52 protein-coding genes (2 of these 52 only partly in view) are annotated in these 56,974 nt (G+C 68.1%); 11 read left to right on the top strand and 41 right to left on the bottom strand.

The window, feature by feature from the left end; genetic code table 11:
* From ITJ61_RS17220 to ITJ61_RS17190, 7 genes are all read right to left on the bottom strand, one after another.
* Positions 1-933: the 5' portion of a polyprenyl synthetase family protein gene (locus tag ITJ61_RS17220; protein ID WP_104298970.1), read on the bottom strand. It extends 189 nt beyond the left edge of the window; the window shows 933 of its 1,122 coding nt (coding positions 1-933); its start codon is at positions 931-933; its stop codon lies beyond the left edge, outside the window.
* A gap of 108 nt (positions 934-1,041) precedes the next feature.
* Positions 1,042-1,887 carry an SseB family protein gene (locus ITJ61_RS17215; RefSeq protein WP_104306368.1) on the bottom strand — a complete coding sequence of 282 codons (846 nt, stop codon included), beginning with the start codon at positions 1,885-1,887 and terminating at the stop codon, positions 1,042-1,044.
* A gap of 17 nt (positions 1,888-1,904) precedes the next feature.
* Entirely contained in the window at positions 1,905-2,648 is a 744-nt protein-coding gene (gene priA / locus ITJ61_RS17210) for a bifunctional 1-(5-phosphoribosyl)-5-((5-phosphoribosylamino)methylideneamino)imidazole-4-carboxamide isomerase/phosphoribosylanthranilate isomerase PriA (RefSeq protein ID WP_194686942.1), read from the bottom strand.
* Positions 2,649-2,769: 121 nt separating this feature from the next.
* Entirely contained in the window at positions 2,770-3,423 is a 654-nt protein-coding gene (gene hisH / locus ITJ61_RS17205; RefSeq protein ID WP_194686941.1) for an imidazole glycerol phosphate synthase subunit HisH, read from the bottom strand.
* A complete protein-coding gene (gene hisB, locus ITJ61_RS17200) occupies positions 3,420-4,028 on the bottom strand; it encodes an imidazoleglycerol-phosphate dehydratase HisB (RefSeq protein WP_194686940.1) in 609 nt (202 codons plus the stop codon). Before hisB ends, hisH begins: the two co-directional genes overlap by 4 nt.
* 9 nt (positions 4,029-4,037) lie before the next feature.
* The gene (locus ITJ61_RS17195; protein WP_194686939.1) at positions 4,038-5,126 is read right to left on the bottom strand and encodes a histidinol-phosphate transaminase; all 1,089 of its coding nucleotides are present in this window, start codon (positions 5,124-5,126) and stop codon (positions 4,038-4,040) included.
* 45 nt (positions 5,127-5,171) lie between these two features.
* Complete coding sequence (locus ITJ61_RS17190; protein ID WP_104240878.1) at positions 5,172-5,489, bottom strand: LysM peptidoglycan-binding domain-containing protein; 318 nt, start codon at positions 5,487-5,489, stop codon at positions 5,172-5,174.
* Positions 5,490-5,714: 225 nt separating this feature from the next.
* On the opposite strand from ITJ61_RS17190, the gene lexA reads away from it, so the two are divergent.
* The gene (lexA, locus tag ITJ61_RS17185; protein WP_104240877.1) at positions 5,715-6,368 is read left to right on the top strand and encodes a transcriptional repressor LexA; all 654 of its coding nucleotides are present in this window, start codon (positions 5,715-5,717) and stop codon (positions 6,366-6,368) included.
* A 113-nt stretch (positions 6,369-6,481) separates the two neighbouring features.
* On the opposite strand, the gene hflX is transcribed toward lexA, so the two are convergent.
* On the bottom strand, positions 6,482-8,008 hold the full coding sequence (gene hflX, locus ITJ61_RS17180) for a GTPase HflX (RefSeq protein ID WP_194686938.1): 1,527 nt from the start codon (positions 8,006-8,008) through the stop codon (positions 6,482-6,484).
* Positions 8,009-8,044: 36 nt separating this feature from the next.
* Here hflX and ITJ61_RS17175 point away from each other — a divergent pair, with 36 nt between their 5' ends.
* Positions 8,045-8,656, top strand: coding sequence for a class I SAM-dependent methyltransferase (locus tag ITJ61_RS17175; RefSeq protein ID WP_194686937.1), 612 nt, complete (start codon positions 8,045-8,047; stop codon positions 8,654-8,656).
* Here ITJ61_RS17175 and dapF read toward each other — a convergent pair.
* Genes dapF through miaB form a run of 3 tightly spaced genes read right to left on the bottom strand, consistent with a single transcriptional unit; the run spans position 8,625 to position 12,029 of the window.
* The gene (gene dapF / locus ITJ61_RS17170) at positions 8,625-9,536 is read right to left on the bottom strand and encodes a diaminopimelate epimerase (RefSeq protein WP_194686936.1); all 912 of its coding nucleotides are present in this window, start codon (positions 9,534-9,536) and stop codon (positions 8,625-8,627) included. The genes ITJ61_RS17175 and dapF overlap by 32 nt on opposite strands.
* A 55-nt stretch (positions 9,537-9,591) precedes the next feature.
* The gene (gene miaA, locus ITJ61_RS17165; RefSeq protein WP_323744401.1) at positions 9,592-10,503 is read right to left on the bottom strand and encodes a tRNA (adenosine(37)-N6)-dimethylallyltransferase MiaA; all 912 of its coding nucleotides are present in this window, start codon (positions 10,501-10,503) and stop codon (positions 9,592-9,594) included.
* Between the two features lie 2 nt (positions 10,504-10,505).
* Positions 10,506-12,029 carry a tRNA (N6-isopentenyl adenosine(37)-C2)-methylthiotransferase MiaB gene (gene miaB / locus ITJ61_RS17160; RefSeq protein ID WP_194686935.1) on the bottom strand — a complete coding sequence of 508 codons (1,524 nt, stop codon included), beginning with the start codon at positions 12,027-12,029 and terminating at the stop codon, positions 10,506-10,508.
* Between the two features lie 67 nt (positions 12,030-12,096).
* Here miaB and ITJ61_RS17155 point away from each other — a divergent pair, with 67 nt between their 5' ends.
* Positions 12,097-13,038, top strand: coding sequence for a hypothetical protein (locus tag ITJ61_RS17155; protein ID WP_146080541.1), 942 nt, complete (start codon positions 12,097-12,099; stop codon positions 13,036-13,038).
* Here the strand turns inward: ITJ61_RS17155 and ITJ61_RS17150 are convergent.
* The 10 genes from ITJ61_RS17150 to lepA all read right to left on the bottom strand — a co-directional run bounded on the left by ITJ61_RS17150 (position 13,000) and on the right by lepA (position 24,681).
* Positions 13,000-13,632 carry a regulatory protein RecX gene (locus tag ITJ61_RS17150; RefSeq protein WP_181057868.1) on the bottom strand — a complete coding sequence of 211 codons (633 nt, stop codon included), beginning with the start codon at positions 13,630-13,632 and terminating at the stop codon, positions 13,000-13,002. The two genes, ITJ61_RS17155 and ITJ61_RS17150, sit on opposite strands and share 39 nt — an antisense overlap.
* Positions 13,633-13,838: 206 nt before the next feature.
* A complete protein-coding gene (gene recA / locus ITJ61_RS17145) occupies positions 13,839-14,918 on the bottom strand; it encodes a recombinase RecA (RefSeq protein WP_104240869.1) in 1,080 nt (359 codons plus the stop codon).
* Positions 14,919-15,176: 258 nt separating this feature from the next.
* Positions 15,177-15,407 (bottom strand): DUF3046 domain-containing protein, encoded by a 231-nt coding sequence (locus tag ITJ61_RS17140; protein ID WP_104240868.1) that lies wholly within the window; start codon positions 15,405-15,407, stop codon positions 15,177-15,179.
* Positions 15,408-15,479: 72 nt separating this feature from the next.
* Complete coding sequence (locus ITJ61_RS17135) at positions 15,480-15,791, bottom strand: helix-turn-helix domain-containing protein (protein WP_104240867.1); 312 nt, start codon at positions 15,789-15,791, stop codon at positions 15,480-15,482.
* 169 nt (positions 15,792-15,960) lie between these two features.
* Positions 15,961-16,500 (bottom strand): CinA family protein, encoded by a 540-nt coding sequence (locus ITJ61_RS17130; RefSeq protein ID WP_104240866.1) that lies wholly within the window; start codon positions 16,498-16,500, stop codon positions 15,961-15,963.
* A complete protein-coding gene (pgsA, locus tag ITJ61_RS17125) occupies positions 16,497-17,129 on the bottom strand; it encodes a CDP-diacylglycerol--glycerol-3-phosphate 3-phosphatidyltransferase (protein ID WP_104240865.1) in 633 nt (210 codons plus the stop codon). Before pgsA ends, ITJ61_RS17130 begins: the two co-directional genes overlap by 4 nt.
* A 14-nt stretch (positions 17,130-17,143) precedes the next feature.
* Positions 17,144-19,999, bottom strand: a complete 2,856-nt coding sequence (locus ITJ61_RS17120) for a DNA translocase FtsK (RefSeq protein WP_104306362.1) — start codon at positions 19,997-19,999, stop codon at positions 17,144-17,146.
* 85 nt (positions 20,000-20,084) lie between these two features.
* A complete protein-coding gene (locus ITJ61_RS17115) occupies positions 20,085-21,758 on the bottom strand; it encodes a ribonuclease J (RefSeq protein ID WP_104240863.1) in 1,674 nt (557 codons plus the stop codon).
* Positions 21,759-21,806: 48 nt separating this feature from the next.
* Positions 21,807-22,781 (bottom strand): 4-hydroxy-tetrahydrodipicolinate synthase, encoded by a 975-nt coding sequence (gene dapA / locus ITJ61_RS17110; protein WP_104240862.1) that lies wholly within the window; start codon positions 22,779-22,781, stop codon positions 21,807-21,809.
* Between the two features lie 55 nt (positions 22,782-22,836).
* Positions 22,837-24,681, bottom strand: coding sequence for a translation elongation factor 4 (gene lepA, locus ITJ61_RS17105; protein WP_104240861.1), 1,845 nt, complete (start codon positions 24,679-24,681; stop codon positions 22,837-22,839).
* A gap of 109 nt (positions 24,682-24,790) precedes the next feature.
* Here lepA and ITJ61_RS17100 point away from each other — a divergent pair, with 109 nt between their 5' ends.
* From ITJ61_RS17100 to ITJ61_RS17090, 3 genes are all read left to right on the top strand, one after another.
* On the top strand, positions 24,791-26,404 hold the full coding sequence (locus ITJ61_RS17100) for an ABC-F family ATP-binding cassette domain-containing protein (RefSeq protein ID WP_104306361.1): 1,614 nt from the start codon (positions 24,791-24,793) through the stop codon (positions 26,402-26,404).
* A gap of 114 nt (positions 26,405-26,518) precedes the next feature.
* A complete protein-coding gene (gene rpsT, locus ITJ61_RS17095) occupies positions 26,519-26,779 on the top strand; it encodes a 30S ribosomal protein S20 (RefSeq protein ID WP_068493103.1) in 261 nt (86 codons plus the stop codon).
* A gap of 10 nt (positions 26,780-26,789) precedes the next feature.
* Positions 26,790-27,380, top strand: coding sequence for a DUF1697 domain-containing protein (locus ITJ61_RS17090; RefSeq protein ID WP_194686934.1), 591 nt, complete (start codon positions 26,790-26,792; stop codon positions 27,378-27,380).
* A gap of 155 nt (positions 27,381-27,535) precedes the next feature.
* Here the strand turns inward: ITJ61_RS17090 and holA are convergent, their stop codons facing one another.
* The 8 genes from holA to ITJ61_RS17050 all read right to left on the bottom strand — a co-directional run bounded on the left by holA (position 27,536) and on the right by ITJ61_RS17050 (position 40,714).
* Complete coding sequence (holA, locus tag ITJ61_RS17085) at positions 27,536-28,549, bottom strand: DNA polymerase III subunit delta (RefSeq protein ID WP_104298950.1); 1,014 nt, start codon at positions 28,547-28,549, stop codon at positions 27,536-27,538.
* Between the two features lie 3 nt (positions 28,550-28,552).
* Entirely contained in the window at positions 28,553-31,117 is a 2,565-nt protein-coding gene (locus tag ITJ61_RS17080; RefSeq protein ID WP_194686933.1) for a ComEC/Rec2 family competence protein, read from the bottom strand.
* A 26-nt stretch (positions 31,118-31,143) separates the two neighbouring features.
* A complete protein-coding gene (locus ITJ61_RS17075) occupies positions 31,144-31,815 on the bottom strand; it encodes a ComEA family DNA-binding protein (protein WP_258064900.1) in 672 nt (223 codons plus the stop codon).
* Positions 31,816-32,244: 429 nt separating this feature from the next.
* Entirely contained in the window at positions 32,245-34,794 is a 2,550-nt protein-coding gene (leuS, locus tag ITJ61_RS17070; RefSeq protein WP_104298948.1) for a leucine--tRNA ligase, read from the bottom strand.
* A 111-nt stretch (positions 34,795-34,905) separates the two neighbouring features.
* Positions 34,906-36,585, bottom strand: a complete 1,680-nt coding sequence (gene cydC, locus ITJ61_RS17065) for a thiol reductant ABC exporter subunit CydC (RefSeq protein ID WP_194686932.1) — start codon at positions 36,583-36,585, stop codon at positions 34,906-34,908.
* A complete protein-coding gene (cydD, locus tag ITJ61_RS17060; protein WP_194686931.1) occupies positions 36,582-38,255 on the bottom strand; it encodes a thiol reductant ABC exporter subunit CydD in 1,674 nt (557 codons plus the stop codon). The genes cydC and cydD overlap by 4 nt, the downstream gene beginning before the upstream one ends.
* Before the next feature lie 3 nt (positions 38,256-38,258).
* Positions 38,259-39,287, bottom strand: coding sequence for a cytochrome d ubiquinol oxidase subunit II (gene cydB, locus ITJ61_RS17055; RefSeq protein WP_104240853.1), 1,029 nt, complete (start codon positions 39,285-39,287; stop codon positions 38,259-38,261).
* Positions 39,287-40,714, bottom strand: a complete 1,428-nt coding sequence (locus tag ITJ61_RS17050) for a cytochrome ubiquinol oxidase subunit I (protein ID WP_104240852.1) — start codon at positions 40,712-40,714, stop codon at positions 39,287-39,289. The genes cydB and ITJ61_RS17050 overlap by 1 nt, the downstream gene beginning before the upstream one ends.
* Positions 40,715-40,963: 249 nt before the next feature.
* Between ITJ61_RS17050 and ITJ61_RS17045 the strand changes: the two genes are divergently transcribed.
* On the top strand, positions 40,964-41,692 hold the full coding sequence (locus ITJ61_RS17045) for a DedA family protein (RefSeq protein WP_194686930.1): 729 nt from the start codon (positions 40,964-40,966) through the stop codon (positions 41,690-41,692).
* Between the two features lie 4 nt (positions 41,693-41,696).
* Complete coding sequence (locus ITJ61_RS17040) at positions 41,697-42,845, top strand: App1 family protein (protein ID WP_308471580.1); 1,149 nt, start codon at positions 41,697-41,699, stop codon at positions 42,843-42,845.
* Here the strand turns inward: ITJ61_RS17040 and ITJ61_RS17035 are convergent.
* Together ITJ61_RS17035 and ITJ61_RS17030 are read right to left on the bottom strand one after the other, a co-directional pair.
* Positions 42,842-43,348: an HtaA domain-containing protein gene (locus tag ITJ61_RS17035; RefSeq protein WP_104240850.1), complete on the bottom strand. Its 507-nt coding sequence runs from the start codon at positions 43,346-43,348 to the stop codon at positions 42,842-42,844. The two genes, ITJ61_RS17040 and ITJ61_RS17035, sit on opposite strands and share 4 nt — an antisense overlap.
* A gap of 53 nt (positions 43,349-43,401) precedes the next feature.
* A complete protein-coding gene (locus ITJ61_RS17030) occupies positions 43,402-44,331 on the bottom strand; it encodes an AEC family transporter (protein WP_104240849.1) in 930 nt (309 codons plus the stop codon).
* A gap of 262 nt (positions 44,332-44,593) precedes the next feature.
* Between ITJ61_RS17030 and ITJ61_RS17025 the strand changes: the two genes are divergently transcribed.
* The gene (locus ITJ61_RS17025; protein WP_104240848.1) at positions 44,594-44,938 is read left to right on the top strand and encodes a histone-like nucleoid-structuring protein Lsr2; all 345 of its coding nucleotides are present in this window, start codon (positions 44,594-44,596) and stop codon (positions 44,936-44,938) included.
* Between the two features lie 160 nt (positions 44,939-45,098).
* On the opposite strand, the gene ITJ61_RS17020 is transcribed toward ITJ61_RS17025, so the two are convergent.
* From ITJ61_RS17020 to ITJ61_RS16985, 8 genes are all read right to left on the bottom strand, one after another.
* The gene (locus ITJ61_RS17020; protein ID WP_104298942.1) at positions 45,099-45,941 is read right to left on the bottom strand and encodes a universal stress protein; all 843 of its coding nucleotides are present in this window, start codon (positions 45,939-45,941) and stop codon (positions 45,099-45,101) included.
* Positions 45,942-45,972: 31 nt separating this feature from the next.
* Complete coding sequence (locus tag ITJ61_RS17015) at positions 45,973-47,145, bottom strand: hydroxymethylglutaryl-CoA synthase (RefSeq protein ID WP_104240846.1); 1,173 nt, start codon at positions 47,143-47,145, stop codon at positions 45,973-45,975.
* A gap of 26 nt (positions 47,146-47,171) precedes the next feature.
* Positions 47,172-48,218, bottom strand: coding sequence for a hydroxymethylglutaryl-CoA reductase (locus ITJ61_RS17010; RefSeq protein WP_104240845.1), 1,047 nt, complete (start codon positions 48,216-48,218; stop codon positions 47,172-47,174).
* Positions 48,215-49,300 carry a type 2 isopentenyl-diphosphate Delta-isomerase gene (gene fni / locus ITJ61_RS17005; protein ID WP_194686928.1) on the bottom strand — a complete coding sequence of 362 codons (1,086 nt, stop codon included), beginning with the start codon at positions 49,298-49,300 and terminating at the stop codon, positions 48,215-48,217. The genes ITJ61_RS17010 and fni overlap by 4 nt, the downstream gene beginning before the upstream one ends.
* The gene (locus ITJ61_RS17000) at positions 49,293-50,381 is read right to left on the bottom strand and encodes a phosphomevalonate kinase (protein WP_194686927.1); all 1,089 of its coding nucleotides are present in this window, start codon (positions 50,379-50,381) and stop codon (positions 49,293-49,295) included. Before ITJ61_RS17000 ends, fni begins: the two co-directional genes overlap by 8 nt.
* Entirely contained in the window at positions 50,378-51,385 is a 1,008-nt protein-coding gene (gene mvaD, locus ITJ61_RS16995; RefSeq protein WP_219819561.1) for a diphosphomevalonate decarboxylase, read from the bottom strand. The genes ITJ61_RS17000 and mvaD overlap by 4 nt, the downstream gene beginning before the upstream one ends.
* A complete protein-coding gene (gene mvk / locus ITJ61_RS16990; RefSeq protein ID WP_104306381.1) occupies positions 51,382-52,329 on the bottom strand; it encodes a mevalonate kinase in 948 nt (315 codons plus the stop codon). The genes mvaD and mvk overlap by 4 nt, the downstream gene beginning before the upstream one ends.
* Positions 52,330-52,454: 125 nt before the next feature.
* A complete protein-coding gene (locus ITJ61_RS16985; RefSeq protein WP_194686926.1) occupies positions 52,455-52,865 on the bottom strand; it encodes a VOC family protein in 411 nt (136 codons plus the stop codon).
* Between the two features lie 113 nt (positions 52,866-52,978).
* Between ITJ61_RS16985 and ITJ61_RS16980 the strand changes: the two genes are divergently transcribed.
* On the top strand, positions 52,979-53,407 hold the full coding sequence (locus tag ITJ61_RS16980) for a YdeI/OmpD-associated family protein (RefSeq protein ID WP_194686925.1): 429 nt from the start codon (positions 52,979-52,981) through the stop codon (positions 53,405-53,407).
* A 33-nt stretch (positions 53,408-53,440) separates the two neighbouring features.
* Here the strand turns inward: ITJ61_RS16980 and ITJ61_RS16975 are convergent, their stop codons facing one another.
* The gene (locus ITJ61_RS16975; RefSeq protein ID WP_194686924.1) at positions 53,441-54,013 is read right to left on the bottom strand and encodes a TetR/AcrR family transcriptional regulator; all 573 of its coding nucleotides are present in this window, start codon (positions 54,011-54,013) and stop codon (positions 53,441-53,443) included.
* 70 nt (positions 54,014-54,083) lie between these two features.
* Between ITJ61_RS16975 and ITJ61_RS16970 the strand changes: the two genes are divergently transcribed.
* Positions 54,084-54,677, top strand: coding sequence for an NAD(P)H-dependent oxidoreductase (locus tag ITJ61_RS16970; RefSeq protein WP_104306348.1), 594 nt, complete (start codon positions 54,084-54,086; stop codon positions 54,675-54,677).
* Here the strand turns inward: ITJ61_RS16970 and ITJ61_RS16965 are convergent.
* Positions 54,641-56,974 carry the 3' portion of a rhomboid family intramembrane serine protease gene (locus tag ITJ61_RS16965; protein WP_104306347.1) on the bottom strand. Its footprint extends 435 nt past the window's final position, so 2,334 of the gene's 2,769 nt are visible here — the last part of the coding sequence; its start codon lies off the right edge, out of view; the stop codon is at positions 54,641-54,643. The two genes, ITJ61_RS16970 and ITJ61_RS16965, sit on opposite strands and share 37 nt — an antisense overlap.

Below are 56,974 nucleotides of genomic sequence, written 5' to 3'. Positions count from 1 at the left end.
ATCCGCCTCGCTGAGCATCGGGTCGCCGAGCAGCGACTCGAGCTCACCCCAGACCGGGGTCCCGCAGGCCAGGGCGATGAGCGCCGTGAACTTGCCCTCCCGGATATCCGAGTACGGCGCCTTCCCGAGCTTGTGCTGGTCCCCGAAGACACCGAACAGGTCGTCCTGGAGCTGGAAGGCGAGCCCGGCGGCGTCCGAGAACTGGGCGATGAGACGCGCATCCACCGAACCTTCGGCACCCGCCGCGATCAGACCGAGCTCGAGCGGCAGCAGCACGGTGTACGCGGAGGTCTTGTTCGAGCTCATCGACAGGACCTCGGCCAATGCCGGATGGTCACTTCGAACCGACAGGCTCACGTCGCTGAACTCACCGGCAACCGAGACCGCGAGGGCACGCTCGATGGCATCGAGCACGCGCAGACGAACGGCGTGGGGCTGATCGATGCGTGCAACCCTCAGGTGCGCTTCGGAGAGCAGGAGGTCGCCGACCAGGATCGCGGCGGCCTGCCCCAGGCGGTTGCCGCGCTCGTCGTCGAACTCCGGTCCTCCCACGATCTCCTCGACGCTGCCGAGGAGATTCAGCTCCCCCCTGCGCATGGTGTCGTTGTCGATCACGTCGTCGTGGGTCAGGAACGCGAGGTGGAGCAGCTCGGTCGCGGTTGCCAGTTCCATGACCGACTCAGGCACCTCTGCTGCGCCCGTGTAGGACAGGTAGGCCTGCATGACCAGCGCGGGGCGGAATAGCTTCCCCCCTTCGGCGCTGCGCGCCGTGATGCGCCACAGCGTCGCGAGGCCCTCGTCGATCGCGGCCGCGGCAGCGACTCGTCCGGCCAGGAACTCCTCGATTCGCCTTCTCACCTCGAGCAGCTGCTGCGCTGCGAGGTCGAAGTCCGAACCCTGGCCACGGGGGCTCGCCAGAGGCTCACGGATCACTCGGCACCACTCCCTTTAGCTCGGTTGGCTAGCAATAAGAGTATCTAATTACTTCTGCTCGAGCGTACAGGCAAGCCTTCCCCGAGTTGCCGCGCCTGGTCAATCCCCTCAGCGCCTCCACCACGAGCGCTTAGAATCTCGCTGCCGCTTCTCCGCGTCGCTCGAAGCAGCAGTGCTGGCCCGCGCGAACGAGATGCCGAGCGAGTCGACCTCTGTGCGGAACGCCTCGCTCCCCTGCAGCAGCTCGCTGGCTCGGCGGGACAGATCCGCGAGCTCCTCGCGGCCAGCGTCACCACCGACGTGGAGCACCACACGCAGCTCGGGCCCAGCCAGGCGAGCCTCCGGATCGCCGGGCACGAGATCCATGCCAAGCACCTCGTCGAGCTCTGCCATCACCCTCGACAGCTCAGCCGTGACAACCGGGTTCACCCACGGGGCCGCCCAGCCCTGCTCCTGCGCGATCGCCCACACGGCCGGACGGCGGACGACGAACTCCGTCTCGCTCGTCGGATCAACCACGATGAGGTCGCTGCCCTCGGCAGCCGCCGAGATGGCCGCCCGCTGCATGAGCGCAGGCACCGGCCGAGCCTTGGGATTCCAGACCCTCATCGCCTCCGCCGAGGTGAACACGGGCAGGACGGTGCGACCGTCTGGGCCGGCGACCGTCACGATGGAAAGATCAGCGCTCTTGTCGACGGTCACACCCTGCGTGTTGACATCGGCTTCGCCCAGCTTCGCCACGAGCGGGATCAGCACGCGAGCCTGACGCAATGCGTCGACCACCGCGTCGGGACCCACCTCCCGAGCCCGGAAGCGCCGGATCGCCGCGACGAACTGCGCCGGCGCCGTGCCGTCGTCGTCGCGGAACGGGTTGTCGCCGAAGCTCCGCCCAGACCAGCTCTGGCCAGCAGAGTCGGCCTTGCTGGGCTGGAAATGCTCTGGCAGCGACGGCATGGGTCAGACCTCTCGAGTCAGGATGCGACGTCGAGCGCTTCGACGAGCGTGAAGGCCCCCGAGTAGAGCGCCTTGCCGACGATCGCGCCCTCGAGGCCCTGCGGCACGAGGCCACGCAGCGCCGCGATGTCGTCGAGACTCGAAACGCCGCCAGAGGCGACGACGGGACGGTCGGTCCGGTCGAGGATGTCGCTGAGGAGCTGGAGGTTCGGGCCCTGGAGGGTGCCGTCCTTCGTCACGTCGGTCACGACGTAACGTGCGCAACCGGCCTCCTCGAGCCGTTCGAGTACCGACCAGAGGTCACCAGCATCGCGCGTCCAGCCGCGAGCCGCGAGCGTGGTGCCACGCACGTCGAGGCCGACGGCGATGAGCTCGCCGTAGCGAGCGATGACGTTCGCCGCCCACTCCGGATTCTCGAGCGCGGCGGTGCCGAGGTTGATGCGGCGCGCACCGGCGTCCACCGCACGCTCGAGGGACTCGTCGTCACGGATCCCGCCGGACAGCTCCACATTGACGTGCTTGGCCGCCCGGATGACGCGCTTGATGACACTGCGGTTCTCCCCGCGCCCGAAGGCCGCGTCGAGGTCCACGAGGTGGATCCACTCCGCACCCTGCTCGATCCAGTCCTCCGCCGCATCCACAGGATCGCCGTAGTTCGTGGCGGAGTCAGCCTCGCCCTGAACCAGACGAACCGCCTTGCCGCCGGCGAGGTCGATTGCGGGGAAGAGCACGAGCTCCGGTGACGTGTTGAATTCGCTCACGCGCGTAGGTTCCTTGTTCTCGTTCTGAGGCGCCGGGGCATCGACGCCGAAAGGGGATGCCCTGGCAGTCCGGGCAATAGCGTATCGGCAGGCGGCGGTGCAGCGCGCCGATGCAGCAGCACTAGGCGCGCTTCGGCAGCGTCTCGATCCAGTTCCGAAGCAGGCGCACGCCAGCCTCGCCGGACTTCTCCGGGTGGAACTGCGTCGCCGACAACGGGCCGTTCTCGATTGCCGCGATGAAGCGCTCGCCGTGCTCGGCATGGGTCACGAGCACCGGGCGGGCCTTCGGATGCGGGTCGAGCGGGAGCTCATGCGCCGCGTACGAGTGCACGAAGTAGAAGCGCTCCCGAGCAATGCCGGCGAAGAGCTTCGAGTCCGCCGGGGGGTCGACGAGGTTCCATCCCATGTGCGGAAGGACCTCTGCCCGCAGTTCGGTCACCTCGCCCGGCCATTCGCCCAGACCTTCGGCTCGCCTGCCACCCTCGATGCCGCCGTCGAAGAAGATCTGCATGCCGACGCAGATGCCGAGCACGGGGCGCCCCCCTGCAAGGCGCCGGCCGACGATCTCCCCGATGCGCTGACGATTGATGGCCTCCATGACGTGAGCGAAGCTCCCGACACCTGGCACGACGTAGCCGTCGGCGTCGGCGGCGGCAGCGCGGTCGGCCGTCAGCTCGACCTCAGCACCAGCCGCTTCGAGCGCCTTCACGGCCGAGTGAACGTTGCCCGAGCCGTAGTCAGCGACGACCACCCGCGGACGTGCGACTGAAGTCACAGCGCGCCCTTGGTCGAAGGAATGCCCACGACCTCCGGGTCGAGTCGCTTGGCCGCGCGGAACGCACGGGCGAACGCCTTGAACTCCGCTTCGGCGATGTGGTGCGGGTCGCGCCCGCGGATGACCTCGACGTGCACCGTCAGACCGGCGTGGAACGTGATCGCCTCGAAGACGTGACGCACCATCGCGCCCGTGAAGTGCCCGCCGATGAGGTGGTAGATGAAGGCCTCCGGCTCCCCGGTGTGCACGAGGAACGGACGCCCCGAGATGTCGACGACGGCTTCGGCGAGCGACTCATCGAGCGGCACCCTCGCATCGCCGTAGCGCGCGATGCCCGACTTGTCGCCGAGGGCCTGGCGGATCGCCTGACCGAGCACGATCGCCGTGTCCTCGACCGTGTGGTGCACGTCGATCTCCGTGTCACCCGTCGCACGGATCGTGAGATCGGTCAGCGAGTGCTTCGCGAAGGCATTCAGCATGTGGTCATAGAACGGAACCGACGTCTGGATGTCGGCGATGCCGGTCCCGTCGAGGTTCAGGCTCAGCTCAATCGAGGACTCGCTCGTCGCGCGTGAGATGGTCGCGGTGCGTGGCGTCGTGGTCATCGCTCCAGCCTAGGCCTTCCCTGCATCGGTGATCTCGGCGAGTGCGGCCAGGAACGCGCTCGTCTCCGCGCGCGTCCCGGCGGTCACCCGAAGCGCGTTCGGGATGCCGACATCCCGCACAAGGATGTCGCGGTCGAGGAGCTGCTGGAACGTAGCCGCGGGATCCGCGACGTCGCCGAACAGCACGAAGTTCGCGCCAGACTCCCACGGCGTGTAGCCAAGACGGGGCAGCTCCACCAGCAGGCGGTCGCGCTGCTCGCGGATGGCGTCGACCTGCTGGAGCATGATCTCCGAGCACTCGAGCGCTGCGGTCGCGGCGGCCTGGGTGATCGCGGACAGGTGGTACGGCAGCCGAACGAGTCGGACGGCGTCGACGACGGCCTCGTGAGCCGCGAAGTACCCGACGCGGGCGCCAGCGAAGGCGAACGCCTTGCTCATGGTCCTCGAGACCACGAGCCGCTCGCGACCCGGGAGAAGGGAGAGCGCGGTCTCCCGACCATCAGGGAGGAACTCGGCGTAGGCCTCATCGACGATCAGGATGCCGTCGGTCGCGTCGTACGCAGCCGCGATCACGTCGAGATCGGTGACGGTGCCCGTGGGGTTGTTCGGCGTGCAGATGATGGTGATGTCGGGGCGCTCTCGACGAAGTGCCTCCGTGACGAGGTCCGCGGTCAGCGCGAAGCCGTCAGCGCGTGGCACCGGAATCCACTCGGACCCAACCCCTCTGGCGAGAAGGGGGTACATCGAGTAGCTGGGTGTGAAGCTGAGCACGCTGCGCCCGGGGCCACCGAAGACCTGCAGCAGCTGCTGCATGATCTCGTTCGAGCCGTTGGCGGCCCACACCTGCTCGGGACCGATGCCCCGGCCCAGGTAGACGCTCAGCTGCTCGCGCAACTTCGTGAACTCGCGGTCCGGGTAGCGATTGAGTCCGGGGAGCTCGCGGGCGATCGCCTCGATGATTCGCCTGGCCACGACCTCCGGCACGGGGTGCGGATTCTCGTTGACGTTGATGGCAACGCGCACCGGCTGCTGCGGCGCTCCGTAGGGGGTGAGTCCGCGGAGGTCGTCACGGATGGGCAGGTCTTCGAACGAGGTCACCGCACAAGCCTACGACGCGGTCTGCGCCTGGAATGGGCTGTGGACTCAGTCGAGTGGGAGGGCGAGTCGCTGCCCGGCCTGAACCGTGCCGTTCTCAAGAGCGTTGAGCTTGGAGATCTCGACGATGACGTCGCGGATATCGGAATCGCCCGCGACTTCCTCGGCGATGCCCCAGAGCGTGTCGCCAGCGCCGACGGTGACGTACTCGAACTCGACGCCTGCGGCGTCGCTCGAGGCCGCCGCGGAGTTCATGTGCGTGGCCCCGAGGGCGATGGCTGCGGCGACGGGCAGCGCAGCGATGGCGAGCAGGACACGACGGCCTCGGACGGTGAGGCGGAGTGGTGCAACGGCAGTGGTGTTCATGATTCCTCCTGATTCGTCCACATCTTCGAGTGGTCGAATGTATGTACTGAATATAGCTACGAACAAAGTGCCAAGTCAAGGCTTCCAGTTCGAATCTCTCGAACTTTCATCCACAACACTCGAAGAAATGTTTCGTACCTGCGTGCACCCTCGGTAGGGTTGGCGCTATCAGGCAGTGCATCACCTGCCACCGACATTCCGTGTCGGAGAGCGGACGGAGACGACATGGCCAAGAAGCCAGCGAGCGACATCTACAGAAAACTGACCGAGAAGCAGGAGCGCATCCTGACCTGCATCATGGAGTCGGTGCGCACGCGCGGGTACCCGCCGAGCATGCGCGAGATCGGCGACGAAGTCGGCCTCGTCTCCTTGTCGAGCGTCACCCACCAGCTCGGCCAGCTGGAGAAGTTCGGCTACATCAAGCGCAATCCGGGCATGCCCCGCGCCCTCGAGGTGCTGGTGCACTTCGACCACACCGACGATGGCGATTCCAACGAGACGGCTGAGGCCGCGTTCGTCCCGGTGGTCGGCAGGATCGCAGCCGGCATCCCGATCACGGCGGAGCAGCAGGTCGAAGACGTCTTCGCGCTCCCCCGTCAGATCGTCGGCAAGGGAGAGCTCTTCCTGCTCCGTGTCGTTGGCGAGTCGATGATCGATGCTGCCATCTGCGACGGCGACTGGGTCGTCGTGCGGTCACAGCGCAACGCGGAGAACGGCGACATCGTCGCCGCGATGCTCGATGGAGAAGCCACGGTCAAGACCTTCCGCAAGCGTGACGGCCACATCTGGCTGCTCCCCCGCAACAGCGACTTCGAGCCCATCCTCGGCGATGAGTCCGAGATCCTCGGCAAGGTCGTCGCTGTCCTCCGCTCCATCTGAGAGCAGCCGGAAGCACCGGCGCCTGCACACGTCAGCAGATGCAGAAGAGCAGCGAGCCCGATGGGCTCGCCGCTCTTCTGCATGCCTCCCTCAGGAGGACTGATGCGTGTGCGTCAGCCTGCGACCGCGAACGCCTCGAACAGTCCGAGCTGGTCGGGGTGGACCCGGGCCTTGAGCCGCGTGCCGCTCTCCACGTGCTCGAGCTCGAGCACGGCACCTCGCTCGTGCAGGTAGGAGACCAGATCGCCGCGCTCGAAGGGCACAAGGACCTCGATGGTCACCTCGGGGGTTGGCAGGAGCTCGGCGATGCGCCCGAGCAGCAGGTCGATGCCCTCACCCGTGTGCGCGGAGACGAAGAGGCCGTCGGGGGCGAGCCCCTGGAGCTCGAGGCGTCGATCGCCATCGACCAGGTCGGCCTTCGTGAAGACCACGATCTCGGGAACATCGTGGGCTTCGACCTCTCCGATGACGTCTCGCACCGTGGCGAGCTGCGCGGCGGGATCCGGGTGGGAGGCATCGACGGCATGCACGATGACATCGGCAGCCTGCAGCTCCTCGAGCGTCGAGCGGAAGGCTTCGACCAGCTGGTGGGGCAGGTTGCGCACGAAGCCGACCGTGTCGGCAATCGTGTAGGGGCGGCCGTCTTCCGTCGCCGCCTTGCGCACCGTCGCGTCGAGGGTCGCGAAGAGAACGTTCTCGACCAGGACGCCCGCATGCGTGATGCGGTTGAGGAGGCTCGACTTGCCGGCGTTCGTGTACCCCACGATCGCGACGGCCGGAACCTGGTTGCGCTGTCGGGTCGCGCGCTTCACGTCACGCGAATCCTTCATGTCGGCGATCTGGTGGCGAAGCTTGGCCATCTTCGTGCGGATGCGCCGACGGTCGAGCTCGATCTTGGTCTCTCCAGGGCCTCGTGACCCCATGCCGGCACCGCCGGAGCCGACCTGGCCACCGGCCTGCCGGGACATCGACTCGCCCCATCCGCGAAGGCGCGGGAGCATGTACTCCATCTGCGCCAGCTCGACCTGCGCCTTGCCCTCGCGGCTCTTGGCGTGCTGGGAGAAGATGTCGAGGATCACCGCGGTGCGGTCGATGACCTTCACCTTGATCTCGTCTTCGAGCGCGCGACGCTGGCTGGGCGCGAGCTCGGTGTCGGCGACCACCGTGTCGGCTTCGAGCGCCGCGACGATCTCCTTGAGCTCAGCGACCTTGCCTCGGCCGAGGTACGTGGCGGGGTCGGGGTTCGGCCGACGCTGCAGCACGCCGTCGAGGACGACGGCTCCCGCAGTCTCGGCGAGTGCGGCCAGCTCCTGCATCGAGTTCTCGGCCTCCTCGAGAGAGTTCCTGCGGTAGACGCCGACGAGCACGACCCGCTCGAGGCGCACCTTGCGGTACTCGACCTCGGTGACGTCCTCGAGTTCCGTTCGCAGGCTCTCGACTCGTCGCAGCGACTGCCTGGCTTCTCGTTCGAGCTGGTCGCCGTCGGCCTCGCCGTCATAGCTCGTGCTGGCGCCGTCCTGCAGCGCCTGCGCTCTGCCGGAGGAGAACAGGGTCATCGTGGCGCCCGGTTCCTTCGCGGCTCGGAGGATTCGGTCGATCGCGTCGTTGCTCTCGCCTGGAGGAGTCTCAGAATCTCGCATATTCGTACTATTCTACGCCGGTGCTAGCGTCTAGGGGTGACCGCTCAGCATTACTTCTCAGCAACCCCGGACGGGCCTCTCGAGCGGCGACGCGTCGTCGCCAACCTCCGGGGCCGAACGGTGACCGTCATCACGGCAGGCGGTACCTTCAGCCCTGAGCACGTGGACCGCGGCACCCAGGCGCTCCTGCACGCAGCACCCCCGCCGCCCTCGACCGGAACCGCGCTGGACCTCGGGTGCGGCTGGGGACCGATCGCGCTCGCACTCGCACTCGAGTCGCCCGAACTGGACGTGCGGGCCGTCGACGTCAACGAACGGGCGCTGCTGCTCACCGGTGAGAACGCGCAGGCCCTCGGACTCGACAACATCACGCCGACACGCCCCGAGGACGTCCCCGAGGACACGACCTTCGACCTCATCTGGTCGAACCCGCCCATCCGAATCGGCAAAGAGGCCCTGCACGAGCTGCTCTCCGCGTGGCTGCCGCGCCTCAGCACCGAGGGAGAAGCCTGGCTCGTCGTCGCCAAGAAGCTCGGCGGCGACTCACTGCAGTCCTGGATCGCGGCGCAGTTCGGACCAGAGCTGTCCGTCGAGCGGCACTCGACGGACGCGGGCTTCAGAGTGCTGCGGGTGAGGCGAATTCGCTAGCGAGCTCGTCCTCGATACTGCCCGTGAAGGCGATCTCGGCCGGCCCCGCCAGGAAGACATGCTCGACGCCGTCGACAGCTCCGACCGTCACCTGCAGCACGCCACCCGGCACACCGACCGACCAGGCATCCGGCGCGCCAGCGCCCGCCCAGTAGCGAACCGCCAGTGCTGACGCGACGGCCCCGGTGCCGCAGGAGAGAGTCTCGCCGACGCCCCGCTCGTGCACGCGCATCCGGATGTGCCCGACGCCGTCCTGCACGAGCTGGTCGTGCGGGACGACGAACTCGACGTTGGCTCCCAGCTCAGGGGCTGGATCGATGAGCGGTGCATGGAAGAGCTCGAGCCGCTCGAGCTCTTCCTCGCTCGAGAGCGCGACGACGACGTGAGGGTTTCCGACGTCGATCCCGAGCCCCGGGCGTGAGACGCCGATGTGCGGGACGGTGACGAGCGGCTCGCCACCTTCGAGGCGCCACGGCCCCATGTCGACCTTGAAGCCCGTGCCGTCTCGCTCGACGACCCGCAGACCGGCACGCGTGCCGATCTCCAGCCGCTCACCCGCCTCAAGGGTCACCAGCCCTGTTTCCGTGAGGAAGCGCGCGAACGCGCGCACCCCGTTGCCGCACATCTCCGCGATCGATCCGTCGCCGTTGCGGTAGTCCATGAACCATTCGGCCAGGGGGTGGGCTGCCTGCAGCTCGCGCCCTTCAGCGAGGTTCTGCGAGCGAACCGCTCGGATGAGACCGTCTGCGCCGACACCGAAATTGCGATCGCACAGCCGCGCCACGCGCTGAGGCCCGAGGTCCAGCTCCCCGTCCGGGTCGGAGACGAGGACGAAGTCGTTGCCGGTGGCCTGCGCCTTGGTGAACGCGAGTTGTGTCATGGGGCCAATGCTACGGAACTCTCGATCCCCGTGTGCGCCGTGCGTGGTCTCCCGGTCAGAGTCCGGCGGCCTGGAGGATGCGCTGCGCCGCGAACCCCTCCCCGCTCTGGGCGCGGACCGCGCTCTCGTAGCGTCGGAACCAGGAGACCTGGCGCCTGGCGTACTTCCGGGTCAAGAGCTGCGCCTCCGCGATCGCCTCAGCACGGCTCATCTCGCCCCGAAGCTCCGCGAGTGCCTGCTGGTACCCGATCGCGCGCTTGGCGGTGCCGCCCTGCTCCAGCCCGGCCTCGGCAAGCGCCTGCGTCTCCTCCAGCAGCCCCGACTCCCACATGCGCTCGACGCGGGCGTCGAGCCTGGGGGTGAGCACCTCCCGGTGCTCTTCGACGACGGCGAACGTCACGTCCCGCCATCTGGCTTCCTGGTCAGGCAGCTGAGCGCTGAACGGCTCCCCCGTGACCTCGATCACCTCGAGCGCCCGTACGAGGCGCCGTCCGTTGCGCGCGTCGATGGTGGCCGCGGCCTGGGGGTCGAGTGCACGGAGCCGCGCGAAGAGCGGACCGGGACCCTCGAGCTGCAGCTCCGCCTCGAGCTCGGCTCGCACGGCGGGGTCGGTCCCTGGAAAGCGCAGATCGAAGCAGACGGCCGCGATGTAGAGCCCAGAGCCCCCGACGAGGATGGGCACATCTCCCTCGGCCTCGATCTCCTCGACCAGCCCTCGAGCCTGCTCCTGATACCAGGCGACACTCGCGTCTTCCGTGACATCGAGCACGTCGAGCAGGTGATGCGGCACCCCCTCACGGTCTCCGGGCGCGAGCTTGGCGGTTCCGACATCCATGCCCCGATAGAGCTGCATGGCGTCGGCGTTGATGACCTGAGCTCCGCGCCCGGAGGCGCGCAGGCGGGCGGCGATGTCCAGCGACAGCTGCGACTTCCCCGTGCCGGTTGCTCCCCCGATGGCGATGAACACGCTCAGCCGCGCCGGATCGTCGGGAGTCCGAGCGAGACGCGAGCAGGTGCCCCGGCCGGCGCGGGGACTGCGCAGCTCTCGGCAAGCGAGCGGTCCCAGGCGTCCCCCGCTCTCGTGCGACGGACGTCGAGGCGGCTCGATGTGGCATCTGCGACGAGGTGGAACGACGCCGCTCCCGTGATCTCACCGGTGACGACATCACCGGGTCGTGGACGTTCTGCGCCGTCTGGGAGCGAGAAGTGCACAAGCCGGTTGTCCTCCGAGCGTCCCGACATGCGGTGTGTCTCGTCGTCCTTCTTGCCTTCTGCTGCGCTGACCAGGATGCGCTGGACGCTGCCGATCAGCTTCTCGTTCTCTTCCCGGCTGATGCGATCCTGCAGCTTCATGAGTCGCTCGTAGCGCTCCTGCACGACTGCCTTCGGCACCTGATCGGGCATCGTCGCGGCCGGTGTTCCTGGCCGGATGGAGTACTGGAAGGTGAAAGCGCTCGCGAATCTGGACGCCTCGACGACACGCATCGTCTCTGCGAAGTCTTCCTCGGTCTCGCCGGGGAAGCCGACGATGATGTCCGTCGTTATCGCGGCGTGAGGCATCTGCTCGCGGACGCTGTCGAGGATGCCGAGGAACTTGGCGCTCCGATAGGAGCGCCTCATGGCCTTCAAGATGCGGTCGGAGCCCGATTGCAGCGGCATGTGCAGCTGGGGCATCACGTTGGGTGTCTCGGCCATGGCGTCGATGACGTCCTGCGTGAAGGCCGCCGGGTGCGGGCTGGTGAAGCGCACCCGCTCGAGCCCATCGATGCTGCCAGCGGCACGCAGGAGCTTGCTGAACGCCTGCCGGTCGCCGAACTCGACTCCGTACGAGTTGACGTTCTGCCCGAGGAGGGTGACTTCGATGGCGCCATCGTCGACGAGCGCCTGGATCTCGTTCAGGACATCGCCTGGCCTGCGGTCCTTCTCCTTGCCCCGCAGAGATGGGACGATGCAGAACGTGCAGGTGTTGTTGCAGCCGACGGAGATCGAGACCCACCCCGAGTAGGTCGAGTCACGCTTCGTCGGAAGTGTGGAGGGGAACACGTCGAGGGACTCGAGGATCTCGAGCTGTGCTTCCTCGTTGTGCCGGGCTCGCTCGAGGAGACTCGGGAGCGCACCCATGTTGTGCGTGCCGAACACGACGTCGACCCATGGGGCCTTCTCGAGGATCGTCCCGCGGTCCTTCTGCGCGAGGCATCCGCCGACGGCGATCTGCATGCCCTCGTGCTCGCGCTTGATCGCGGCGAGCTGGCCGAGGTTGCCGTAGAGCCGGTTGTCGGCGTTCTCTCGAACCGCACAGGTGTTGATGACGACGATGTCCGGGTCGGCTCCGTCGGCTTCGACGTAGCCTGCCGCACGAAGGGATCCGGACATGCGCTCGGAGTCGTGCACGTTCATCTGGCAGCCCAGAGTGCGCACCTCGTAGCTCCGCGGAGTACCGTCCGGCTTGAGTGCTGCCGGGGATGATGCGATGGGTGTGGCTGTCTCGCTCATGATCCGTCAATTCTACGTTCGCTTCACGCCTGGCCATTCCCACCGCTACGCTGACGGGATGCGAGCCATGACCTCAGATGACGGCGTCACGCCGGCGACTTCTCTTGCTCTTCAGCGAGGTCTGCTGCAGACCGATGCCGGCCCAGTGGAGGCTCATGGTGCGCGGGTCGCTGCGATCTCGGCCCCGAGCGGGGCTCTGTACGTAGGTCCCGCTGGCGGTGAGAACGGTGTCGATGGCCTGGTCCTCCGGACGAGCGGCGGCCCGCTGGCTGCGACGACGACGGTGGTGTCGGATGCGTCTGGGGCCTCGCGAGTGGAAGCACTCACGGTCTCGACGAACGACGAGCCCGAGCGCTGGCGCGATGCGCCCCGCGAGGAGGCGTACTGGCATTCGCTGCCTGGCGAGCTGCAGGGCGAGGTACCGGTGGTCGAGCCCCGTCACGGTCTGCTGATCGTGTGCGACGCGGGGCTGCGCGACCAGTACCGGCAGAGTGATTTCGCGTGGGATCGCTGGGTCGACGAGGTTGTGGCCCCCGCCGCAGCCGCGAGCTCGGAAGCGGCGGTTGCTGTGGCGTTCGCTGGTCGAAGTGAGGTGCTCCTGGCCCTGTCGTCCGTCTCGTTCCCGTCGGGTGCCGCGGTTTTCGCCGGGTTCGATGCTGGCCTGCAGATCGCTGCAGTGCATCTTGCGCCGGTTGCCGAGCATGAGCAGGAGGCGGCGATCGTTCTGGTGCGGCGAGCGCGCGCCTCGTTGCGTGACGGAGACCCGGCAGGGGCGACGGCTCAGGCTATGGCGGCGATCTCTGCGCTCGAAGCGGAACGTGATCTGCGCGCCGCTGGCCGAGTCGGATTCGTGCTCGCGGAGGCCCATGACCGTGCCGGTGCCCCGGCTGCCGCTCGCCGAGCCCTCGAGGAGGCGCTTGTCCGCCTCGAGGTGACGCGCGACGCCGAGGGCCAGCGAGTGGCGCTGGCGCTACTCGACGGGCGTGGCGCCGAAGAACACGCCGGCTGAACCGCTCGAAGACCTGCCTGACCTCGGTCCGCCCTGCACGACTTCGCGTGCCGCGTTGAAGGCAACACCAGCGGAATAGCCGCGTCGTGACAGGAAACCGGCGATGCGCCGGATCGCGACGTCGGGCTCCAGGCCCTTGACACGTCGAAGCCGGTCGGCGGCGAGGTCGCGAGCCCGTTCGAGCTCGTCGTCACGGTCGACTTCGGCGAGGGCCTCCGTCATGGCCTCGGCCGAGATGAAGCGCTCTCGGAGCGCGCGCTCGACTCCCTGGATGCCGGAGTGCTTCTTGTCTCGCGCCTTGTGAACAAGCAGCTCGGCGAGCCGCAGGTCGTCGAGGTAGCCGAGTTCCGTGCACCGTTCGATGACCTGTTCGATCTCGTCGTCGTCGAGGCGAAGGGACTCTTCGAACTCGGCGGCTTCCTCGGTGCCGTCCTCCGGAGCATGCGCACCCTTGGGATCTTCACCACGCCAAGCCCGGAGGAGGCGTCGCGCCTCCTCCGTGGACCGGTCGCTGCGAGCAAGGGCCCGCACGAGCGTCTCCTGCGCCTCCGCGGTGAGCCGCTCTCGAGCTTCCGAGTCCATCCCAGCGGGCACGACGGCCGTGAAAGCCTGTGTATCGCCTTGCCCGCCAGGGATGGAAACGAGTCTTGGAGCGCTCTCCGCTGCGGTGTGAACGCCCGACGCCGGGGCCTCAGGCGCCGAGGGGCGTGTTTCAGCCGGAGCTTCAGCGGCAGCGGGGGCGGGTTTGCGCCCCTCCGGTGACGCCCCGAAGAGGGGCGTCACCGGAGCGAGGTCGTCGGTCATGCGCCGCGCCGCTGAGCGACCTTCGCGTCGGCGACGGGCGCCAGTGGTGCCTCGACTGCCTCGGCAGGAGCCTCGGCAGACTGCCCGACGCCGAGCTTCGCCAGGATCTTGCGTTCGATCTCCTCAGCGATCTCGGGGTGCTGGATGAGGAAGTTGCGGGCGTTCTCCTTGCCCTGGCCGAGCTGGTCACCCTCGTAGGTGTACCAAGCGCCGGACTTGCGCACCAGGCCGTGCTCGACACCGAAGTCGATGAGCGAGCCCTCGCGAGAGATTCCGACGCCGTAGAGGATGTCGAACTCCGCCTGCTTGAAGGGCGGCGCCATCTTGTTCTTGACGACCTTGACTCGCGTGCGGTTTCCGACGGCTTCCGTGCCGTCCTTGAGGGTCTCGATACGACGGATATCGAGGCGGACGGAGGCGTAGAACTTCAGCGCCTTGCCACCGGCGGTCGTCTCGGGGCTGCCGAAGAAGACACCGATCTTCTCGCGCAGCTGGTTGATGAAGATGGCTGTGGTCTTGGTCTGGCTGAGACCACCCGTCAGCTTGCGGAGCGCCTGGGACATGAGGCGTGCCTGCAGGCCGACGTGGCTGTCGCCCATCTCGCCCTCGATCTCGGCCTTCGGCACGAGTGCTGCGACGGAGTCGATGACGACCAGGTCGACCGAGCCCGAGCGGATCAGCATGTCGGTGATCTCGAGCGCCTGCTCTCCGGTGTCTGGCTGAGCGACGAGGAGGGCGTCGATGTCGACACCGAGCTTCTTCGCGTACTCGGGGTCGAGGGCGTGCTCGGCGTCGATGAACGCCGCGATACCGCCCGCTCGCTGGGCGTTCGCGATGGCGTGCAGCGTGAGGGTCGTCTTACCCGAGGACTCGGGACCGTAGATCTCGACGATACGTCCGCGAGGGAGTCCGCCGATGCCGAGGGCGACGTCGAGCGCGACGGAGCCGGTCGGGATGGTCTCAACGGGTGCGCGCTCGTCGCTTCCGAGGCGCATGACCGACCCCTTGCCGAACTGGCGGTCGATCTGAGCGAGTGCGGCGTCAAGCGCCTTTTCGCGGTCTGCTGGGTTTGGCATGGTGGTGATCCTCTCGGGATGTGGCGGTCGCCTCTCGGCTGTCGCGCGCTGATGGAGAGCGCTGACGACAAGGCGGATCGGGTTCCTTGGCTACTCGAGTTTCACGGTAGAGGCGACCACCGACATTCGGTGATCGAGACCCTGCAACTGTGGACAAGTCTCCGAGGAGTCCGACAGGAACACCCTACGCGCTTAGAACACGACTTCGAACATTCCGCAGGCGTGTCGGATCCGACACGGAGTCGCGCGGGCCGGAGATCAGCCTCGACGGTCGGGATCTATCGTGCCGACTCCGTGGCGCCTACCCTCGGGAACACCGGTGTCGATGCAGAGCGCGAGCCAGATCGCACGCGGCTCGACGCCATCGTCGAGGGCCTGCTTCGCGGTGCGATCGCCAAGGGCCCCCAACACGAGGTCTCTCATCAGCGAGCGCCCGTAGGCCTCGCCGAACTCATCGACCACGGCCCTGTCGAACTCGCTCTTGCGCATCCCTCAAGCGTACGCCGACGGCGCCGCAGCAGATGCTGCGACGCCGTTGGACGTACCTTCGAAGCCGTCCCGCTAACGAGTGACGAGCGGCTTGCGCATGCCGAGCAGGAGGTCGTCCGGAACCGTGTCCGGGATGCTCGTCTCAAAGCGCTCATGAACGGCCAGACGGTCGCCCACTTCGCGGTAGATGGTTGAGAGGGGGGTCTCGAGGGCTTCGGCCACCGAAGCGAGGATCTCGCTCGAGGCTTCCTTCTGCCCGCGCTCGACCTCACTCAGGTACCCGAGTGCAACCGAGGCGCGACCCGCGACCTGCCGGAGCGTGTGCCCCTTGCGCAGGCGCACATCGCGCAGGACTTCACCGATCTCTTGACGCGCTAGGACCATAGCGGGGTCCTCCTTACTGCCGTGTGCCAAGAACTGTAACTTACGAGACTTCGTGGAGACTTCGTCACGCTGAGAACAACCAAGCAAACCCCGATGGTATTCCTGAAAGAAAGCCGAATGTTGAGGCGATCCGACTCAACCTTCGTGTGGCTCCGACCACGATACCTCGTCAGTGTTCCACGAGCATTTCGAGCACGTTGTGAACAGCCGCCTCGACCGTCGCCCCACGCACGCGCTGCCGACTGCCCTCGGGGTCGTCGAGTCGAACGAGCGAGGAGAAGTCCAGGTCGATCACCCGATCGCCGAAGAGCGAGGAGATGCCCACGAAGACGATGCCGGGCGCTCGCCCGGCCTGCGCCTGCGGACCGGCGACCCCCGTCGTCGACAGCCCGATGTCGAGGCGATCGGCGCGACCCGCTGCGAGCGCTGTCCGAGCGCCGAGCGCCATCGCCGCAGCGACGTCAGGATCGACCGGGCCCCGCTCCGCGAGCAGGTCCTCGTCGACTCCGAGCAGCGAGTGCTTGAGCTCTGTGCGATAGGCGACGATTCCGCCCGCCAGCGACGCCGAGATCCCAGGGATCTTCACGAGTTCGGCGACGAGCGCCCCGCCGGTCAGGGACTCCGCGACGCCGATGCTGAGGCCGGCCTCGAGGAGGACACGCCCCAACTCGACCGTCTGTGGGAGTGCTGGTGTGATTCCGCCGGTCATCGCAGGGTGCTCCCATCATCGGCCCGCAGTTCGGGCGCCTTCTTCTTCTGTGGCCGGTAGGCCTCCCACAGGTAATCGAGACCAGACCACACCGTGAGGATGAACGCCGCGGACATGAGGATCCCGTTGACCCAGTGCACCCAATCCCCGAACACGACCCAGAGCGGGAGCAGGGCGAGCGAGATGGCGATGGCCTGGACCAGGGTCTTGAGCTTCCCGCCGCGTCCGGCCGGGAGCACGCGCTTCTTGGCGACGGCGAGACGCCAGAAGGTGATGCCGAGCTCGCGGACGAGGATGATGATCGTCACCCACCACGGCAGCTCTCCGAGTACCGACAGCATGACGAGTGCCGTGCCGGTGAGCGCCTTGTCTGCGATGGGGTCGAGCAGCTTGCCGAGGTCCGTGATGAGGTTCCTGCTGCGCGCGATGTGCCCGTCGAGGCTGTCGGTGGCGATCGCGACGATGAAGAGCACCGCGGCCGCCCAGCGCCAAGGGCCGTCGCTCGATTCGTCGAGGAGGAGGAACCAGACGAAGACCGGCACGAGCAGGATGCGCGCGATGGTGATGAGGTTCGGCACGCACCAGTTGCTCACCGGTCCATCGCCCCCGCGGAGTATTCGGCCGGTCATCGTTGTGCCTCTCGCTAGTCGCGCCCTGTCAGACTCCAGGCGTCGTCGTCGCCGCTTTCGGCTTCGACTTCTTCCAGCCCATCGTATTGGGCCGCGACGGCGTCGAACGACGCGGCCATGCCATCCTGCTCGGCCATCGACGCCGCATTGGATGCCGGAGCACCTGCCGCCGGGTCCTGGCCGCGGATGCGCGCGAGCACGCCGGGGAGTTCCTCGGCGGTGACGAGGACGTCTCGCGCCTTGGAGCCCTCGGAAGGACCGACGATCTCTCGCGATTCCATGAGGTCCATGAGCCTGCCGGCCTTCGCGAATCCGACGCGCAGCTTGCGCTGCAGCATCGAGGTCGAGCCGAACTGCGAGTTCACGACGAGTTCGGCTGCCGCGAGCAGGAGCTCGAGATCGTCGCCGATGTCGGCATCGATCTCCTTCTTCTCCACGACCTGCGCGACGTCGGCTCGATACTCGGGCTGCGCCTGGCGCTTGACGTGCGCCACGATCTCCATGATCTCTTTGTCGTTGACCCAGGCACCCTGCACACGGGCGGCCTTGTTTGCTCCCGATGGGAGGAAGAGGGCGTCGCCCTGGCCGATGAGCGACTCGGCGCCGACCTGGTCGAGGATGACGCGCGAGTCGGTGGAGCTGGTCACCGCGAACGCGAGGCGGCTCGGCACGTTGGCCTTGATGAGACCGGTGACGACATCGACGCTGGGGCGCTGCGTCGCGAGTACGAGGTGGATTCCGGCGGCACGCGCGAGCTGGGTGATGCGGACGATCGAGTCCTCGACGTCGCGCGGGGCAACCATCATCAGCTCGGCGAGCTCGTCGACCACGACAAGCAGGTAGGGGTACGGCTTGAGCTTCCGCTTCGAACCCTCAGGGAGGACGATGCCGCCCGAGCGGATGGCCGCGTTGAAGTCGTCGACGTGGCGGTAGCCGAAGCTCTCGAGGTCGTCATAGCGCATCTCCATCTCCTTCACGACCCACTGCAGCGCTTCCGCCGCCTTCTTGGGGTTCGTGATGATGGGGGTGATGAGGTGCGGGACGCCGCTGTACGGCGTGAGCTCGACGCGCTTCGGGTCGACGAGGACCATTCGCACCTCGGCAGGGGTCGCGCGCATGAGCAGCGACACGATCATGGAGTTGACGAAGCTCGACTTTCCGGCCCCCGTGGCACCCGCCACGAGGAGGTGCGGCATCTTGGCGAGGTTCGCGAGCACGAAGCCACCCTCGACGTCCTTGCCGACGCCGATCGTCATGGGGTGGCGCGCTGCGATCGACTCCGGGGACTGCAGGACGTCTCCGAGCGAGACTACCTCGCGGTCGGAGTTCGGGATCTCCACGCCGATGGCGCTCTTTCCGGGAATCGGCGAGAGGATGCGGACCTGATTGCTCTTCACCGCGTAGGCGATGTTGTTGGAGAGCTGAGTGACGCGCTCGACCTTGACGCCGGGGGCCACCTCGACCTCGTAGCGCGTGACGGTCGGGCCGCGCGAGAAGCCCGTGACCTTCGCGTCGACCTTGAACTGCGCGAACGTCGAGTTGAGCGCCTCGACGATGAGGTCATTGGCTTCGGTGCGCGCGAGTGCCGGCGCACCGCGCGAGAGCATCGACTGCACCGGGAGGCTGTATGCCTGGCCCGGGGCGCCCGCGTCGCGGGAATCCCACTGCTCGGCTCCGTCTTCCGCCGAGGCCGAAGGCTCTGCCGTCGCCGCTGTCGGCGCCGGTGTGGCCGGCGCCGCGGCTGCGGGTGGCCCGAAGAGATCGGCGAACTCGTCCGGATCGGTCGGCGTCGAGTCGTCCTGGATCCCTGTGGCCGAGAAGAGCGTGGGCTCGGCGACGTCGATGACATCGGTGGCGTCGTCCATCCGCACTCCGGAGAGGACCGCGGTCGGCTGCGGTCCGGTCACCGCGTTGTCCGGGTCCTCGGAGGTGAGACCGCGCAGGACGGTCGTCGTCGCCTCCGGGTCGATGCGGTGGTGCTCGTGCTTCTTGGTGTCGGCGACGGCGGTGTCGTACGGCTGCTCCTCGTAGTCGACGTCCTCTTCGCGGCCAGAGTCGTTGCGTCGCCACCACGGGAGGCGGTCCGACTCCGACGAGCGTCCGCGGTCTTCTCCGCCGAGCAGGCTCTCGTCGTCGCCGGACGCCGCCTTGCCGGCCTTCGCCGAGCGGGCGTGGGCTGCGGACTCCTCGTCGATGCCGAACATCCAGGCCCACAGCTCGCGGAGCCTGACGACGACCTTGTGCGGCGGGGTCTTCGTGATGATGAAGACGGAGAGCAGGATGAGGAGACCCGCGACGATGGCCGCACCGATGGGAGTGATGACAACACCGAGAGTGCCGCCGAGGAGCCAGCCGAGGACTCCGCCGCCCAGGGCGAGCGCTGGCATGCCGTTGACGGGGTCGGGGCTGTCCGCGAGCACGTGGCAGATCGCGGAGCTCGAGACGATCCCGAGGAAGAGGCCGACGCCGATGCGCCCGTTGTCGCTCACGGAGGAGGGATGCCGGAAGAGCCAGAGCGCGAAGAACGCGAGCACGACGGGCAGCGCATAGGAGACGCGGCCGAAGAACCCGCCGAAGGTGTAGTCGTTCAGGGCCGTGGCGACGCCGTTCCCGGGGAAGAACCAGACGACCACGCCGCCGATGACCGCGAGCAGGAGGAGCAGGAACGGGAATCCGTCGCGCCGCTGGTCCTTCTCGAGCGTCTCGGGCCCGAGCGCCCGAGCGGTCTGGCCGGCGACGTTCGCGGCGGCCATCCAGGCGCGGGTCGCGATGCCCGGCTTCTCGGTCTCCGCCGGCGCCTTCGCGGCTGCCGCGCTCGCCCGCTTCTTGGGCGCGGGGGTTCGCTTGGTGTTGGACGGAGTTGTGGCCATGGTGCCCAAGGTACCTGCGGCCACCGACAGGATCGAGGATGACGCCCCGAGAGCCGCCGAGATCGGCGACTCCCGGGGCCTGAGGTCAGGCCTCGATGACCACCGGGATGATCATCGGGTGACGGCGGTGCTTCGTGTTGACCCAGCGGCCGATCGTGCGTCGCACGACCTGCGAGAGCTGGTAGGAGTTCGAGTTGCCCGCCTCGACGGCTTCCTTGAGCGCCTTCTGGATGCCCGGGATGATGTCGTCGAAGACGGCCTCGTCCGGCGCGAACCCGCGCGCGTGGATCTCCGGGCCGACGAGGATGTTGCCGGTGGCCGCCTCGACGACGGTGAAGATGGAGATGAACCCCTCTTCAGCAAGGATGCGGCGGTCCTTGAGATCCGCGTCGGTGATGGTGCCGACCGTGGATCCGTCGACGTAGATGAAGCCGATGTCGAGCTGCGCGACCTGGCGCGCGATGCCGTCCCGCATATCGATGACGGCGCCGTTCTCGACGACCAGCACGTTCTCGTCCGCGATGCCGGACTTCTTCGCGATCTCGGCGTTGGCGACGAGGTGTCGGATCTCGCCGTGCACGGGCATGACCTGACGCGGCTGCAGGATGTTGTAGCAGTAGAGCAGCTCGCCTGCCGCGGCGTGACCAGACACGTGCACGTTCGCGTTCGCCTTGTGCACCACGTTCGCGCCGAGCTTGATGAGTGCGTTGATGACGCGGAACACCGAGTTCTCGTTGCCCGGGATGAGGCTCGAGGCGAGGATGACGGTGTCGTCCTCCCCCACCTCGATGGCGTGCGTCTTGGACGCGATGCGGCTGAGGACGGCCATGGGCTCGCCCTGCGACCCCGTCGACATGAAGACGATCTGGTCGTCGGGCAGATTGAGCGCCTTCTTGTGGTCGATGAGCACGCCCTGCGGCACGTTGAGGTAGCCGAGCTCGGACGCGATGCCCATGTTGCGCACCATGGAGCGGCCCATGAGCGCGACGCGACGACCGTTGGCCGCGGCGGCGTCGATGACCTGCTGCACGCGGTGCACGTGGCTCGAGAAGCTCGCGACGACGACCTTGCCCTTGGTCCGCGAGATGACGTCCTCGATGACCGGGCCGATGTTGCGCTCGGTCGGCGTGAAGCCCGGGACCTCGGCGTTGGTGGAGTCGGCCATGAAGAGGTCGATGCCCTCCTCGCCGAGGCGAGCGAAGGCGCGGAGGTCCGTGAGGCGACCGTCGAGCGGCAGCTGGTCCATCTTGAAGTCGCCCGTGTGGAGCACCGTGCCGGCGTCCGTCGTGATGTGCACGGCGAGCGCATCCGGGATGGAGTGGTTGACGGCCACGAACTCGAGCGTGAAGGGCCCCATCTCCTCGATCTGCCCTTCGGCGACCGTGAGCGTGTACGGCTTGATGCGGTGCTCCTTGAGCTTCGCCTCGACGAGGGCGAGCGTCAGCGTGGAGCCGATCAGCGGGATGTCCGGCTTGAGGCGGAGGATGTACGGCACCGCTCCGATGTGGTCCTCGTGTCCGTGCGTCAGCACGATGCCCACGACGTCGTCCAGACGAGCGCGGATCGAGTCGAAGTCGGGCAGGATCAGGTCGACGCCGGGCTGCGTCTCTTCTGGGAAGAGCACGCCGCAGTCGACGATGAGGATCTTGCCGTCGATCTCGAACGTCGCCATGTTGCGGCCGACCTCGCCCAGTCCGCCGAGCGGGATGATCCGCATCGAGCCTGGTGCGAGCTTGGGAAGGTGTTCGGTCTTTGTCATATGAGCCTTCAGGAAGTCAGCGTTGCCGCTGGTGAGGTGAGGGTCGAATCAGCGGGTTGTGCCTGGGATGCGCGGGAGCGCACCACCCGCGGCCGCGTTGCGGTCAGGCCGGAAGTTCGTGAAGCTCGCGCCTTCGACGTCGCGAACCAGGTCGAGCTCGTCCTCGATGAGGGCGGCTTCCCACTCCTCCGGGCCGACGAGCGGCAACCGGACGCGGGGGGACTGGATTCGGCCGAGGCCGTGCAGGATGTACTTGGTCGCCACGGTTCCCGGAACGTGGGTCATGGTGGCTCGCACGAGCGGCTCGAGGCGCTGGTGCGCGTCCGTCGCGGTGCGCAGGTCGCCCGCGTTGACGGCGTCGACCATCATGCGGTACGGCTGCGACGCGATGTTGGCGGTCACGCCGATGAGGCCCGTCGCGCCGATCGAGAGCAGCGGGAGCGTGTTGGCGTCGTCTCCCGAGAAGTAGAGCAGCTCGGTCTGGTTGAGCACGCGGGACACCTGCGCGAGGTCGCCCTTCGCGTCCTTCACCGCGATGATGTTCGGGTGCTTGGCGAGGCGCAGGATCGTCTCGTAGGTGATCGGGATGCCCGTGCGGCCCGGGATGTCGTAGAGGATGAGCGGCAGGTCGGTCGCGTCCGCGATCATGCGGAAGTGCGTGAGCACCCCAGCCTGCGTCGGCTTGTTGTAGTACGGCGTGACGGCCATGACGCCGTCGGCGCCGGCATCCGCCGACTGCTTCGCGAGCTGGATGGCGTGTGCCGTCTCGTTCGACGGTCCACCCGTGATGATCTTCGCGCGCCCGGCCGAGACCTCTTTGCCCACGACGACGAGCTTGAGCTTCTCGGCGTCCGTGAGCGTCGACGTCTCACCGGTCGTGCCGGTGACGACGATGCCGTCAGCGCCGGCCGAGATGACGTCGTCGATGTGCTTCTCGACTCCCGCCCAATCGACTTCGCCGTCGTGCGTCATCGGAGTCACGAGTGCAACGAGCACCTGGCCGAAAGGGTTGTCCTGTTCCATCACGTCTCTCAGGCTACTTCCACTAGGTAAAGACTGGGTCTTGGTGTCGAGCTTGCTATTTCTTCTTCTCTACATCGCCGCTGAGCGCCGCGATGAAGGCTTCCTGCGGCACTTCCACGCGTCCGACCATCTTCATGCGCTTCTTGCCGGCCTTCTGCTTCTCCAGGAGCTTGCGCTTGCGGGAGATGTCGCCGCCGTAGCACTTCGCGAGCACGTCCTTGCGGATGGCGCGGATCGTCTCGCGGGCGATGATTCGGGCGCCGATGGCGGCCTGGATGGGCACCTCGAACTGCTGGCGCGGGATGAGCTTCCGGAGGCGCTCGGTCATCAGCAGCCCGTAGGCGTACGCCTTGTCCTTGTGGATGACGGCACTGAACGCGTCCACGCGCTCGCCCTGCAGCAGGATGTCGACCTTCACGAGGTCGGCGACCTGGTCCCCCATCGGCTCGTAGTCGAGGGACGCGTACCCCTGCGTCCGGCTCTTGAGCTGGTCGAAGAAGTCGAAAACGATCTCGCCGAGCGGCATCGAGTAGCGCAGCTCGACGCGCTCCTCGCTGAGGTAGTCCATGCTGATGAGCGCTCCGCGCTTGCCCTCGCACAGCTCCATGATCTTGCCCACGTAGTCCTTCGGAGCGAGGATCGCAGCGCGCATCATCGGCTCGCGAACCTCGAGGATCTTGCCCTCGGGGTACTCGCTGGGGTTCGTGACGGTGTGGAGCTGCTTGTCCTCCGTCTTGACCTCGTAGACGACCGAGGGCGCGGTCGTGATGAGGTCGAGATCGAACTCGCGCATGAGGCGCTCGGTGACGATCTCCAGGTGGAGGAGGCCGAGGAATCCGACGCGGAACCCGAAGCCGAGCGCCACCGATGTCTCGGGCTCGTAGTTGAGCGCCGCATCCGAGAGCTTGAGCTTGTCCAGCGCCTCGCGAAGCTCGGGGTAGTCGCCCGCGTCGATCGGGTACAGGCCGGAGAAGACCATCGGCTTCGGCTCCGTGTAGCCGGGAAGCGGGTCGTCGGATGGACGCGTGCTGCCCGTCACGGTGTCGCCCACCTTCGAGAGACGCACGTCCTTCACGCCCGTGATGAGGTAGCCGACCTCGCCGACGCCGAGGCCCTTGGCAACGGTGGGCTCTGGCGACGAGACGCCGATCTCGAGCATCTCGTGCGTGGAACCGGTCGACATCATCTTGATCTTGTCGCGCGCCTTGAGCTCGCCGTCGACGACGCGGACATACGTGACGACGCCGCGGTAGGCGTCGTAGACCGAGTCGAAGATCATCGCGCGAGCGGGGGCATCCGCCACACCGACCGGCGCTGGGATGCGCTCGACGACACGGTCGAGCAGCTCCTCGACTCCCATGCCGGTCTTGCCACTCACGCGCAGCACGTCGTCGGGGTCGCCGCCGATGAGGTTCGCGATCTCCGCGGCGAAGCGATCGGGGTCGGCAGCAGGCAGGTCGATCTTGTTCAGGACCGGGATGATCTCGAGGTCGTTCTCCATCGCCAGGTACAGGTTCGCGAGCGTCTGGGCCTCGATGCCCTGCGCCGCATCCACCAGCAGGATGGCTCCTTCGCAGGCCGCGAGCGAGCGGGAGACCTCGTAGGAGAAGTCGACGTGGCCGGGCGTGTCGATCATATTGAGCGCGAACGTGTCGCCCTCGACGGCCCACGGCATGCGGACCGCCTGGCTCTTGATCGTGATGCCGCGCTCCCGCTCGATGTCCATGCGGTCGAGGTACTGTGCACGCATGGCGCGGTCGTCGACGGAGCCCGTGAGCTGCAGCATCCTGTCGGCCAGGGTGGACTTGCCGTGGTCGATGTGGGCGATGATGCAGAAATTGCGGATCCGGGCGGGGTCGGTCTGAGCCGGCTCGAGCGGAGTGGAGGCGCGTGGTGACATGGTGTCGCCTATTCTCCCATGAGCCGCGCACCCAGCGCTCATCGCCCGGCGCTTCAGCGCGCAGCCAGCGTGCGCACCGCCAGAGAACGGCCCAGGAAGGCACCACCGCATGAGTCTCATCCGCCTCAACGACGTCGAGGTCGGCTTCGGCCCCTCCCCCGTGCTCAAGGAGATCTTCCTCACCCTCGACCGGGGGGATCGAGTCGGGCTCATCGGGCAGAACGGCTCAGGGAAGTCGACGCTGCTGAAACTCATCCTCGAGCAGGTCTCGCCCGACACGGGCACCGTCTCGATCGATGACGGCGTGCGCATCGGCTACTTCTCGCAGTTCTCCGAGCTGGACGGCTCGTCGACGATCCTCGAGACGCTGGAGACGCTCTTCTCGCACGTGCACGACATGGAGGCGGAGCTCGCCGAGATCGACGCCGCCATCGCCGCCGAGCCAGACGCCGATACGCTCGACCGCCTCATCCTGCGCCAATCCGAGCTCTTCGAGGAGATGGACCGCGCGGACGGCTGGGACTACAAGCGCCACATCGACACCGCCCTCACGAAGCTCGGCTTCAACGAGGCACACCGCACGAGCCCCATCGAGAAGCTCTCCGGCGGCTGGCGCAACCGCGCGGCGCTCGCCAAGCTCCTGCTCGAGCAGCCCGACGTGCTGCTCCTCGACGAGCCCACCAACTTCCTCGACGTCGCAGGCGTCGAGTGGCTCGAGACCTGGTTCCGCTCGTTCCGCGGCGCCGCGATCATCGTGTCGCACGACCGCACGTTCCTGGACGCGGTGGTCACGCGCATCCTCGAGGTCGAGAACCTGCACCTGCACGAATACCCGGGCGACTTCGGCGAGTACGTCATCCAGAAGCAGTTCCGGCTCAAGACCCTGCAGGCGCAGTTCGTCCACGAGGCCGAGCTGCTCGCCTTCGAGGCGGAGGGCATCTCCGACCGCCGCGAAGCAGCGAAGGCTGGCGGCAAGGGACTCGGCAAGCGCCTCTCGAGCATCAAGAAGAAGCGAGCGCCGCGGCCCGTCGACGAGATCGTGACCGAGATCTACGGCTCGCTGCACGTCAAGGATGTGCTCGCCCGCGTCTCGGGCCTCGGCAAGAGCTACGGCGACCGGACCCTCTTCGACGACGTGACCTTCGAGGTGCACCGCGGCGACCGCATCGCCGTCATCGGGCCCAACGGCAGCGGCAAGTCGACGCTCCTGCGCGTCCTCACGGGCGAGGAGTCCGGCGACGTCGGCCGGGTCGACTGGCCGAACGGCGTGAAGGTCGTCTCGTACAACCAGGTGCTCGCGGAGCTCGACGAGTCCGACACGGTGTCGCACTCGGTGAACGCCATGCCGGACAGCATCGCGCTGCGGGCGACGAAGAAGTCCGTCGCCCGGTTCCTCAGCATGTTCCGCTTCAGCGAGGCCGAGCTGAAGTCCCGCATCGGCACCCTCTCGGGTGGCCAGCGGGCGCGAGTCGCGATGGCGCAGTGCCTGCTGTCGGGCGCATCCGTGCTGGTGCTCGACGAGCCGACGAACCACCTCGACCTGCCGAGCACGCAGGTCATGGAGCGCGCGCTCGTGCACTTCCCCGGCGCCGTCATCGTCGTCAGCCACGACCGGTTCTTCATCGACAAGGTCGCCACGGGGACCGTCGTGTTCGGCACGAAAACGGATGCTCCAGCCGAGCTCGAGATCACCATCGCCGATTCAGGTACCGACGTCGCCTGAAGCCTGGTAGAGTTTCTGTTTGGCTTACGCGTCGCCCACTCGGCGCGGATTGGCGGCACGGCCCTCTTCCGTGCGGCACCGTTCCAGTACACCTTCCTGTAAGAAAGAAGCAACGTGGCAAATATCAAGTCGCAGATCAAGCGCATCGGCACCAACCGCAAGGCGACCGAGCGCAACCGCGCCTACAAGAGCGAACTCCGCACGGCTATCCGTCGCGTTCGCTCGGCTGTCTCCGAGGGCAACAAGGAGCAGGCTGAGCTCGCGCTCACCTTCGCTGCCAAGAAGCTCGACAAGGCCGTCTCCAAGGGCGTCATCCACAAGAACCAGGCAGCGAACCGCAAGTCGGCCATCGCCAAGACGGTCGCAGCGCTCTAAGCCTCCTGTCATGCCGACATCGACCCCCGCATCCTCTTCCGAGGTGCGGGGGTCGATTCGTCGTATCGCGCTCCTGCAGAGCATCAACCTCGGCCAGCATCGAAAGCTGCCGATGGCCGAGCTCAGGCATGCCCTCGAGGCCGCCGGGCACACCAGCATCGCGACGGTCCTGCAGACCGGCAACGTGCTGCTCGACGCTCCGGCAGCGGTCACGAACACCGAGCTCGAGACGCGGCTCCGCACCGAGATCGCGGCCGCCTTCGACCTCGACGTGCCCACGCTCGTCCGCGACGCCGACGAATGGCGGGCGGTCGTCGAACACGATCCGTTCCGCCAGTTCGATCCCCACCCGAGCCGCTTCGTCGTCGTGTTCTGCGCCGAGCCGCCGCTGGAACGTGTCGAGGCGCTGCTCGAGGGCGTCGACCTCAAGGATGATCGGTGGGTCGCGCGCGGACGCGAGCTGTACGTGTCCTGCCCGAACGGGCAGATCGAGAGCCCGGTGCTGCAGCGCCTCGGCCGCCCGAAGAGCTCGGACACGTCGAGCGGGCCGGCCACGGTGCGCACCTGGGGCACGGTGCTGCGGGTCGCGGCCAAGCTCTAGCGTCAGTGCATCGGCGGCCCGCCTTCAGGCGACGGAGCATCCCGGCCACCACCAGACCACCTGACCAACTTGCGTGATCAGAAGCGCTCCAAGCGACGATGGTGACCCGCTGGCGCCGTTCCATCACGGAAGTTGGCCCGGGTGCGCGGCTGCGGTCAGACGTCGCGCAGGGCGATGCAGCGCAGCATCCGCTCGACGGCGAACTGCGGGTCTCTCCCCGCCCCCTTGACGGCGTGGTCGGTCTCAGCGACCAGCGTGATCGCGCGTCCGAGGGATGCGTCGTCCCAATCGCGGAGCTCGCGGCGAGCCTGGCCGACCTGCCACGGCGACGCGCCTGCGCGGCTGGCGATCTGCGCGTCCGAGCCGCTGAGTCCCTGCACCTTCGCCATGATGCGCAGCTTCGAGGCGACGGCCGAGACGATGGGCACCGGGTGCAGTCCGGTCGAGAAGCCGTGGCGCACCAGCGCCAGCGCGTCGCGGACTCGCCCAGCGAGTGCGGCGTCCGCGATCTTGAACCCGGTCGTCTCGACGCGGCCGCCGAAGTACTTGTCGACGTGCTCGTCGGTGATGGTGTCACTCGTGACGGTCAGCAGCTGGCGAGCAGCGCCGATGAGCTCAGCGAGGTCGGTGTTGAATGCGGCAACAAGCAGCGAGGCAGCCTGCGGCTCGATGCGTCGGCCAGCGTTGCGCACCTCGGCGACGACGACGTCCACGAGCTCGCTCGGCTTGGGCTTCTGGCAGTCGATCTCGACGGCGACATCCTTCGCGCCCCGCACGGCATCCAGGAGCTTCTTCCCGCGCACTCCCCCGCCGTGCCGGAGCACGAGCGTCGCGCCTTCGACGGGCATCTTCGTGTAGGCGACCACGTCGGCGATGAGTGCGTCCGTGCACTGCTGCACGCCTCGGATGATGACCAGGCGCGGTTCGAAGAACAGCGATGGGCTGACGAGGGTCGTGAGGTGCCCGCCTGCGTAGCCGGAGGCTTCGATCTCCGTGATCTCGAGGTCAGGTGACTCTGCGCGGAGCACATCGCGGAGCCGTGTGATCGCGGTCTCGGCGAAGTAGTCCTCCGGGCCGCTCACCAGCACGATGCCAGCAGGCCGCACCTCCCGGTGGGTGAGGACGGGAATCGCCCTCTTGGGGGTGCTCGCCCGCTTCGCCTGTGCCATAGCTCAATGGTAACGACGCGCATCTGGCCGTGCGACCGAGACCCCGATCTGTCGAACCGGGCTAGGAGGATTCGACGCGTCGGTTGTGGGCGGCGAGGATCCCCCTGACCGCGCCCTGAGTGCGCGCGACGACACAGGTCGCCTGCGGGCTCGCGGGGCCGTGGCGACTCCCGCTACCGCGGGAGGGTCCGAACCTCCGTGACCTCCCTCGCCGATGACGATGGTGCCGAGCTCGTCGGTGCGCAGCGGCCGCGTGCCTGCCGCGGTGAGCATCCCGAGGGCCGCGTCCGTCGGGTGGCCGTAGCCGTTGTCTGCTCCCACCGAGACGAGTCCGATCGACGAGGAGAGCTCTTCGTAGAGCTGCGCGCTCTGGTCGCGCGAGCCGTGGTGCGCCATCTTGACGATGTCGGCCCGCGGGTGCGGGTGCTCGCGCAGCAAGCCGCGCTGCGCCTCCTCTCCCAGGTCGGCGAGGGCGGCGAGCGACAGGCAGACCGTCACGCAGGACGTCGTCGGTTCGAGCAGCGTCACGAGACTCCCCTCGTTGCCACCGCCACTCGCCGGTTCCCCGCCGCTCCCGCGCTTCGGCCACAGGACGCTCCATGCGAGGTCGCCGAGCGTCCAGGAGTCGCCACTGGCGGCGTAGTGCACCTGGGCGCCGGCCACCCGCAGCTCGTCGACGAGCGGCTCCGCTCGCGCCTCGGCAGTATCGGGGACGACAAGCGACCCGACGCCGACGCCGGACTCGAGCAACGCCGTCGCCGCCCCGGTGTGGTCCAGGTCAAAGTGCGTGAGCACGAGCAGACGCAGCTCGTCGACGCCGAGCGTCTCGAGGCAGGCCAGCAGCGCGTCGGGCTCCGCACCGGTGTCGATGAGCGCCGAGCCGCTCCACGTGGTGACGAGCAGCGCATCCCCCTGCCCGATGTCGCACGCCGCATAGCGCCATGCACTTGGGATGCTTCTGCTGAGGTGGACCGCCTGCCCGATGACCGTGCCGACATACGCCACCAGGGCGACGCAGAGCAGGAGCGCCAGCCACGCTCTCCAGCAGTGGAGCAGGACGATGAGCGCGACGACGACGGCGAGACAGAGCAGCGCCCCCGGGAGTCCGCCAGGCCACGGCAGCAGCGCCCCGGGCCAGTCACTGACCGCCATCGCCACGAGTCCGATCCACTGCGCGGGCAGCCAGGCGACCCACAGAAGCGCCTGGCCGAGCCAGGGAGCGGCCCACAAGAGCAGGCAGCCGACCAGCCCGGCGAGCGTCGCCACGGGCGCTGCTGGGGCGGCCAGCACGTTCGCGAGAATGCCGTAGAGCGGCAGTTCCGGGGTCAGGAGCAGCAGCACCGGTTGACACGCGAGCTGCGCCGAGGCGGGCACGGCGAGCATGAGCGCGACGGGCCGTGGCATGACGCGTGCGAGGCGATCGCCGATCGGGTTCGCGAGCGTCAGCAGCCCGACCGTCGCGAGCACCGAGAGCGCGAAGCCGTAGTCTCGGCTCCGCCAGGGGTCGGCGACGAGCACGACCACCGTGGCGAGGGCGACGAGCGCAAGACCTGTCGACCGACGCGGAGTGGCTTCGAGCACCAGGACGACCATGGCCATGATGCTCGCCCGGATGACGCTGCCCTCCGGGGTGACGAGCGCCACGAACACGGCGAGAACCGCTGCTGCGAGCGCGAGACGCACTCCTCGCCGCAACCCGCAGAGGCGAGCGAGGACCAGGGTCGCGGCGACCACGACCGCGCAGTTCGACCCCGAGACGGCCGTGAGGTGCGTGAGCGCGGCCGTCTTCATCCGCTCGTCCAACTCGGCCCCGACCAGGCGCGTGTCGCCGACGGACAGCCCCGGGAGCAGCTGCGCGCCGAGACCGGGGAGGGCTCGCGCCGCGTCGACGAACCGGTCTCGCGCTGCTGCGGTGACCTCGAGCAGCCCGCCAGGCGCGGCGACGACGTGCGCCGGAGCATCGAGGAAGACCAGAGCGGCGACGCTGTCGCCCGCCTCCGCGGGCCCGAGGACCCCCTCGAGCTCGACCCGTGAGCCGATGGCTGGGAGCCGCTCCCCCGCCGACGTCGGCACGCTCAGCTGGCCGAACGCGAGCAGCGAGGCGCCACTGCCTCCGCTTCTCCCATCGACCTCGAACGAATCGAGGCGCACCTCGAAGTGGGACGGCTCCTGCAACTGCGCGCCGGACCAGCGCCCACGGTCGTCGCCAGGAGCAGCGACGGCACCCTCCCCGACGAGGGTCGTGAGGGTGCCCGTCGCCTGCACCCGAAGCCCCTCCACGGCGCCCGCGCGAAGCGCCTCGGGAGACCTCACGGGATGCTGAGCGCCTGCGCTCACCGCGAGCAGCGCCATGACGGCCGCGACAACGGCGAACGTCGCGAGCGCTGGCCGCAGACGCGCCGCGGCCAGGAGCACGATCGCGAGCAGTGCCAGACCGATGCCGCACACCCAGGCGAGGGAGGGATGCGTGACGCAGATCCAGGCCATGACCCAGGCGCCGGCCGCCGCCGGCACGAGACGCGCGTCTCGACCATCGAGCCGCTCGGCCAGCGCTCCCAGATTCCCCACCTGAACGGCACGATCTTTCCGAGTCGTCACACGGTCACCAGGTCGACGAGCCCCTCGTAGGTGGCGTCCCCGATGCCGGCGACCTCCTTGAGCTCCTCCACAGCACCGAATCCGCCGTTCTGCTCACGGTGGTCGATGATGCGCGACGACATGGCCGGTCCGATCCTCGGCAGCTCTTCGAGCTCGACCGCAGACGCCGTGTTCAGGTTCACGAGGCCACCGCCGGCCGCACCCCCGGCACCGGCCGGCGCCGCTTCCCCTCCGACGGGCTCGGAGGGAGCCTCGCCGATCCGCGGAACCCGCAGCTGCTCGCCGTCGACGAGCGTTCGAGCCATGTTGAGGAGCGACGGGTCGGCGTCGTCGGCAAGACCACCCGCCGCGGCGATCCCGTCGACCACCCTGGCCGTCGACGGCACCTCGTAGACCCCGGGACTCGTGACGGCCCCGACGACGTGGACCAGCAGCGTCGACCCCTCGGAGCTCGGTACGCCGGCAGGCGGTTCCGTTGCGCTCAGCTGGAGGCTCTCGGTCGGCGACACCTCCCCGAGGGCACCGAGACTCGGTGTGGGACGCAGAGCCGCGAGCGTGATCGCCCCGGCGAGCACGACGAGGACAAGCACGACCGCAGCGCCGACCCCGATCCGCAGACGCGGTCGGGGCGGACGCTCGAAGAGGTCGGCCAGCTCGGATTCGGACACCCTCGGACGCTACGACGGCGCGCGCATCCGCTGGCCCGCGAAGTCCCCTCCTGTGGAGGGCGACTCTCGCACAGGGCAGGTGACTGCAGAGTGGGCCGCGAGCGCCCGACGCCCTTCAACCGACCACGCTGCGGAAGCCGTCGATCGCAAGTCTCGGGATGGCTTTCGCACTTCGGGATGGGTTGCAACCCATCCCGAAGTGCGAAAGCCATCCCGAAACGGGAGAAGAAGCCGATCAGAGGAAAGAAGCCACCTCGAGCGAAGCCACCTCGAGCAAAGCCACCTCGAGCAAAGCCACCTCGAGGAAAGCGCCTGCGAGGAAAGCCACCGCGAGAAGGCGGTAGACCGGTAAACGCGCAGACGCAGACGCGCCCTCGCTCGGCTGAGCGGGGGCGCGTCTGGCGCCAGGCTTTGGGCGACTGGCTGCTGCTAGCCCTTGACCGCGATGTTCACGAGCTTCGGGGCCCGCACGATGATCTTGACGATCTCGCGGCCGTCGATGGCGGCCTGCACCTTCGGCGAAGAGATGGCGAGCTGCTCGAGCGACGCCTCGTCGATCGTCGGGGGCACATCGAGGCGGTGCCGCACCTTGCCGTTGATCTGGACGACCGCCGTCACCTGGTCCTGCGTGAGCAGCGAGCGAGCCGCGGTCGGCCACTTGACGTGCGAGATGCTGCCCTCGTGGCCGAGTCGCTCCCACATGTCCTCGGCCGCGTGCGGCGCGTACATGTCCAGCACAACCGCGATGGCCTCGGCGGCCTCGCGCACGGCGGGGTCAGCCGGGCCAGCACCCGAGTCGATGGCCTTGCGCGTCGCGTTGGTGAGCTCCATGAGGCGCGCGATCACGACGTTGAACTTGAAGCCGGAGGCCAGCTGCGGGATGTCGGCGAGGAAGCGGTGCGTCTCGCGGCGCAGACCACGGTCGCCCTCGCCGAAGTCGACGCCGACGGGGCTCGTGACCTCGCCGGAGATGCGCCAGGCGCGCGCCAGGAACTTGCCGGAGCCTGCGACGGAGACATCCGCCCAGTCGACGTCGTCTTCCGGCGGGCTCGCGAAGAGCATCGTCAGGCGCACGGCGTCGACGCCGTACTGGTCGAGCTCGGCCGAGAGGCTCACGACGTTGCCCTTGGACTTCGACATCTTCTTGCCGTCCATGACGACCATGCCCTGGTTGAGCAGTGCCGAGAAGGGTTCCGTGAAGTCGACGTGCCCGAGGTCGTAGAGCACCTTCGTGATGAAGCGCGCGTAGAGGAGGTGCAGGATGGCGTGCTCGACGCCGCCCACATACTGGTCGACGGGCGCCCAGCTCGCGGCCGTCTTCTCGTCGAACGCGGCGAGCTCGTTGTTCGGCGAGAGGAAGCGGAGGAAGTACCAGGAGCTGTCGACGAACGTGTCCATCGTGTCGGTGTCGCGCAGCATCGGCTCGCCCGTCTCCGGGTCGACCGTGTTCACCCAGTCGGTCGCGCCGCCGAGGGGCGAGGCTCCCTTCGGGCGCAGGTCGAGCCCTTCGGCCTCGGGGAGGCGCACGGGCAGCTGGTCCAGCGGCACGGGAACCTCCTTGCCGTCCTCGCCGTGGAGGATCGGGATGGGCGTTCCCCAGTAGCGCTGGCGGGAGATGAGCCAGTCGCGGAGTCGGTAGTTCTTCGCGGCCCGGCCCGTGCCACGCTCGTCGAGGAGCTCGATGGCAGCCTGGATGCCCGAGCGCTTCGAGAGCCCGTCCAGCGGTCCCGAGTTGGTGAGGCGTCCGTCGCCGGACAGCGCCTCCCCGGTCTTGGCGGGGTGGAGGTCTTCGAACTCCGGCATCGACCCGTCTTCGGGGATGATCGGGATGACACCCGTGACGGCCTGCGTGACGTCGACGACCACCTTGACGGGCAGGTCGAACGCGCGTGCGAAGTCGAGGTCGCGCTGGTCGTGTGCGGGCACCGCCATGATCGCGCCCGTGCCGTAGTCGGCGAGCACGTAGTCGGCGGCCCAGATGGGCAGGCGCTCGCCGCTCAGGGGGTTGATGGCGAAGCGACCGAGGTCGACGCCGGTCTTGGGGCGGTCGCTCGACTGGCGGTCGATGGAGTCGAGCGCGCGGGTGTCGGCGAGGTACTTCGCGAAGCGCTCGCGAACCTCGTCGTCTGCGCCTTCGGCGAGCTCGGACGCGAGGTCGGAATCGGGGGCCACGACCATGAACGTCGCGCCGTAGAGCGTGTCGGGGCGCGTCGTGAACACGGTGACGGGCTCATCCCGCCCCTCGACGACGAAGTCGACGTCAGCGCCGAGCGAGCGCCCGATCCAGTTGCGCTGCATCGTGATGACCTTCTGCGGCCAGTGCCCCTCGAGCTGGTTGAGGTCGTCGATGAGCCGGTCTGCATAGTCGGTGATCTTGAAGTACCACTGGTTGAGCTTCTTCTTCACGACGATCGCGTCGCAGCGCTCGCAGTGCCCGTCGATGACCTGCTCGTTGGCGAGCACCGTCTGGTCGTTGGGGCACCAGTTCACGTCGGAGTACTTGCGGTACGCGAGACCTCGCTCGTACATCTGCAGGAACAGCCACTGGTTCCAGCGGTAGTACTCGGGGTCAGAGGTGTGGATGACGCGGTCCCAGTCGAAGGACGCCGCGTAGCGCTTCATCGACGCGCGCTGCTGCGCGATGTTCTCGTACGTCCAGTCCTTGGGGTCGCCACCGTTCTTGATGGCGGCGTTCTCGGCCGGCAGCCCGAAGGAGTCCCAGCCGATGGGGTGCAGGACGTTGAAGCCCTGGTGGCGCCAGTAGCGAGCGACCGCATCGCCGAGTGCGTACTGCTCGGCGTGACCCATGTGCAGGTCGCCCGACGGGTACGGGAACATGTCGAGGACGTACTTGCGCGGGCGATCGTCACCCTGGAGGTTCGTCGCGAAGGGCTGCAGCTTGTCCCACTCAGCCGACCACTTCGCCTCGAGAGCCTTGAAGTCGTATTCCTGGGGCTCAGCGCCTGTCGCTTCGGTCACAGATTTCTTCTTTCGCGTTGCCGGTTGCTGCACGGAGGGTGGTTCTCGTCGCGGTCGTCTGGCGTCGTCGCGAAGCGCGGGGCTCCTCGCGTCGGACACCAACGACCAAGACTACTCGCCGACGAGCCGAAGCGCGCGTGTGACGAGGGCGGGGTCGAGCGGGGTGTGCGAGATGATCACGACGGAGCGCTGGTCACCGGATGCAGCAAGCAGCTCGGCGACGAGCCTGTCGGCGAGACCCGGGTCGACGTTGGCCGTCGGCTCGTCGAGGATGAGCACCGGGAAGTCGGCCAGGAGGCCGCGGGCGAGCGCGATGCGCTGCGCCTGACCGCCGGAGACGAGCGCGCCGTGCTCGCCGACGCGCGCCTCCAGCCCACCCCGCTCGTCGAGCCATTCGCCGAGGCCGACTCGTTCGAGGACGGCGCTGAGCTCCTCGTCGTCGGCCTCCGGCTTGGCGAAGAGCAGGTTCTGCCTGATGCTCTCGTCGAAGATGTGGGGCCGTTGCTCGATGAGGCCGACGACGGACCGCACCTGCGCGGGCGCGTACGCCTTCGCCTCCACGCCGTTGACTCGGTACGAGCCCTCGTAGTCGAGGAACCGCACGAGCACGTTGGCGAGCGTCGTCTTGCCTGCGCCGGACTCGCCCTCGACCAGCAGCCGATCGCCGGGAGCCAGCTCGAGCGAGACGGAGCTGATCGCGGGCTCGGGCGCACCTGGCCACGCTGCCGAGACGTCTTCCAGGGTCAGCGTCACCGGCAGGCTCGGGTCGGCGCGAGGGGCGGGCAGCGGCTGAGCATCCGGGAGCTCCCTCGGCGCTGACGCCGGTGCCACATCGGCGACTCTGGCGGTGCTGGCCCTGACCTGGCGCCAGGCGGCGACCGCCTGCGGCACCTGCGCGAAGATCTCGAAAAGCGCCATCGGCACGAGCGCGATGAGGGTCAGCATCGGCGCGAGCAGCGTGCCGTCGACGGTGGGGTCGATGCCGACGGCAAGCGCACCCGCCGTCGCGAGTCCGGAGAAGAGCATGACGAGTCCGGCGACGGCGCCGCTCCCCCGTGCCCGGGAGACGAGCGCGTCGCGGAGTCTCGCGTCCGCGGCATCCACCTCGGCGAGCTTCGCGTCGAGCGCCCCGTAAGCCTCGAGCGTCTCGAAATTGGAGACGGTCTCGTAGATGCGGTCGTTGAGGGCCGCCCGGAGCGGCGCGGCTTCGCGGTCGGCGCGCCCCGAGATCGCGAGGTTGGTGGTGGTCGCGACGATCCCCGCGAGCACGAGGCAGATCGCGAGCACGAGTGCTGCCGGGGCGCTCACGAGCCAGATGCCGATGACGGCGAGCGTCGACGTGAGGCCCGCGATGATGAGCGGCTGCGCGACGCGCAGGGGCAGGAACTGCAGCTCGTCGACGTCGCTCACGAGTCGTGTCAGCAGGTCTCCACGGCGGTGTGTGGCGAGGCCAGCGGGAGCCAGCGGGATGAGACGTTCGAGCACGCCGACGCGCAGCTCGGCGAGCTGCCGGAAGGACGCGTCGTGGCCGAGCAGCCGCTCGACGTAGCGGAAGGCCGCTCGCCCGATGGCGAAGGCACGCACGCCGACGATGGCGATGCCCAGGAGCAGGATGTGGATGATCTCCGACGCCCGGGTCAGCAGGTAGGCACTCGTCGCGAGGAGCGCCACGGCGCAGATCGCGCTGAGCAGGCCGATGGCGATCGAAGGCCACAGGCGCCGAGCGGAGGGCATCGCAAGACGGAGGATCCGCCGCTCGTCGTCGGAGACGCGTTGCCGGTTCCCGGTCATGCGTTCGCCACCGTCTCGAGTCGTTCGATGGTGTGCACCGAGTCGGCGGAGGCGACGAGCGCGCGCCGGTGGCTGACGACGAGCACGGCCCGTCCTTCCTGTGCCAGGCTCCGGAAGGCGGCAGCGATGCGCTGCTCCGTGTCGGCGTCGAGCGCCGAGCTCGGCTCGTCGAAGAGCACGACGGGGCAGTCGAGTCGGCGGGCGCGCAGGAGCGTCCGCGCGAGCGCGACGCGCTGGGACTGCCCACCGGACAGACCCGCGCCCGCGACCCCGAGCATCCGGTCGCCGTCGAGGAACTCGAGGCCGGCATCGGCGAGGGCCGCACGGACCTCGTCTGGCCCTGCATCCGGCTGGCCGAGCGCCACGTTCTCGGCGACGGTCCCCTCGATCAGCGAGGCCGACTGGCCCATCCAGGCGATCGCGGCCCTGCGGCGATCGCCCGTGAGCTGCTCGCCGTCGATGGTCACGACACCCGAGGCGCCCACGGTGCCGCGCGCGACGCCGAGCAGCGTCGACTTGCCGGCGCCTGAGGGGCCGACGATGGCCGTCACCTCGCCCGGAGTCACGACGAGGCTGTAGTCGCGGAGGACCGTGCGTCCCTCGTAGCCGACGGTGATGCCGGTGAAGGCGAGGCCTCGGTGCTGGAGGCCTGCGCTGATCGGGCCATCTGCACCTGCTGCAGCAGCAGCGCGCGCATCGCTCGGCGTAGCCGCCCTCTCGGCTTCCTCGATGATCGAAAACACGTCGTCGGAGGCGGCGACGCCGTCCGCGGCCGCATGGAACTGAGCTCCGACCTGGCGCAGCGGCAGGTACACCTCGGGAGCGAGCAGCAGCACGAAGAGCCCGACCTCGAGCGTCATGTCGCGGTTGATGAGCTGGATGCCAATCGTGACGGCGATGAGGGCGACGGACAGGCTCGCCAGCAGCTCGAGCGCGAAGCCGGACATGAAGGAGAGCCGGAGGACCTTCATGGTCGCGACCCGATAGCCGTCGGTGACCTCGCGGATGCGCGCCGGCTGGCGTTCCGCACGGCCGAAGATCTTGAGCGTCGACAGCCCTTCCACGACCTCGAGGAACCCGGTCGCGAGCGTCGACAGCGCAGTCCACTGCCGCTTCTGGACCTTCTCGGTCGCCCAGCCGATGAGGATCATGAAGACGGGGATGAGGGGCAGCGTGATGATGACCGTGATGGCGGATGGGAGGTCCCAGAGCGCCATCACGACGATCAGCACGGGGGCGGCGATCGCCGTCAGGATGAGCTGCGGGAGGTACTTGGCGAAGTACGTGTCGAGGGCGCCGAGGCCTGGGCCGGCAAGCGTCGTGAGCCGGGAGCTGGAGGTGCCCGTGAGCCAGGCAGGGCCGAGCTTCGCGATGGACGCGAGCAGCTTGGAGCGCAGCTCGCTCTTCACCTTCGCGGCCGCGCGCGCCGAGATGGCCTCCATACCCCAGGTCGCCGCGCTTCTGACGGCGATCACGACGAGCAGGGCGCCGAACCACGGCAGCAGCTCCACGACGCGCTCGCCAGCGATCGCGGACACGATGAGGTGCGTGACGAGCCAGGCGAAGCCGATGATGGAGGCGGTCTGGACTGCGCCGAGCGCCGCGCCGAGCACGAAGAAGCTTCGTGCCGACGCGGCGTGGCTCAGGAGGCGGGGGTCGAGGGGTTTCACGGGTCAGGCGGCGACGACCGCTGGCTCCTCGTGTGCGTCTCCCGTGATCGTCTTCCTGCTGATGCGCTTGCGGAAGACCCAGAAGGTCCAAGCCTGGTAGCCGAGGACGAACGGGACGATGATGAGCGCCGCCCAGCTCATGATGCCGAGCGTGTAGTCGCTGGACGAGCCGTTGGTGATCGTCAGCGGGTTGGAGGGGTCGAGCGTGTTGGGCAGCAGGTTCGGGAAGAGCGAGGCGAAGAGCGTCAGCACCGCTGCGGCCACGGTCAGCGCGCCGAGCGCGAAGGCGATGCCGTCACGCCCCAGCAGCGTGCTGATGTAGGAGCCGACGAACGCGAGGACGGCGACGAGCGCGAGGGCAAGACCTGCGACCGAGAAGTGCGCGACGACGGTCCAGCCGAGGAAGGCGATCGCGAGCACCGCGACGACGACGCCGACCTTCAGCGCGAGGGATCGTGCACGGTCGCGGATGTCACCTTCCGTCTTCCGAGTGATGAACACCAGCCCATGGTAGAAGAACAGCGTGAGCGTCGTGAGCCCGCCAAGCAGGGCGTACGGGTTCAGCAGGTCGAAGAACGAGCCGATGTAGTTGAAGTTCTCGTCGAGAGCGAGGCCCTGCGTGATGTTCGCGAACGCGACACCCCAGAGGAGGGCCGGGACGGCCGAGCCGACGAAGATCATCCAGTCGAACCACCTCGTCCATTCCACGCCCTTGCCCTGGTGGCGGTACTCGAACGAGACGCCGCGCACGATGAGCGCGAGCAGGATGAGCAGCAGCGGCAGGTAGAAGCCGGAGAAGATCGTCGCGTACCACTCCGGGAAGGACGCGAAGAGTGCCGCTCCGGCCACGATGACCCAGGTCTCGTTGAGGTCCCAGATGGGGCCGATCGTGTTGATGAGCACGCGTCGGTCGGTGTCGTCCTTGCCGATGAACGGGAGGGCGATGCCGACGCCGAAGTCGAAGCCGTCGAGCACGAAGTAGCCGACGAAGAAGAAAGCGACGATCCAGAACCAGAGGACTTGCAGATCCATCAGTAGACGCTCGCTTTCACCTTGACGGCGGCAACGTCATCGACGGTGCCATCTGCGTTGGAATCGAAACTCGGCGGGTCTTCCTGCGCGGCCTTCAGCAGCAGCTTGACCTCGACGACGGCGAGGATCGCGTAGACGAGCGTGAAGGCGACGAGCGAGATGAGCACGCTGAGTCCGCTCACGTTGGGCGAGACGCCCGCCTCCGTCTTGAGGAGGCCGAAGACCAGCCACGGCTGGCGGCCCATCTCGGTGAAGATCCAGCCGACCGTGATGCCGAGCGTCGGGAACAGCACCGTGAGGATCGCGAGGTTCCACATCCACTTCTTCGGCGGGTTCTTCGCCTTCTTGCGCGTGACCCAGAGACCGGCGACGGCGACCGCGATGGAGGCCATGCCGAAGCCCATCATCCAGCGGAACGCCCAGTAGGTGACCCAGATGACCGGGGCGTAGTCGCCAGGGCCGTAGAGCGCCGTGTACTGGGCCTGCAGGTCGTTGATGCCCTCGACGGTGCCGTCGAAGGTGTGCGTCGACAGGAAGGAGAGGAGGTAGGGGATGCGGATGGAGAACAGCTCGGACGAGCCGTCCGGGGTGCCCCACGTGAAGATCGAGAAGGAGGCGTCTGCGCCGGTCGCGGTCGTGTAGAGCGCCTCGGCCGCGGCCATCTTCATGGGCTGGGCCTCGACCATGGCGAGGCCCAGCTGGTCGCCGCTGAGCATCGTGCCGACGCCGCCGACGAGCATGAACCAGAGGCCGAACTTCAGCGCTGGCTGCATGACGTCGTGGTTCTGGTCGCGCTTCAGGTGCCAGGCGGCGGTCGCGATGATGATCGCCGCGCCCACCATGAGGGAGGCGAAGATCGTGTGCGGCAGCGCCGCCATCGCGACGGGGTTGGTGAGCACCGCGCCGAAGTCGACGAGCTCAGCTCGCCCGTTGGCCTCGTTCATCTCGTAGCCGACCGGGTTCTGCATGAACGCGTTGGCGGCGAGGATGAAGTAGGCGGAGGTCCACGTGCCGATCATCGTGAGCCAGATGGTCGCGAGGTGCAGCTTCGGCGGCAGCTTGTCCCAGCCGAAGATCCACAGGCCGATGAACGTGGCCTCGAGGAAGAAGGCGACGAGCCCCTCGAACGCGAGCGGCGCACCGAAGACGTCGCCGACGAAGCGCGAGTAGTCGGACCAGTTCATGCCGAACTGGAACTCCTGCACGATGCCGGTCACGACGCCCATGGCGAAGTTGATCAGGAACATCTTGCCGAAGAGCTTCGTGAGGCGAAGGTAGGTGACCTTGCCCGTGCGGACCCAGGCCGTCTGCCAGATGGCGATGGCGAGGACCAGCCCAAGAGTGACGGGCACGAAGAGGAAGTGGTAGATGGTCGTGACACCGAACTGCCACCGCGCGAGTATGAGTGGATCCAGCAGGGCGTCCACAGTGCCTCCTGATGCGTCTGAGGTTGGGCGTGATGCCCCGGGATCGCAGCGCGACTCCTGGCCCAATGCTACGCCGCCCCGACTACTACATCGTGTCGAATAGGACACCCTAAGTTCTGCTATTTTCGCCTTCGGATCAGGTACTTCTACATATTGTAGTGGATGTAACGAAATGATAACGGAGGGGAATCTCCAGGGATGCCAAAGTTCGGGCCCTAGAGTCTGCGACATGGATGCGGGGAGCAGAGCATGAACGAGCTGATCGAGACCGCCCTCCAGTACATCGAGTCCGTGCCTCCGGTGTGGCGGATCGTGCTGGTCGGCGTCGCGATCCTGCTCGAGACGAGCGTGCTCATCGGCCTCATCGTGCCCGGCGAGACGGTCCTGCTCGCCCTGAGCACCGGCATCGACGCACCGCTCCCCTGGGTCCTGACGATCGCAGCCTCCATCGTGGGCGCGCTGCTCGGCGAATCCTTCGGGTTCTGGCTCGGTCGCACGTTCGGCCCGAGGATCCGAGCGTCACGCGTCGGCCGGTGGCTCGGCGACGAACGATGGCAGCGTGCGGAACTCCTCATCCAGCGTCGCGGCGGCCCCGCAGTCCTCATCTCCCGCTTCCTGCCCGTGCTCCACTCACTCGTGCCGCTGACGGCAGGGATGGGCGGCATGCGCTACCGCCGCTTCCTCGCCTGGACCATCCCCGCCTGCGTCATCTGGTCGACGGCCTACGTGAGCGCCGCAGCCGGAGCCTCCGCGAGCTTCCGCGAGCTCTCGTCGTCACTGCATTGGGCTGGCTACCTCTTCGTCGGCGTCATCGTCGTGTTCCTCCTGATCATGTGGCTGGTCAAGCGCGCCGTCGGCAAGGTCATGAACCGCGATCTCGACGAAGCGAACGCGCAGGCTGCCGATGCATCAGCCGCCTCCGACGCCCCGACGGGCCACGACGGCTCAGACGCCGAGACCGCGGGCGTGCGAGGATGAGCGGGTGACGCCGACCTCCGACGCCCAGTCCCCGCTCGAGCGCTGGCTTCTGAGCCTCAAGCCCGTCAGGGCCGTGATCGACAACGCCTTCCGCATCGAGGACCGAGTGCGCCTCGTGCGCGTGAAGCTCGTCCGCAAGCGCGGCTACCTCACGGTCCTCGAGCCCTATACCGGGTACGGGACAACGTCCTGGGTTCGCGCCCTCGCGCGGGTCCACATGGCGCCTCCAGGCAACCGGCGCCGATTCAGCCTCTCCAGGCTGCTCAGGCGCAAGCGCCGCGAATCGGTCGTCCGCGGATGGCGGAGCTTCGCGCGCGTCTCCGCAGGCAACGTCCCCGCGACCGTCATCATCGACGGCGTTCGACACTCGGTCAAAGCCGACCGCGGCGGCATCGTGGACATCAACCTGCCCGCGAACCTCAAGCCCGGGTGGAACACCATCACGTTCGAGAGCTTCGACCGCCAGACGAGCACCGCGCCTGTCTTCATCGTCGCCGACGAGCAGCGCGTCGGGCTGCTCTCCGACATCGACGACACCGTCATGGTGACGGCGCTGCCTCGTCCGATGCTCGCAGCCTGGAACACCTTCGTCCTCGACGTGCACGCGCGCACACCGACCCCGGGCATGAGCGTGCTCTCCGAGCGCATCCTGACCTCATTCGGGCGCAGCGAGACCCCCGTCGTCTACCTGTCGACGGGCCCCTGGAACGTCGCCCCGACGCTCGCGCGCTTCCTCGGGCGAAACCTCTACCCCGCCGGTCCGCTCCTGCTCACCGACTGGGGGCCAACCCCGGATCGCATCTTCCGCTCCGGGCTCGAGCACAAGGTCTCCAACCTCGACCGCCTCGCGCGGGAGTTCCCGGACATCAAGTGGATCCTCGTCGGCGACGACGGACAGCATGACGAGCAGATCTACGGCGAGTTCACGAGCCGCCACCCAGATCGCGTGCTCGCGATCGCCATCCGTCAGCTGTCCACCAGCGAGGCAGTGCTGGCGGGTGGACGCGCGGCCAGTGCGCACTGGCGCAAGAACGCGCCCATTCCGTGGGTCTACGCTCCGGACGGCGCGGGACTCGCCAAGCAGCTGACCGAAGCTGGCATCCTGCCCGACCTCACGCAGGCACCGGCACAGGCACCCGACGCGACCCGCTAGGCGGGCTCCTCCCGCGGGGATTGCGCCCTACCCAGGGCGAGCGTGAAGTTCAGGGAGTCCATCTCCGAGTACGGGCGGTACATGCCGTTGAAGACCCTCGAGCCCTCCGGAGTGAGGATCACCCGCACCCCGAGCCACTCGGCGACGTCGTCGCGCACGAGCGGAGTCCCGATCTCGCAGCTGGCGAAGTCGATGAGCTCGCCGCCCTCACCCTGCACGACGAGCCTCGCGTCCTCACCCTCGAAGACGAGCTGCGGGTTCCGGAAGCTGACGTCGAGCATGCCGCCGTGCCCGGTGAGGCGAACGGCTCCGGTGAAGGAGGCGCTGCCCATGGGGGCGTCGCCGGCCAGCCACGCCGAGTCGGTGGCTCCGCGCGGGTAGGCGAACTCCTCGTCGTCGACGAACGCGCCACCCTCGAGCAGCACCTTGCCGCCGGAGCGACGCACGTACTCGACGAAGGACGACTTGATCGGCCATCGCAGTTCCCCGCGCCAGAGCTCCATGCCCCCACGCTAGCCCGCCTCGAATTCGAAGCGCCAGCGTCAATCTGCTCTCGTTACTTCGAGAGCAGCAGCGAGACGACGAAGATGACCGGAACAGACAGGAACGTCGACGCCAGGATCGCTTCGCGCGCGACCCTCATTCCCACCCCGTAGTTGCTGGCGTAGGTGAAGACGTTCTGCGCGGAGGGCAGGGCCGCGGTGACGACCACGATGAGCAGAGCCGCCCCATCGAGGCCGAAGAGCCACGCCCCGATGAGCCAGGCGAGCGCCGGATGCACGAATACCTTGAGCACGGTGGCCACGATCGCAGGAGCCCGCTCTGGCTCCCGGAAGGGGATCGCGTTGCCCCACAGGGACATGCCGAACGCGAGCAGCATGGCAGGAACGCTCATGCCCCCCAGCAGCTCGAGCGGATCGAGCAGGAAGGGCGGGATGGTGATGCCGGATGCGCTCACGACGATGCCGGCGAGCGCACCGATGACGATGGGGTTCCGGAACGGACGCAGCACGATCTGCCACCAGCGGAGCCTCGGCGCGTCCTCGGCCCGCGAGGCGATATCGAGCAGGGTCATGAAGATGGGACCCATGATGAGCTGCTGTCCGAGCATCACCGGAGCGACCAGCGTCGCATCACCGAGGACATACACGGCGATGGGGATGCCGAGGTTGCCGGCATTGACGTAGCTTGCCGCCATCGCACCTGAGGTCGTCGTGCCGAGCCCCCACTTGCGCAGCGCGCCGATGGCGCCGTACACGAGTGCCACGGCAGTCATCGCGATCGCGGTCACGACGAACTGGCTCGAGTAGAGGACCTCGAGGTGCGCGTCTGCCATGAGCGTGAAGAGCAGCGCCGGCGTCGCCACGTTGAACGCGAGCTTCGAGAGGCCGGTCTGCCCGGTCTGCCCGAGCACGCCACTGCGTGCCAGGAACACGCCCACCGTGACGATGACGGCGATGACCGCGAATCCCTGAAGAACATTCATAGCTGTCGAAATCGTATCCTGCCCGCACCAGCCACCAGTCCGCTCTGAGGTGCCGTCATTCGCTCCCGAGCGTCCGAGTGGCATTCCGGCGGGCCGCGGGATCGGCAACCGAAATCCCTTCGGCTGTGCGTGACCTCGTCGTGTCGTCACCTAGTGTTCGGGGAATTCGGCACCGACTTCGGCCTTCTGGACGAACCTGGATTCAAATCACCGGATAATCATCTAGCATGTATTCGCTCTGCATTAAACGAAGGGGATCCACATGGCTCGGAAAGTCATCTATCAGCTCGTCGACGACATCGACTCGAGTTCACTCGCCGAAGGCGAAGGCGAGACCGTCCAATTCGCCCTCGACGGAACCGACTACGAAATCGATCTCTCGGACGCGAACGCCAAGAAGCTGCGCGACGCGCTCGCTGACTACGTGTCGGCGGCCCGCACGGTAGCGAAGACCCGCAAGAACAAGTCGACGGGTTCCAGCTCCAGCCGTCCGAAGCGCGACCTCGCGGCAATTCGTGCCTGGGCTCGCGCTGAAGGACACAAGATCTCCGACCGAGGCCGCATTCCCGGCTCGATCATCGAGGACTTCGAAGCGGCGAACTCCTAAGCTGCGGGACTGAGCGGCCGCAGGGGCAACCCGGAACGGACCGCACGCAGAGAAGAGGGCCAGACGGCGAATGCCGTCCGGCCCTCCTTTCGTCACTCACCCGCCGCATTCACGACTTCTTCCCCATGAAGACGCTCGGGAAACGCGGCAGCGAGACGCCCTACTTGGCGACGATGGTCGGCGTCTCGAGGTGCGCGAGGACCCCGTGGCTCACGGAACCCAGCAGGAGACGAGCGAAGGTGCCGCGTCCACGACTGCCGACGACCACGAGCGACGCCGAATGGGCGGCATCTATGATCGCCATGTCCGGGATGCCCTCCACGACCACCGGCGTGATCTCGAGATCCGGGTAGCGCCCCCGTAGCCCGGCGAGGGCCAGTGAGAGCGTCTCCTCCGCCGAGAGGCGGAGCTCATCGAAGAAGTCGCCGGTCACGATGACGCCGCCGCCGTAGACGTTCGGGGCGTGCCAGGCGTGCACCGGAATGAGGGGCTCTCCGCTCAGGCTCGCCTCCTCAGCCGCCACGGCAAGAGCGTGCTCCGAGAGGTCGGAGCCGTCGACCCCGACCACCACCCCGCGCCGGCCCGAGAGATCGACGTCGGGGATCACGGCGACCGGAGATTCGCTGGCTGCGGCCACGCGCACGCTGTGCGTGCCACTCGCCCGCCCTGAGGACTCCCCCCGGTTGCTGCCGACCACAAGGAGGCTGGACGTCTTGGACAGCTCCGTGAGGGTCTCGATGATGGCTCCGGTCATGACGGCCGTCTCGACCTCGAGCGCCGCGTCCACGGCAAGCGCCGCCTCCGCGGCCTCCTGGAGGATGCGAGCCGCAGCGCTCTCCGCTTCGATGAGGAGGTCTGGGTTTCCGGCCCCCGCGATCCTCGGATCGACGATGTGCACGAGCTTCAGACGTTTCCGACCGCGAGAGGCTCGCGCGGCCGCCCATCGCGTGGCGACGATTCCAGGCTGGTTTCCGGCGACTCCGACGGTGATGTTCTCGCTCATACCCGAATGCTAACGCCGTCGGCCAGTGGAATCACTGCGTAGAGGTGTACTCCCGCTTGAGATCCGTGAATCCCGCCAGTCGGAATGGACCGGGCGTCTCGTTGGGGAGCGCGAACTCGCCAAGTCCACTCGGGTCGCGTCGCTCATGCCACACGAGGTATTCCGCGGCGTCGATGGGGACTCGCGCCTCGAGAACCGCCCGATTCTCCTCGGCACGCAAATGCTGTCGATATCCGGGCTGCACCGTCCCCGCGAAGAACTCCGCGACACTTCCGGAGCCATAGCTGAGGAACCCGATCTTCGCTGCCTCGAGGTCCTCATCGCTGTCCAAGAGGCTGAGGAGCGCCAGATAGATCGATGCGGTGTAGGTATTTCCTATGATTCTGTTGTATTTCAGCGTCGATGCGATCTGCGCGTCGAGCACCCCGGCGTCGAGATCGCCACCCGCGGTCTTGATGAGGTGACGGTGCGCTTTCGACGCCATCTTGGTGAACGGCTGGTGATAGCAGAAGCGGCTAAATTCGCTGATCGGGAATCCACCCTGGGCCGCGTAATCGCTCCAGGCGTTCTCGACGGCCTGCAGGTAGGCGCGAATGGAGTATTTTCCATCGACGAGCGCGGTGACTCGCCCGTTCGGCCGCCAGAAGTCCATGATGTCGCTCGTGAAGACTCCGGAGCCTGGCTCGATGACCACCAGGTCCGGGTCCGCAGCGACGAGCATCGCGACAGCCCCCGCGCCCTGCGTGGGCTCCCCGCTCGAGCCGAGCTCGTAGCGCGCGACGTCGCTGGCGATGACGAGCACCCGCTGACGGGGATCACGGGCGACCAGGGCGGTGGCGAACTGCAGCGCGGCGGTCGCCGAATAGCAGGCCTGCTTGAGCTCGACGACGCGGCAGGTCGCCGGAAGGTCCAGCAGCTGGTGCACGTACACACCGGCGGCCTTCGACTGGTCGATGCCGGTCTCCGTCGCGAAGAGCACCGTCCTGATGCCCTCGACGCCGTGCCGGTCGATGATCTGCTTGGCCGCGGCCGCACCCATCGTGACGACGTCCTCGTCGGCCGCGGTGATGCTCATCCGCTCCTGGCCGATGCCGATCGTGTACTTCTCGAGTTCGGTCCCGAGCCGCTCGGCGATGACCGAGAGGTCGAGCACGCGTGACCCCGTCGCGAACGCGAGGTCGTGGATGCCGATTGGTGTAGTCATAGTCTTCGATCGTCTCCGAGCGTCGCTCAGTTCGCGGCGCGTTCCAGCTTGATGTGCGAGGCCATGAGCTCGCCTTGGTTCGTCTGGGCGGCCATGAGGGAGAGCTCGCCGCAGAGAACGGTTGCCGCACACAGTACGGCCAGTCTCCGAGCGTTCGCTCCGGGCTCTCGCTCTTCCTTGCAGCCGAGTCGGGCGAGGTTCGCCTCGATGAAGTCGAGACCCTTGCCGTTTCCGACGCTGCCGACGATCAGATTGGGCAGCGTGCAGGAGAAGTACAGGTCGCCGTCGCGCACCTCCGCATGGGTGATGCCCTGCGAGCCCTCGACGATGTTCGCCGCATCCTGGCCGGTCGCGAGGAAGAATCCGAGGAGCATGTTCGCGTAGTGCGCGTTGCCCGTCCGGAGACCGCCGGCGAGCATCGTGCCGATGAGGTTCTTGCGGACGTTGAGCTGGGCGATCTTCTCAGGGGTCGATCGCAGCCACCGCTCGACGGTGCGGCGCGGGAGCACCAGCTCGGTGACGACGTTCTTGCCCCGGCCCAGGATGCCGTTGACGGCAGTCGCCTTCTTGTCTGAGCAGAAGTTGCCAGAGATGGACTCGTAGCGAAGCTCGGGCCAGCGACGCAGGATGAAGTCCATGAGTCGCTCAGAGGCGAGCGTCACCATGTTGTGGCCGGAAGCATCCCCGGTCGTGAGCTCGAAGCGCAGGAAGAGCAGGTTGCCGGCGATCTGCGCGTGCAGGTCGATGAGGCGCGCGAATCGGCTGCTGGTCGCGACCACCTCCTGCAGCAGGTGCATGTGCGCCTCGATCTCGCGGAGCGCCTTGAGCGCGACGCCGGCGTCGTCTGCCTCGAAGAGCACCGAGCGGCTCATGCGCTCATCGATGAGCGTCGCCTTGATGCCGTCGGGCACCAGCATCGACATCTTGGCACCACGGCCGACCGACGGCCACAGGGGCTGCTCGTAGGTCGCGAGCGGCACGAGCTGCTCACCCTCCATGACGTTGCCGGTCACGCGAACCGGACCGACCCACTTGAGCGGAACTGGTGCGTGGTCGAGGAGCTCGGTGCTCATCGCTGTCCTTTCGATGGGAGAATGCCCCGCCCGCGTGCACGCGAGACGGTGGCCGGGTCGATGCCGCGGGAGGTGCAGAAGTCGAGGAGGGCGCCGTGGAGGACCAGCTCCTGCTGGCTGAGCGCGCCAGGGGTGACGGCGCCGAGCATCGTCTGGAGCGATGTGAGCTGTTCCTGCCAGGAGCGGATGTGCTCGATGAGCGTCTCGACCCCGTGCTCGACGAGCACCTCGAGGAAGTGCCCGGAGACCCCAACCGCCCGCGCGCCCAGCGCGAGAGCGCGGAGCACGTCGAGGGGCGTGCGCACTCCCCCCGACGCCAGGAGGACCGGCAGAGCGGCAGTGCTCGAGTCAGCCTCGATGAGCGCCTCCGGCGTCGACTGGCCCCAGCCCACGAGGGACGCGTAGTCGCCGAGGCGGCGCCGGGAGTTCTCGATCCTGGCGAAGTCAGTGCCGCCGCGCCCGCTCACATCGGCGTACTGCACGCCGAGCTGGGCCAGCCGCTCCAGGGTGCTCGCGCTGAGTCCGAAGCCGACCTCCTTCACGATGACCGGCACGCTCACACGCTGCACGATCGACTCGATCGCGGCGGGCCACGCGGCGAAGTCCCGGTCGCCTTCCGGCATGACCGTCTCCTGCACCGAGTTGATGTGGATCTGCAGCGCGTTCGCCTCGAGCAGGTCGACGGCGCGCTGAGCGTCATCCGGCGACACGGTCGCGTTGACGTTCGCCATGACGAAGCCGGTGGGGTTCTCGTCACGGATGACGCGGAAGCTGGCGGCCGTCGATGCGTCCTTGAGGTAGGCGGAGAGCGAGCCAGCGGCCATCGCGATCCCGGTCTCGCGAGCTGCGCGCGCCAGGTCGCCGTTGATGATGCCCGTGCGCTCGCTGCCGCCCGTCATCCCGTTGAGGTAGAACGGCACCGGCCAGCTCGCGCCAGCCACCTGCACGGCCGTCGAGACGGTCGCCCGGTCGACCCCGCCGAGCGCGTGATGGATGAAGCGGACATCGTCGAAGTCGTTCCGGACGATGCCGGGACGCTGCGCGAGTGCCAGGTCGACGTGCTCGTCCTTGCGGTTAGCCATGTTCTCGAACTCCAACTCGACGGTGCGGTACGACGTGCAGATCCAGGACCTCGATGCCGGCGGCGCGCCACGCGGCATCGAGCTCCTCGTTGTGGGCGGGTGCCAGGGCAATGCCGCAGTCTCCGCCACCGGCCCCGGAGGTCTTCGCGGGGATCCCGACCGAGCGTGCTGCCGCGATGAGCGCCGAGAGCGCCTCGGTGCGGATGCCGATGCCGCTCAGCTCGTCCAGCGCCTCGAGGTTGGCCTCGGCGTCGCGGATGGCCGCGAGGGCCAGCTCGCTGCGCTCGGCACGCACGGCGGCGACGAGCGCGGCCGTTATGCGGTCGCTTTCCGTCAGGAAGGCCGCGTACTGCTCGGTCGATCGCCAATCTCCGGCGTGCAGGGTGCTGACGAGCTCGGCGGTCGAAGCCGGCGCCGAGGTCCACCCCACGTGCAGGACGACGGAGCTCGGGGACGGAAGCGTCTCGAGGACGAGTCCGGGCCAGGCCTCGACCAGGCTCGCCTCGACCCCGCTGCGGCGTCGGAGCTCGCGAGCGGCGAGGCGATCCGGTGAGGCATAGTGCACCCACCCGCCGAGTGTGCTCGTCGCGATGTCGGCGCACGATGCGGCGGGGCGCAGCTCGATCGTGGCGAGGCTCGCGAGGCGGTACACCGCGTCGTCGCCGACGTTGATGCCGAAGTGCTCCGCCACGGCGCGGACGGTGACGACGGCGACCGCGCCGCTCGAGCCGAGGCCGAACTTGCGACCGCTGACGTCGTCGAGCTCGCTCTCGATGTCGAGCGCGAAGGGCTGCGGCTCGATGCCACGCTCGTGCGCCAGCTGGACCAGCACTCGGATGCACTCCCGGACGAGGTCCGCCCCGGGGGCATCGATCGAGACGAGGTCGCCGTCGATGTTCACGGGGACCGGCTGCGCGCCGAACTGGTGCGAGCTGACGGTGCTGCCCTCGTCGGCCGAGGCAGCCCGCAGGCTCGCTCGGATGAGTCTCGACACGCCGACGATCACGGCGTGCCTGCCCGGTTCGACGACCGCGTATTCGCCGTTGACGAAGAGCTTGCCCGGTGCCTCGGCGACGATCACCGCACCACTCCGGGGGCGGCGTCTGCCTGTGCGTCGGCGTTCGTGACCGCCACACCCGGACCGGCCGGGGCGATCACGAACTCGGTGCCGGGGGCCGCGGATGCGAGCGCGTCACGCACAGCCGGGGCCTCGGAGGCCCTGCACAGCGTCTTCACGTTCGGCCCGGCGTCCATGGTCGCGTAGGCCTCGAGGCCACCGCGTCGGAGGGCGGCGACGGCATCGAGCAGCGCCATGCTGCCCGCCGTGAGGTAGCGGACCGGGGGCACGGCCCCGAGCATGGCCGCGTGCATGCGGAGGGCGTTTCGCTCGGAGATCTCGCCGACCTCCGTGAAGTCGCCACGGCGGAGCGCATCGCGCATGAGCGCCAGCTCGCCTGGGTTCGTCTCGACCCATGGCGCGTTGTATGGGGAGGTCTCGACGGTCCGGCGCATGGCCTCCCTGCTCGAGATCGACTTCGCCCCCGCGTTGACGATGCCGAGCACCATGGCGGCGTCGATGTGCGCATCGTCGACCGGCTCGGCGTACGAGCTGAGGTCGTCGGTGCCCGCGTTCCAGACGGCGAAGCCGCCGAAGATCGAGCGTGAGGCCGAGCCAGAGCCGCGCCGTGCGAGCCGCGACAGCTCCCTCGGCGACAGGTCGAGGCCGTACGCCGACGATGCTGCCGCTGCGAGCGCGGCGAAGCCGGAGGCGGAGGATGCGAGACCAGCGCCCGTCGGTCCCGCGTTGCTCGTCTCGACCCGCGCTGACCGCACGCTGCCGGCGAGTTCGCCGACGTGGTCCAGGAAGCGCGCGACCTTGGCGGCCGCGGCCTCCGGCATAGCCGTGCCGTCCTGGAGGATCTCGTGGGACTGGCCCTCCCCCAGGAGCGAGACGGTCGTCGTCGTCGGGTAGACCGCGAGCGTCAGCGACAGGCTCGAGGTCTGCGGGATGATGAGCGCCTCATCGCGCTTCCCCCAGTACTTGATGAGCGCGATGTTCGGGTAGGCGACGGCGGTCGCGGTCACAGCGGCGTGCCAGTGCTGGTGACGCTCCAGGTCTGGATCGCACCAGCGCTCTGCAGCGCAGCCGCGACGACCGCTGCGTTTCCCCGATCGACGACGGCGACGATGCACCCGCCGAGCCCGCCTCCCGTGAGCTTCGCGCCGAACGCGCCAGCGCCGGTCGCAGCCTCGACCAGCTCGTCGAGGGCTGGGTGGCTCACGCCGAGACTGGAGAGCAGCACGTGCGCCTCCGACATCCGGGAGCCGAGCGAGCGTGCCTCGTTGGTCTCGAGGTCGGTGATGGCCAGGTCGGAGAGGTCCCCGAGGGCGTCGATGATCGACATCGTGGCGTCGTGGTCGCGTTCGAGCGAGGTGCGCACGTCGTCGACAGCCTGGCGCGTGGATCCGTGCACACCGGTGTCGGCGATCACGAAGCAGGCGTCGAGGGCGACCGGCACGGGCACGGCGCTCGCGTTCTGGAAGCGGATGGGCGACGGGATGGTCGTTGCGAGCGCATCGAGCCCGCTCGGCTTGCCGTGCGCCACCTGCTCGGCCAGCTGGACAAGCGCGAAGTGCTCACCACCGGAGAGCGTCACGTTGTGCAGGCGGGAGACGGCGTCGACGATCGCGCCGGCCGCAGCGGCACTCGACCCGAGTCCTCGTCCGAGCGGGATGTTGCCGCGAACCGCGACCGTGAGTCCCGCGAGCTCGCCCCCGATCGCGCGCAGCGTCTCCTCGATGGCCTTCCTCGGAGCCTCCACGATCTCCGGAGCTGCCGCGAGCGGCCCCGTGTAGTGGTCGGACTCGAAGCGCGGCTCAGTGCCCTCGCGCCAGGCGGTCGCTCGCATGCGCATGGCACGCAGCGGAAGCGCGACGGCCGGCTTCCCGTAGACGACGACGTGCTCGCCGAACAGGATGAGCTTGGCGTGCGCGCTTCCGCGCCCAACGGCTCGTCCGATTCGCGGCAACGCGGAAGTGTCGAGAGAAGCAAGCGACGTCACGTCGAAACTCGATGGCACCAGGGTCACTCACCTCGCAGTAGGTCGGCGTCAAGTGTACGGCGCAGCCAGGCCGAACGCATTTCGGGCACTCGTCAGCTTCCCAGGATGTTGACCATCCATGCGACCCCGAAACGGTCGACCAGCATTCCGAAGGTGTCTCCCCACGGCGCCTGCACGAGCGGCTGCTCGATCTCGCCGCCGTCGGCCAGCTTGTCCCAGTATCCGCGAAGCTCCTCGGCGGCGTCGCCGCTGAGCGAGATCTCGACCGTTCGTCCGGGGTTGGGCTCGATGAAGGAGGGCGTGTCGGAGGCCATGATCGTGAACCCGCTGGCAGTCGTCAGCTGGCCGTGCATGATCTTCTCCGACTCGGAGGGGTCCATCGGCATGCCGGAGTCGCCGAACGTGCTGAGCACGAGCTCGCCCCCGAACACCTCCCTGTAGTACTCGAGCGCGTCGCGCGCGTTGTCGAGGAGGTGGATGTACGGGTTGAGGATGACGGCCATGGTCGTCCCTTTCTCTCCTATGGACGACGGGCCTCGTCACACCATCCGATCGTGGCACAGGCCGCCGACATTTCGAGGCATCCCGGCAGGGAATACCGTGAAACAATCTCGGCATGGAATTCACGACGACCATGAGCCTCATGGGGAGGAACACGGGCATCGAGGTGCCGGTGGAGGTCATCGAGCGGCTCGGCGCAGGAAAGAAGCCGGCCGTCGTCGTGACCGTCAACGGCTACACGTACCGGAGCACTGTCGCGGTCATGGGCGGGCGCTTCCTCATCTCGTTCAGCGCAGAGAAGCGCAAGGAGACGGGCATACAGGGTGGTGACCCGATCACCGTCGTCATCGAGCTCGACACCGAGCCGCGCACCACGGAGGTGCCCGCGGACCTCGCCGAGGCGCTCGACGACGCGGGCGCGCTGGCGCGTTTCGATGCCCTCTCACCGAGCGCCAGGAAGGCCCAGATCACCAAAGTCGAGTCAGCGAAGGCCGACGCGACTCGCGAACGCAGGATCGCCGCCGTCGTCGCGTCGCTGGCATAACTCCTGAGTCACATCCGGGTTCTGCATGACCGCCTAGCGTCGAAGCGACTCGGCGAGCGCTGGCTGGACCTGGGCGAGCGTGAGGTGGCCCGCGATCACGAGGTGGGACAGGCCCTGCACGGTTGCCCAGAGCGCCGCGGCACGTGCCTCGATCCTGGCGGGGCTCGCCTCCGGGTCGAGGCCGGCGGCCGCATTCCCGAGCAGCCCCTCGAGCTCCTGGATGAGTGGCGCCATCGTGGCACTCGGCGCCCCCGGGATGCAGACCTCCGGGTCGTAGATGAGCGTGAAGGCATGTGGATGCTCGACGGCGAACTCGACGTAGGCGACGGTGAGCGCGAGGGCACGCTCCTGTGGGGCGACCCCGGGAGCATCCGCCGAGCTGACCGCGTGCACGAGGTGCTGCATGCTCACCTCGCCGAGGCGCTTGAAGAGCCCGGCCTTGTCTCCGAAGTGGTGGTACGGCGCGTTGTGGCTGACACCCGCCTCGCGGGCCAGCTCCCGGAGGCTCATCGTGGCGTGCGACTTCTGCGCGAGCAGCTCCATGCCTGCGGCCTCGAGGACCGGGCCGAGGTTGCCGTGGTGGTACGGCGCATCCGATCTTGACATGAGCAACATCATAGCTAAGCTGACTGTCGTCCTATCTTGACACTGTCCACTTCAAGGCTCTGGAGCCCGAATGCACACCCTCGTCATCGACGGCCACCCCAACCCCGACTCGCTCTGCGCGGCCCTCGCCGCGCGCTATGCCGACGCCCACGGCGACGCTCAGGTCCTCGCCGTCCGCGACCTCGTCTTCGATCAGAATCTCCGACGCGGCTACACCAGGCGCCAGGAGCTCGAGCCCGATCTGCAGCAAGCCTGGAGCGCGATCCAGGACGCCGCACGCATCGTGATCGTCACCCCGGTCTGGTGGGGCTCGGTCCCGTCACTCCTGCAGGGGTTCTTCGACCGGCTGCTCCTGCCGCGCATGGCCTACGACGCCTCCGGCCCGCTGCCGAAGGGCCTGCTCAAGGGACGCAGCGCGCGCATCATCCTCACCGCGGACAGCCCAGGCATCTACCTGCGCCTGACCGGCAACACGCCGATCAGGCAGCTCAAGACCCACGTGCTCGGCTTCGTCGGCCTCGGGCCCATCGCGGTCACCCGCTACTCCCCCGTCAAGACCTCGACCGAGCGGCGTCGCGAGGAGTGGCTCGCCGACGCGGCCCGGCTCGGCGCGAAGGACGCGAGACGCTACTTGCCCGCGCCGAGACCCGCCCTGATGAGCTGACCCGTCGTCGCCGTCGGGAGGTAGGCGCGCGTCAGGCCGATGCCGATGCGCGGGAGGTCGGCCTCGTCGCGGTAGAGCAGGTACATGGGCTCGTATCGCGGATTGAACTTCGTCTTGAAGCTGTGCAGCGAGGAGAAGCCGTAGAGCGGCTCCAGGAGCTCGGAGACCTGGCTCAGCACCTGGTCGAGCGCCGTCGCCTCCGCCTGCCCCGACCCCGCGAGCGGCGCTCCGGAGAGCGAGGCGAAGGCGGCACCCTCGTCCCGGAAGGCGAGGGCCGACGAGATGATGAGGAACTCCATGACGGGCTTGAAGCCGCCGTCACGTCGACGCATGAGGTCGAGCGTCCAGCCGCGGACCGCGCCATCCTGTCCGTACACCGGCAGCCACGACGTGACGCCGTGCACGCTGCCGTCGTCGTCGATCGCGATGCCGAGGCGCACGGCCGGGTCGAGGGCCTCATCGACGCCGCCGAGCGTGAAGCCCATCTCCGGCAGTCCCTTGTCGCCGACCCAGTCCTCCGAGATCGCGCGCACCTGCGCGAGCACCGCCCATGGCTCCTCGGCGAGGGTCGTCATCTTGAAGCGGATGCCCTCGCGCTCTGCACGGTTCACGGCCGAGCGCACCGGCTGCCACGGCTTGCCCTTGAGCTCGAGCCCGGGGAGGTCGATGATCGTGTCCTCCGCGACCTGCACGCGCTGCCAGCTCGCGGGGGCCGCATCCACCGTCGCGCGGGTCGCCGAGAAGAAGGCGGGCGTGTGCCCGGCCAGCTCGGCCCGAGAGGCGAAGTCGTGGATGAGGTCGCTGAGCTCTTCCTTCGGCGCGACCGGGTCGCCGAGCGCGAGGGCGACGCCCGAGTACTCCTGGTAGGCGATGTAGCCGTCCTTCTTCGCACTCAGCAGGTAGTGGTTGCGCGGCCAGAGCGTCATCCACGAGATCGTGCTGCCGCCGACCCTCGGGAGGATCTCGCGAGCCTCCTCGACCGTTCCTCGGCGCTCGCCTGAGAGGGAGTTCTTCGACGGCCGCACGCGGACCGCGAACGAGCGGCGGGCGACGATGAGGAAGACCACGACGAGCACCCAGAGCAGGGAGCCGGCGAAGTTCATGGTGAGGCCCTCGTCGAGGCTGCCGGAGGTCGCGACCACGACGACGATGAGGGCGAGCTCCAGGAGGTTGAAGACGCCGAGCGCCACCGCGACGACCCAGGCGAAGCGCTGGCCCCGCCTGATCCCGTTGGCGACGAGGAGGATGACGACGACGTCGATGGCGACGCCCACCCACGTCTCCGTCTCCGCGTCCGTCTTGCCGAGCGGGCCGTCGAGCGAGAAGAACGCGGCGACGACCTGGGCCGTCCCGAGCGCGATCAGGGCCGTGAACGCGATCAGCCGGTCTTCGCGCGTGCTCGTCGCGAGGCCCGTCTTGCGATGGCGCTGCACGGCGTAGATCGTGAAGATGACGGTGACCGGCAGGAAGTGCTCGATGTCGGCGAGGTCGCCGACGTAGAGGAGGCGCAGGGAGACGAGCGCCCCGAGCGCGAGCCCGAGTCGAAGGCGCCACGGCGGACGCAGCACCCAGACCAGCGCCGCGGTGAGGGCGGCGATGCCGCCGGATGCGCCGACGTCGAGGTCGTCGGCGAGGCGCGTCGCCCACTCCCAGCCGGTCGGGGCGAGCGCCGCGACGATGGCGAGGGTGCCGAGCACCGCGAGGGTCTGGCCGCCGAGGAACACGAGTGCGGTGCGCTTCCAGCCGAAGCGGAACTCGAAGACGCCGCCGACGATGAGCAGCTGCACGATGAGGAGCGCGTAGTGCCAGGCGCCGCCGCCGAGCAGCGATCCGGTGATGGGGGTCCACCACATGCCGGCCTCCAGCGGCGGGATGCCGAAGGCGACATCGCCGTACCAGGGCTGCGCCCGTGAGAGGTGCCACATGGCCCCCGTCGCGATGCCGATGGCGATGATGACGAGCGAGAGCGCGGTCGTGAATGGGGCCCGGCGAGCGAAGGTGACGATCGGGCGCACGGCTGCGGCAAGGGCGTCGCGAGCGGCGGCGTCTCCCGGGGTGGAGTCCTGCGCGTCCTTCGCCGCGGGGATGAGGAGGTCGAGCTCCTGCTCGGTCTCGCTCGTCGCCTCCGCACCCTCTGGTCGGCGCCGGGCTCGATAGACGACGATCGCGACGAGGACGATGACCAGGACCGCGGCGACCGCGAGCGCGGCCCAGCCGAAGGCGTGGATGAGTGCGAGGGCGCTCTTCCCGAGCGCGACGGTGATGGCGGTGACGCCCGTGGCCCAGGCGATACCGCC

This window comes from Pseudoclavibacter sp. VKM Ac-2888 (assembly GCF_015351285.1).
Taxonomy (GTDB): Bacteria; Actinomycetota; Actinomycetes; order Actinomycetales; family Microbacteriaceae; genus Pseudoclavibacter.
Note: the sequence above shows the minus strand (reverse complement) of the source record. Positions and strands in the feature narration are given on the sequence as shown.

Excerpts from the sequence above, each read along its gene's own strand:
- ITJ61_RS17215 (WP_104306368.1), bottom strand. The coding sequence starts at position 1,887 with ATGCCGTCGCTGCCAGAGCATTTCCAGCCCAGCAAGGCCGACTCTGCT.
- hisB (WP_194686940.1), bottom strand. The coding sequence starts at position 4,028 with ATGACCACGACGCCACGCACCGCGACCATCTCACGCGCGACGAGCGAG.
- ITJ61_RS17190 (WP_104240878.1), bottom strand. The coding sequence starts at position 5,489 with ATGAACACCACTGCCGTTGCACCACTCCGCCTCACCGTCCGAGGCCGT.
- lexA (WP_104240877.1), top strand. The coding sequence starts at position 5,715 with ATGGCCAAGAAGCCAGCGAGCGACATCTACAGAAAACTGACCGAGAAG.
- hflX (WP_194686938.1), bottom strand. The coding sequence starts at position 8,008 with ATGCGAGATTCTGAGACTCCTCCAGGCGAGAGCAACGACGCGATCGAC.
- dapF (WP_194686936.1), bottom strand. The coding sequence starts at position 9,536 with ATGACACAACTCGCGTTCACCAAGGCGCAGGCCACCGGCAACGACTTC.
- miaB (WP_194686935.1), bottom strand. The coding sequence starts at position 12,029 with ATGAGCGAGACAGCCACACCCATCGCATCATCCCCGGCAGCACTCAAG.
- ITJ61_RS17155 (WP_146080541.1), top strand. The coding sequence starts at position 12,097 with ATGACCTCAGATGACGGCGTCACGCCGGCGACTTCTCTTGCTCTTCAG.
- recA (WP_104240869.1), bottom strand. The coding sequence starts at position 14,918 with ATGCCAAACCCAGCAGACCGCGAAAAGGCGCTTGACGCCGCACTCGCT.
- ITJ61_RS17140 (WP_104240868.1), bottom strand. The coding sequence starts at position 15,407 with ATGCGCAAGAGCGAGTTCGACAGGGCCGTGGTCGATGAGTTCGGCGAG.
- ITJ61_RS17135 (WP_104240867.1), bottom strand. The coding sequence starts at position 15,791 with ATGGTCCTAGCGCGTCAAGAGATCGGTGAAGTCCTGCGCGATGTGCGC.
- ITJ61_RS17130 (WP_104240866.1), bottom strand. The coding sequence starts at position 16,500 with ATGACCGGCGGAATCACACCAGCACTCCCACAGACGGTCGAGTTGGGG.
- pgsA (WP_104240865.1), bottom strand. The coding sequence starts at position 17,129 with ATGACCGGCCGAATACTCCGCGGGGGCGATGGACCGGTGAGCAACTGG.
- ITJ61_RS17120 (WP_104306362.1), bottom strand. The coding sequence starts at position 19,999 with ATGGCCACAACTCCGTCCAACACCAAGCGAACCCCCGCGCCCAAGAAG.
- ITJ61_RS17115 (WP_104240863.1), bottom strand. The coding sequence starts at position 21,758 with ATGACAAAGACCGAACACCTTCCCAAGCTCGCACCAGGCTCGATGCGG.
- dapA (WP_104240862.1), bottom strand. The coding sequence starts at position 22,781 with ATGGAACAGGACAACCCTTTCGGCCAGGTGCTCGTTGCACTCGTGACT.
- lepA (WP_104240861.1), bottom strand. The coding sequence starts at position 24,681 with ATGTCACCACGCGCCTCCACTCCGCTCGAGCCGGCTCAGACCGACCCC.
- ITJ61_RS17100 (WP_104306361.1), top strand. The coding sequence starts at position 24,791 with ATGAGTCTCATCCGCCTCAACGACGTCGAGGTCGGCTTCGGCCCCTCC.
- ITJ61_RS17090 (WP_194686934.1), top strand. The coding sequence starts at position 26,790 with ATGCCGACATCGACCCCCGCATCCTCTTCCGAGGTGCGGGGGTCGATT.
- holA (WP_104298950.1), bottom strand. The coding sequence starts at position 28,549 with ATGGCACAGGCGAAGCGGGCGAGCACCCCCAAGAGGGCGATTCCCGTC.
- cydC (WP_194686932.1), bottom strand. The coding sequence starts at position 36,585 with ATGACCGGGAACCGGCAACGCGTCTCCGACGACGAGCGGCGGATCCTC.
- cydB (WP_104240853.1), bottom strand. The coding sequence starts at position 39,287 with ATGGATCTGCAAGTCCTCTGGTTCTGGATCGTCGCTTTCTTCTTCGTC.
- ITJ61_RS17045 (WP_194686930.1), top strand. The coding sequence starts at position 40,964 with ATGAACGAGCTGATCGAGACCGCCCTCCAGTACATCGAGTCCGTGCCT.
- ITJ61_RS17035 (WP_104240850.1), bottom strand. The coding sequence starts at position 43,348 with ATGGAGCTCTGGCGCGGGGAACTGCGATGGCCGATCAAGTCGTCCTTC.
- ITJ61_RS17030 (WP_104240849.1), bottom strand. The coding sequence starts at position 44,331 with ATGAATGTTCTTCAGGGATTCGCGGTCATCGCCGTCATCGTCACGGTG.
- ITJ61_RS17025 (WP_104240848.1), top strand. The coding sequence starts at position 44,594 with ATGGCTCGGAAAGTCATCTATCAGCTCGTCGACGACATCGACTCGAGT.
- ITJ61_RS17020 (WP_104298942.1), bottom strand. The coding sequence starts at position 45,941 with ATGAGCGAGAACATCACCGTCGGAGTCGCCGGAAACCAGCCTGGAATC.
- ITJ61_RS17015 (WP_104240846.1), bottom strand. The coding sequence starts at position 47,145 with ATGACTACACCAATCGGCATCCACGACCTCGCGTTCGCGACGGGGTCA.
- ITJ61_RS17010 (WP_104240845.1), bottom strand. The coding sequence starts at position 48,218 with ATGAGCACCGAGCTCCTCGACCACGCACCAGTTCCGCTCAAGTGGGTC.
- fni (WP_194686928.1), bottom strand. The coding sequence starts at position 49,300 with ATGGCTAACCGCAAGGACGAGCACGTCGACCTGGCACTCGCGCAGCGT.
- ITJ61_RS16985 (WP_194686926.1), bottom strand. The coding sequence starts at position 52,865 with ATGGCCGTCATCCTCAACCCGTACATCCACCTCCTCGACAACGCGCGC.
- ITJ61_RS16980 (WP_194686925.1), top strand. The coding sequence starts at position 52,979 with ATGGAATTCACGACGACCATGAGCCTCATGGGGAGGAACACGGGCATC.
- ITJ61_RS16975 (WP_194686924.1), bottom strand. The coding sequence starts at position 54,013 with ATGTCAAGATCGGATGCGCCGTACCACCACGGCAACCTCGGCCCGGTC.
- ITJ61_RS16970 (WP_104306348.1), top strand. The coding sequence starts at position 54,084 with ATGCACACCCTCGTCATCGACGGCCACCCCAACCCCGACTCGCTCTGC.